The organism is Dietzia sp. NPDC055877 (genome assembly GCF_053615975.1).
In genome coordinates this window covers 1-54,791 of sequence record NZ_JBSHCV010000001.1, presented here as the reverse complement: position 1 = coordinate 54,791, position 54,791 = coordinate 1, and the positions used below count along the sequence as shown (strand labels likewise).

Annotated in this window: 56 protein-coding genes (1 of these 56 running past the window's edge); 24 read left to right on the top strand and 32 right to left on the bottom strand. The window is 70.0% G+C overall.

The features are described from left to right. The 3 genes from ACWGLC_RS00280 to ACWGLC_RS00270 form a co-directional block, all read left to right on the top strand. A protein-coding gene (locus ACWGLC_RS00280) for a carboxymuconolactone decarboxylase family protein (RefSeq protein WP_452098040.1) crosses the window boundary here: on the top strand, window positions 1–56 show its final stretch. The gene continues 361 nt to the left of window position 1, outside the view; 56 of the gene's 417 nt are visible here — the last part of the coding sequence; its start codon lies beyond the left edge, outside the window; its stop codon occupies window positions 54–56. A 54-nt stretch (window positions 57–110) separates the two neighbouring features. Then, window positions 111–1,745, top strand: coding sequence for a long-chain fatty acid--CoA ligase (locus ACWGLC_RS00275; RefSeq protein ID WP_452098039.1), 1,635 nt, complete (start codon window positions 111–113; stop codon window positions 1,743–1,745). Between the two features lie 349 nt (window positions 1,746–2,094). Beyond that, on the top strand, window positions 2,095–3,213 hold the full coding sequence (locus ACWGLC_RS00270; protein WP_452098038.1) for a Fic family protein: 1,119 nt from the start codon (window positions 2,095–2,097) through the stop codon (window positions 3,211–3,213). A 117-nt stretch (window positions 3,214–3,330) separates the two neighbouring features. Here the strand turns inward: ACWGLC_RS00270 and ACWGLC_RS00265 are convergent, their stop codons facing one another. The 4 genes from ACWGLC_RS00265 to fgd form a co-directional block, all read right to left on the bottom strand. Next, window positions 3,331–4,707 (bottom strand): cytochrome P450, encoded by a 1,377-nt coding sequence (locus ACWGLC_RS00265; RefSeq protein WP_452098037.1) that lies wholly within the window; start codon window positions 4,705–4,707, stop codon window positions 3,331–3,333. Between the two features lie 101 nt (window positions 4,708–4,808). Continuing rightward, window positions 4,809–6,251, bottom strand: a complete 1,443-nt coding sequence (gene gndA, locus ACWGLC_RS00260) for an NADP-dependent phosphogluconate dehydrogenase (RefSeq protein WP_452098036.1) — start codon at window positions 6,249–6,251, stop codon at window positions 4,809–4,811. Window positions 6,252–6,324: 73 nt separating this feature from the next. Beyond that, window positions 6,325–7,965 (bottom strand): glucose-6-phosphate isomerase, encoded by a 1,641-nt coding sequence (pgi, locus tag ACWGLC_RS00255; RefSeq protein ID WP_452098035.1) that lies wholly within the window; start codon window positions 7,963–7,965, stop codon window positions 6,325–6,327. A gap of 14 nt (window positions 7,966–7,979) precedes the next feature. Further along, window positions 7,980–8,987 carry a glucose-6-phosphate dehydrogenase (coenzyme-F420) gene (fgd, locus tag ACWGLC_RS00250; protein WP_452098034.1) on the bottom strand — a complete coding sequence of 336 codons (1,008 nt, stop codon included), beginning with the start codon at window positions 8,985–8,987 and terminating at the stop codon, window positions 7,980–7,982. Window positions 8,988–9,139: 152 nt separating this feature from the next. On the opposite strand from fgd, the gene ACWGLC_RS00245 reads away from it, so the two are divergent. Beyond that, window positions 9,140–9,904, top strand: a complete 765-nt coding sequence (locus ACWGLC_RS00245) for a DeoR/GlpR family DNA-binding transcription regulator (protein WP_452098033.1) — start codon at window positions 9,140–9,142, stop codon at window positions 9,902–9,904. 131 nt (window positions 9,905–10,035) lie between these two features. Then, a complete protein-coding gene (tal, locus tag ACWGLC_RS00240) occupies window positions 10,036–11,169 on the top strand; it encodes a transaldolase (RefSeq protein WP_452098032.1) in 1,134 nt (377 codons plus the stop codon). A 103-nt stretch (window positions 11,170–11,272) separates the two neighbouring features. On the opposite strand, the gene ACWGLC_RS00235 is transcribed toward tal, so the two are convergent. From ACWGLC_RS00235 to ACWGLC_RS00225, 3 genes are read right to left on the bottom strand one after another with little or no spacing between them, the layout of a single operon-like run. Then, entirely contained in the window at window positions 11,273–11,446 is a 174-nt protein-coding gene (locus ACWGLC_RS00235; RefSeq protein ID WP_452098031.1) for a hypothetical protein, read from the bottom strand. A 17-nt stretch (window positions 11,447–11,463) separates the two neighbouring features. Beyond that, window positions 11,464–13,125 carry an acyl-CoA dehydrogenase family protein gene (locus tag ACWGLC_RS00230; RefSeq protein WP_452098030.1) on the bottom strand — a complete coding sequence of 554 codons (1,662 nt, stop codon included), beginning with the start codon at window positions 13,123–13,125 and terminating at the stop codon, window positions 11,464–11,466. A 26-nt stretch (window positions 13,126–13,151) separates the two neighbouring features. Beyond that, window positions 13,152–13,985, bottom strand: a complete 834-nt coding sequence (locus ACWGLC_RS00225; RefSeq protein ID WP_452098029.1) for an acyl-CoA thioesterase — start codon at window positions 13,983–13,985, stop codon at window positions 13,152–13,154. 200 nt (window positions 13,986–14,185) lie between these two features. On the opposite strand from ACWGLC_RS00225, the gene ACWGLC_RS00220 reads away from it, so the two are divergent. After that, window positions 14,186–14,686 carry a hypothetical protein gene (locus tag ACWGLC_RS00220; protein ID WP_344996789.1) on the top strand — a complete coding sequence of 167 codons (501 nt, stop codon included), beginning with the start codon at window positions 14,186–14,188 and terminating at the stop codon, window positions 14,684–14,686. A gap of 178 nt (window positions 14,687–14,864) precedes the next feature. Here ACWGLC_RS00220 and ACWGLC_RS00215 read toward each other — a convergent pair whose 3' ends face one another. Both ACWGLC_RS00215 and ACWGLC_RS00210 read right to left on the bottom strand, forming a co-directional pair. Beyond that, a complete protein-coding gene (locus tag ACWGLC_RS00215; RefSeq protein WP_452098028.1) occupies window positions 14,865–15,446 on the bottom strand; it encodes a hypothetical protein in 582 nt (193 codons plus the stop codon). Window positions 15,447–15,512: 66 nt separating this feature from the next. Then, window positions 15,513–17,087 carry an acyl-CoA synthetase gene (locus ACWGLC_RS00210; RefSeq protein WP_452098027.1) on the bottom strand — a complete coding sequence of 525 codons (1,575 nt, stop codon included), beginning with the start codon at window positions 17,085–17,087 and terminating at the stop codon, window positions 15,513–15,515. Between the two features lie 99 nt (window positions 17,088–17,186). Here ACWGLC_RS00210 and ACWGLC_RS00205 point away from each other — a divergent pair, with 99 nt between their 5' ends. Then, complete coding sequence (locus ACWGLC_RS00205; protein WP_452098026.1) at window positions 17,187–18,569, top strand: alpha/beta hydrolase domain-containing protein; 1,383 nt, start codon at window positions 17,187–17,189, stop codon at window positions 18,567–18,569. On the opposite strand, the gene ACWGLC_RS00200 is transcribed toward ACWGLC_RS00205, so the two are convergent. The 4 genes from ACWGLC_RS00200 to ACWGLC_RS00185 all read right to left on the bottom strand — a co-directional run bounded on the left by ACWGLC_RS00200 (window position 18,559) and on the right by ACWGLC_RS00185 (window position 22,720). After that, on the bottom strand, window positions 18,559–19,254 hold the full coding sequence (locus ACWGLC_RS00200) for a lysoplasmalogenase family protein (protein ID WP_452098025.1): 696 nt from the start codon (window positions 19,252–19,254) through the stop codon (window positions 18,559–18,561). The two genes, ACWGLC_RS00205 and ACWGLC_RS00200, sit on opposite strands and share 11 nt — an antisense overlap. A gap of 37 nt (window positions 19,255–19,291) precedes the next feature. Continuing rightward, window positions 19,292–20,707, bottom strand: coding sequence for an MFS transporter (locus tag ACWGLC_RS00195; protein ID WP_452098024.1), 1,416 nt, complete (start codon window positions 20,705–20,707; stop codon window positions 19,292–19,294). Then, window positions 20,704–21,192, bottom strand: coding sequence for a MarR family winged helix-turn-helix transcriptional regulator (locus ACWGLC_RS00190; protein WP_452098023.1), 489 nt, complete (start codon window positions 21,190–21,192; stop codon window positions 20,704–20,706). Before ACWGLC_RS00190 ends, ACWGLC_RS00195 begins: the two co-directional genes overlap by 4 nt. Before the next feature lie 202 nt (window positions 21,193–21,394). Continuing rightward, window positions 21,395–22,720 (bottom strand): lipase family protein, encoded by a 1,326-nt coding sequence (locus ACWGLC_RS00185; RefSeq protein WP_452098022.1) that lies wholly within the window; start codon window positions 22,718–22,720, stop codon window positions 21,395–21,397. Window positions 22,721–22,881: 161 nt separating this feature from the next. Here ACWGLC_RS00185 and acuR point away from each other — a divergent pair, with 161 nt between their 5' ends. Genes acuR through ACWGLC_RS00170 form a run of 3 tightly spaced genes read left to right on the top strand, consistent with a single transcriptional unit; the run spans window position 22,882 to window position 25,130 of the window. Further along, on the top strand, window positions 22,882–23,541 hold the full coding sequence (gene acuR, locus ACWGLC_RS00180; protein ID WP_452098021.1) for an acrylate utilization transcriptional regulator AcuR: 660 nt from the start codon (window positions 22,882–22,884) through the stop codon (window positions 23,539–23,541). Then, window positions 23,541–24,536 carry an acrylyl-CoA reductase (NADPH) gene (gene acuI / locus ACWGLC_RS00175; RefSeq protein ID WP_452098020.1) on the top strand — a complete coding sequence of 332 codons (996 nt, stop codon included), beginning with the start codon at window positions 23,541–23,543 and terminating at the stop codon, window positions 24,534–24,536. Before acuR ends, acuI begins: the two co-directional genes overlap by 1 nt. A gap of 18 nt (window positions 24,537–24,554) precedes the next feature. Further along, on the top strand, window positions 24,555–25,130 hold the full coding sequence (locus tag ACWGLC_RS00170) for a peroxidase-related enzyme (RefSeq protein ID WP_452098019.1): 576 nt from the start codon (window positions 24,555–24,557) through the stop codon (window positions 25,128–25,130). On the opposite strand, the gene ACWGLC_RS00165 is transcribed toward ACWGLC_RS00170, so the two are convergent. Further along, on the bottom strand, window positions 25,109–25,489 hold the full coding sequence (locus tag ACWGLC_RS00165; protein WP_452098018.1) for an alpha-isopropylmalate synthase regulatory domain-containing protein: 381 nt from the start codon (window positions 25,487–25,489) through the stop codon (window positions 25,109–25,111). The two genes, ACWGLC_RS00170 and ACWGLC_RS00165, sit on opposite strands and share 22 nt — an antisense overlap. A 74-nt stretch (window positions 25,490–25,563) precedes the next feature. Then, window positions 25,564–25,995 carry a ChaB family protein gene (locus ACWGLC_RS00160; protein ID WP_452098017.1) on the bottom strand — a complete coding sequence of 144 codons (432 nt, stop codon included), beginning with the start codon at window positions 25,993–25,995 and terminating at the stop codon, window positions 25,564–25,566. Window positions 25,996–26,151: 156 nt separating this feature from the next. Here ACWGLC_RS00160 and ACWGLC_RS00155 point away from each other — a divergent pair, with 156 nt between their 5' ends. The 4 genes from ACWGLC_RS00155 to ACWGLC_RS00140 all read left to right on the top strand — a co-directional run bounded on the left by ACWGLC_RS00155 (window position 26,152) and on the right by ACWGLC_RS00140 (window position 30,439). Then, window positions 26,152–26,439 (top strand): metal-sensitive transcriptional regulator, encoded by a 288-nt coding sequence (locus ACWGLC_RS00155; RefSeq protein WP_452098016.1) that lies wholly within the window; start codon window positions 26,152–26,154, stop codon window positions 26,437–26,439. A gap of 52 nt (window positions 26,440–26,491) precedes the next feature. Continuing rightward, on the top strand, window positions 26,492–26,719 hold the full coding sequence (locus tag ACWGLC_RS00150; RefSeq protein WP_452098015.1) for a heavy-metal-associated domain-containing protein: 228 nt from the start codon (window positions 26,492–26,494) through the stop codon (window positions 26,717–26,719). Window positions 26,720–26,801: 82 nt separating this feature from the next. Further along, on the top strand, window positions 26,802–29,111 hold the full coding sequence (locus ACWGLC_RS00145) for a heavy metal translocating P-type ATPase (RefSeq protein WP_452098359.1): 2,310 nt from the start codon (window positions 26,802–26,804) through the stop codon (window positions 29,109–29,111). A 482-nt stretch (window positions 29,112–29,593) separates the two neighbouring features. Further along, window positions 29,594–30,439, top strand: coding sequence for a tryptophan-rich sensory protein (locus ACWGLC_RS00140; RefSeq protein ID WP_452098014.1), 846 nt, complete (start codon window positions 29,594–29,596; stop codon window positions 30,437–30,439). Window positions 30,440–30,475: 36 nt separating this feature from the next. Here the strand turns inward: ACWGLC_RS00140 and ACWGLC_RS00135 are convergent, their stop codons facing one another. From ACWGLC_RS00135 to ACWGLC_RS00095, 9 genes are all read right to left on the bottom strand, one after another. Beyond that, window positions 30,476–31,141 carry a prepilin peptidase gene (locus tag ACWGLC_RS00135; RefSeq protein WP_452098013.1) on the bottom strand — a complete coding sequence of 222 codons (666 nt, stop codon included), beginning with the start codon at window positions 31,139–31,141 and terminating at the stop codon, window positions 30,476–30,478. A 55-nt stretch (window positions 31,142–31,196) separates the two neighbouring features. Then, window positions 31,197–32,099, bottom strand: coding sequence for a type II secretion system F family protein (locus ACWGLC_RS00130; RefSeq protein WP_452098012.1), 903 nt, complete (start codon window positions 32,097–32,099; stop codon window positions 31,197–31,199). Window positions 32,100–32,213: 114 nt separating this feature from the next. Next, complete coding sequence (locus ACWGLC_RS00125) at window positions 32,214–33,155, bottom strand: type II secretion system F family protein (RefSeq protein WP_452098011.1); 942 nt, start codon at window positions 33,153–33,155, stop codon at window positions 32,214–32,216. Beyond that, the gene (locus ACWGLC_RS00120; RefSeq protein ID WP_452098010.1) at window positions 33,152–34,669 is read right to left on the bottom strand and encodes a CpaF family protein; all 1,518 of its coding nucleotides are present in this window, start codon (window positions 34,667–34,669) and stop codon (window positions 33,152–33,154) included. Before ACWGLC_RS00120 ends, ACWGLC_RS00125 begins: the two co-directional genes overlap by 4 nt. Beyond that, window positions 34,666–36,006, bottom strand: coding sequence for an AAA family ATPase (locus tag ACWGLC_RS00115; protein ID WP_452098009.1), 1,341 nt, complete (start codon window positions 36,004–36,006; stop codon window positions 34,666–34,668). The genes ACWGLC_RS00120 and ACWGLC_RS00115 overlap by 4 nt, the downstream gene beginning before the upstream one ends. Next, window positions 36,003–36,761, bottom strand: a complete 759-nt coding sequence (gene cpaB, locus ACWGLC_RS00110; protein WP_452098008.1) for a Flp pilus assembly protein CpaB — start codon at window positions 36,759–36,761, stop codon at window positions 36,003–36,005. Before cpaB ends, ACWGLC_RS00115 begins: the two co-directional genes overlap by 4 nt. 11 nt (window positions 36,762–36,772) lie before the next feature. Continuing rightward, window positions 36,773–37,735, bottom strand: coding sequence for a pilus assembly protein TadG-related protein (locus ACWGLC_RS00105; protein WP_452098007.1), 963 nt, complete (start codon window positions 37,733–37,735; stop codon window positions 36,773–36,775). Further along, entirely contained in the window at window positions 37,723–38,112 is a 390-nt protein-coding gene (locus tag ACWGLC_RS00100) for a TadE/TadG family type IV pilus assembly protein (RefSeq protein WP_452098006.1), read from the bottom strand. The genes ACWGLC_RS00105 and ACWGLC_RS00100 overlap by 13 nt, the downstream gene beginning before the upstream one ends. A gap of 94 nt (window positions 38,113–38,206) precedes the next feature. Continuing rightward, window positions 38,207–38,434 (bottom strand): Flp family type IVb pilin, encoded by a 228-nt coding sequence (locus ACWGLC_RS00095; protein WP_452098005.1) that lies wholly within the window; start codon window positions 38,432–38,434, stop codon window positions 38,207–38,209. A 464-nt stretch (window positions 38,435–38,898) separates the two neighbouring features. On the opposite strand from ACWGLC_RS00095, the gene ACWGLC_RS00090 reads away from it, so the two are divergent. Continuing rightward, the gene (locus ACWGLC_RS00090) at window positions 38,899–39,585 is read left to right on the top strand and encodes a superoxide dismutase family protein (RefSeq protein ID WP_452098004.1); all 687 of its coding nucleotides are present in this window, start codon (window positions 38,899–38,901) and stop codon (window positions 39,583–39,585) included. 77 nt (window positions 39,586–39,662) lie between these two features. Here ACWGLC_RS00090 and ACWGLC_RS00085 read toward each other — a convergent pair whose 3' ends face one another. Continuing rightward, window positions 39,663–40,238 (bottom strand): peroxidase-related enzyme, encoded by a 576-nt coding sequence (locus ACWGLC_RS00085; RefSeq protein WP_452098003.1) that lies wholly within the window; start codon window positions 40,236–40,238, stop codon window positions 39,663–39,665. A 199-nt stretch (window positions 40,239–40,437) separates the two neighbouring features. Between ACWGLC_RS00085 and ACWGLC_RS00080 the strand changes: the two genes are divergently transcribed. Beyond that, window positions 40,438–40,662 (top strand): hypothetical protein, encoded by a 225-nt coding sequence (locus ACWGLC_RS00080; protein ID WP_452098002.1) that lies wholly within the window; start codon window positions 40,438–40,440, stop codon window positions 40,660–40,662. Window positions 40,663–40,677: 15 nt separating this feature from the next. Here the strand turns inward: ACWGLC_RS00080 and ACWGLC_RS00075 are convergent, their stop codons facing one another. Both ACWGLC_RS00075 and ACWGLC_RS00070 read right to left on the bottom strand, forming a co-directional pair. Next, window positions 40,678–41,085, bottom strand: coding sequence for a PPOX class F420-dependent oxidoreductase (locus tag ACWGLC_RS00075; protein ID WP_452098001.1), 408 nt, complete (start codon window positions 41,083–41,085; stop codon window positions 40,678–40,680). Between the two features lie 64 nt (window positions 41,086–41,149). Then, window positions 41,150–41,386 carry a hypothetical protein gene (locus ACWGLC_RS00070; RefSeq protein ID WP_452098000.1) on the bottom strand — a complete coding sequence of 79 codons (237 nt, stop codon included), beginning with the start codon at window positions 41,384–41,386 and terminating at the stop codon, window positions 41,150–41,152. 134 nt (window positions 41,387–41,520) lie between these two features. On the opposite strand from ACWGLC_RS00070, the gene ACWGLC_RS00065 reads away from it, so the two are divergent. After that, window positions 41,521–42,840 (top strand): MFS transporter, encoded by a 1,320-nt coding sequence (locus tag ACWGLC_RS00065; protein WP_452097999.1) that lies wholly within the window; start codon window positions 41,521–41,523, stop codon window positions 42,838–42,840. 22 nt (window positions 42,841–42,862) lie between these two features. Here ACWGLC_RS00065 and ACWGLC_RS00060 read toward each other — a convergent pair whose 3' ends face one another. Further along, complete coding sequence (locus tag ACWGLC_RS00060) at window positions 42,863–43,522, bottom strand: DUF1707 SHOCT-like domain-containing protein (RefSeq protein ID WP_452097998.1); 660 nt, start codon at window positions 43,520–43,522, stop codon at window positions 42,863–42,865. 108 nt (window positions 43,523–43,630) lie between these two features. On the opposite strand from ACWGLC_RS00060, the gene ACWGLC_RS00055 reads away from it, so the two are divergent. From ACWGLC_RS00055 to ACWGLC_RS00045, 3 genes are all read left to right on the top strand, one after another. Next, the gene (locus ACWGLC_RS00055) at window positions 43,631–44,140 is read left to right on the top strand and encodes a carboxymuconolactone decarboxylase family protein (protein WP_452097997.1); all 510 of its coding nucleotides are present in this window, start codon (window positions 43,631–43,633) and stop codon (window positions 44,138–44,140) included. Then, complete coding sequence (locus tag ACWGLC_RS00050; protein ID WP_452097996.1) at window positions 44,050–45,021, top strand: sigma-70 family RNA polymerase sigma factor; 972 nt, start codon at window positions 44,050–44,052, stop codon at window positions 45,019–45,021. The genes ACWGLC_RS00055 and ACWGLC_RS00050 overlap by 91 nt, the downstream gene beginning before the upstream one ends. A 67-nt stretch (window positions 45,022–45,088) precedes the next feature. Next, window positions 45,089–45,961 carry an AraC family transcriptional regulator gene (locus tag ACWGLC_RS00045; protein WP_452097995.1) on the top strand — a complete coding sequence of 291 codons (873 nt, stop codon included), beginning with the start codon at window positions 45,089–45,091 and terminating at the stop codon, window positions 45,959–45,961. 7 nt (window positions 45,962–45,968) lie between these two features. Here ACWGLC_RS00045 and ACWGLC_RS00040 read toward each other — a convergent pair whose 3' ends face one another. From ACWGLC_RS00040 to thiM, 3 genes are all read right to left on the bottom strand, one after another. Further along, the gene (locus tag ACWGLC_RS00040) at window positions 45,969–46,340 is read right to left on the bottom strand and encodes a VOC family protein (RefSeq protein ID WP_452097994.1); all 372 of its coding nucleotides are present in this window, start codon (window positions 46,338–46,340) and stop codon (window positions 45,969–45,971) included. Between the two features lie 154 nt (window positions 46,341–46,494). Further along, complete coding sequence (gene thiE / locus ACWGLC_RS00035; protein WP_452097993.1) at window positions 46,495–47,193, bottom strand: thiamine phosphate synthase; 699 nt, start codon at window positions 47,191–47,193, stop codon at window positions 46,495–46,497. Beyond that, window positions 47,190–48,050, bottom strand: coding sequence for a hydroxyethylthiazole kinase (thiM, locus tag ACWGLC_RS00030; RefSeq protein ID WP_452097992.1), 861 nt, complete (start codon window positions 48,048–48,050; stop codon window positions 47,190–47,192). The genes thiE and thiM overlap by 4 nt, the downstream gene beginning before the upstream one ends. Window positions 48,051–48,119: 69 nt before the next feature. On the opposite strand from thiM, the gene ACWGLC_RS00025 reads away from it, so the two are divergent. The 3 genes from ACWGLC_RS00025 (at window position 48,120) to ACWGLC_RS00015 (ending at window position 51,276) form a co-directional block, all read left to right on the top strand. After that, window positions 48,120–49,130, top strand: a complete 1,011-nt coding sequence (locus ACWGLC_RS00025; protein WP_452097991.1) for an LLM class flavin-dependent oxidoreductase — start codon at window positions 48,120–48,122, stop codon at window positions 49,128–49,130. 91 nt (window positions 49,131–49,221) lie between these two features. Beyond that, window positions 49,222–50,427: a fatty acid desaturase family protein gene (locus ACWGLC_RS00020; protein ID WP_452097990.1), complete on the top strand. Its 1,206-nt coding sequence runs from the start codon at window positions 49,222–49,224 to the stop codon at window positions 50,425–50,427. Between the two features lie 24 nt (window positions 50,428–50,451). Then, complete coding sequence (locus ACWGLC_RS00015) at window positions 50,452–51,276, top strand: acyl-CoA thioesterase (protein ID WP_452097989.1); 825 nt, start codon at window positions 50,452–50,454, stop codon at window positions 51,274–51,276. A 114-nt stretch (window positions 51,277–51,390) separates the two neighbouring features. Here ACWGLC_RS00015 and ACWGLC_RS00010 read toward each other — a convergent pair whose 3' ends face one another. Next, window positions 51,391–52,950 (bottom strand): DEAD/DEAH box helicase, encoded by a 1,560-nt coding sequence (locus ACWGLC_RS00010; protein ID WP_452097988.1) that lies wholly within the window; start codon window positions 52,948–52,950, stop codon window positions 51,391–51,393. Between the two features lie 228 nt (window positions 52,951–53,178). Between ACWGLC_RS00010 and ACWGLC_RS00005 the strand changes: the two genes are divergently transcribed. Next, the gene (locus tag ACWGLC_RS00005; protein WP_452097987.1) at window positions 53,179–54,735 is read left to right on the top strand and encodes an adenylate/guanylate cyclase domain-containing protein; all 1,557 of its coding nucleotides are present in this window, start codon (window positions 53,179–53,181) and stop codon (window positions 54,733–54,735) included. The last annotated feature ends 56 nt before the right edge of the window (window positions 54,736–54,791 follow it).

Sequence of the window (54,791 nt, the reverse complement as noted above, 5' to 3'; positions counted from 1 at the left end):
CGTTGTCGGCCATGAAGACCGTCCAGGAGGTCTTCGACGCCCTCGACGCCGGGTAGTCTCGGGGCACCCAGGTGACGCCGCGCACTCCCCAACGCTAAGGAGCCCCGCCCATGCTGAGCACGATGATGCCCGAGCAGCTGACCATCAGCACGATCCTGCAGTTCGGCGCGACCGTCCACAAGGACGCGGTCGTCACCACGTGGACCGATTCCGGGCCGCGCAAGGTCACCTTCGGCGAGATCGGTGCGCGGTCGGCCCAGCTGGCCAACGCACTGCGTTCGCTCGGGGTCGACGGTGACCAGCGCGTGGCGACGTTCCAGTGGAACAATTCCGAGCACCTGGAGGCCTACCTCGCGGTGCCCTCGATGGGGGCGGTGCTGCACCCGCTGAACATCCGGCTGTTCCCGGACCAGCTCGAGTTCGTGGCCAACCATGCCGAGGACAAGGTCGTGATCGTCGACCCGACCCTGGTCCCGTTGCTGCAGCCGCTCCTGCCGAAGTTCTCCACGGTCGAGCACGTGATCGTCACCGGTGGCGCCGCCGCGACGCTCGAGGCGCCCGAGGGCGTGCAGGTCCACGACTACGAGGCGCTGCTCGCCGCGCAGCCCACCGAGTTCGACTGGCCCGAGGTGGACGAGAACACGGGCGCCGCGATGTGTTACACCTCCGGCACCACCGGCGACCCGAAGGGCGTCGTCTACTCGCACCGCTCGATCTACCTGCACTCGATGCAGGTCTGCATGTCCGACGGCATGAACATCTCGCTCGACGACAACGTGCTGGCGATCGTGCCGATGTTCCACGCCATGTCCTGGGGCCTGCCGTACGCCGCGTTCCTGGTGGGCGCCTCGCTGCTCATGCCCGAGCGCTTCCTGCAGCCCGAGCCGCTGGCCGCGATGATCGCCAGTGAGAAGCCGACCCTCGCCGCCGCCGTGCCGACCATCTGGCAGGCCGTCGACGCCTACTCGGTCGACCACCCGATCGACATGTCGAGCTTCCGTTCCGTCGTGGTGGGCGGCAGCTCCTGCCCGCCCGAGCTGATCCGCAAGTTCCGCGACAAGTACGGGATCAACATCACCCACGCCTGGGGCATGACCGAGACCTCCCCGATCGGCACGCTCTCCCGGCCCAAGGCCGACCTGCCCGAGGAGAAGCAGTTCGAGCTGCGTCAGACCCAGGGCCGGCTGCTCGCGGGCGTCAAGGCCCGGATCGTCGACGACGCGGGTAACGCGCTGCCCTGGGACGGCGAGTCCGTGGGCGAGCTGGAGGTCCGCGGCCCGTGGATCACCGGCAGCTACTACAAGGTGGACGCCTCCGACTCCTTCGACGACGGCTGGCTGCGCACCGGCGACGTGGGCTACATCAAGCCGGAGGCGTTCCTGCAGCTCACCGACCGCGCCAAGGACATCATCAAGTCCGGCGGCGAGTGGATCTCGTCGGTCGAGGTGGAGAACTACCTGCTCGAGCACCCGTCCGTCGCCGAGGCGGCCGTGATCGGCGTGCCCGACCCCAAGTGGGACGAGCGGCCGCTGGCAGCCATCGTCGTCAAGGAGGGCCTGGCCGATCCGGACGTCGAGGAACTGCGCGCTCACCTGACCGAGCGGATGGCCAAGTGGCAGGTTCCCGAGCGCTTCGCCTTTGTCGACGAGATTCCCAAGACCTCCGTCGGCAAGCTCGACAAGAAGCGCATCCGCTCCTCGCACGCGGACGGCGAGCTCGACGTGGTCAACGCCCTGGAGAAGTAGCCGAGCCCTCGCCGAGAGCGTCCCGCGCACCCATCTGATCAAGGTGGATGCGCGGGACGCTTGTGGCGTCTATGGGCCGAAGGATCCTGGATATCCGGCGGCGACGGCCGAGTTCGCCCAAGGATAAGAGTTATCCTTGGATCAAACGGGTGCGAGGCGAAGGATAGTGCGGATGTCGAGGTGGGTGGATCAGCAGTGGATCCCTGAGCATTCGTACGGGTTGAGCCGCAGAGCTCGTCAGGGTGGTCCTTATCGGAGTTATATCCCGGAGCGGCTCGTCGGGCTGCCAGTCGAGTTGGGTCAGGAGGCCTCTCGCGAGGTCGCTCGAGTGGAGCGGCGGATCAGGGCAGTGGCTGCCGACGGTGCGGTTTCAGGATTGGAGGGGATCTCCCGCCTGTTGCTGCGCTCCGAGGCGATCGCGTCATCTCGGATCGAGGGGCTCGCGCCCGCTCCCGCGCAGGTGGTGATCGCGGAGCTGTCGGAGTTCGAGTCGGTGCAGGGCTTCTCTGATGTCGCCGAGCTCGTGGCGAACAACATCGCGATCCTGAGGAGTGCCGACGGGATCCTTGCGGAGAAGCCAGGCCTCGAGGCGAGCGACATCGTGGATCTGCATTCGGCGTTGTTTCCCGGTGGGCCGACCAGAGGTTTCAGGTCGACGCAGAACTGGATCGGAGGGTCGGACTGGCACCCGCTTGACGCGGAATTCGTGCCACCCCCAGCTGACGCCGTCCCCGCCCTGATGGACGATCTCGTCGCCTATGCCGACGGCGCTACTCATGGGCCCCTGATCCAGGCTGCGCTCGTCCACGCACAGTTCGAGACGATCCACCCGTTCGGGGATGGCAACGGGAGAATCGGCAGGGCTCTGATTCATGCGACCCTCCGGCGTCGGGGGCTCACCCCGGCCCCGGTCCTGCCCATCAGCATGATCCTCCACACCTGGTCGGATCACTATGTCGGTGGACTCACGGCATTCCGGGCGGCGCCAGGAGACAGGGAAGCCCTGCGCGCCGGAGTGGCGACATGGATAGCGACATTCACGGCGGCATCTGATGCCGCCGTCGACCAGGCTGAGCGGATCGCTCGTGACATCGCGGAACTCCGAGAGGACTGGGCCGAGAGAATCGGCGGGCACAGGACCCGACTGGGGCTGCGTCCGACGCCTCGGGCGGATTCGATCGATACCGCGATCATCGACGGCCTGCCAGAGCATCCGGTACTGACGCCGAAGGTCGCGGCACAGCTGTACGGCACCTCGGAGAACTCTGCCCGCAAAGCGCTGGATCTTCTGGTGGAGGCCGGCGTTGTGCGGACGAAGTCGATCGGACGACGGACGAACGGGTATCTGGCGCGAGAGGTGCTCGATCTCGTGGCCGTGGCGGAGCGTCGACTCGCGAGTACCCGGATGGATACCCGTCTCGCTGGTCCCACCGGATTCGCAGTGCCGGCGCATCCCGGGGCGAGCTGAGTGGCCAAGCGCGGGAGCGGGCCGCTCGCCCTGCGGAAAGCGCGCTGACCTGGGCTGCCCTGAACGCCCCGAGCAGGGCACCCCAGGTCAACGGCGTGCGGGCGGGCGGGCCGGAGCTCAGTCCGCGCGGTCCCGGTTGCGGTCCAGCGGCCGCAGGTCGACGGGCAGCCCGTCGGCCGGGTACGGCAGCGAGTCGTTGCGCATGGGAGGGGTGTAGTCGAGCGGCACCGACCACTCGAAGTGCCGCAGCAGCGCGCTGAGTACGAGCTTGGACTCCATGTTCGCGAAGATCATGCCGAGGCACTTGTGCACCCCGCCGCCGAACGGCTCCCAAGCGAAGCGGTGCGACTTGTCCTCGCGGCGCTCGTCCGAGAAGCGTTCCGGGTCGAAGATCTCCGGGTCGCTCCAGTACTCGGGCAGGTGATGCGAGAGCATCGGCATCACGGCGACGAGCTGGCCCGCCGGTATGCGGACGCCCAGCACCTCGGTGTCCTTGACGGTCCTGCGGGCCAGAACCGGCACGGGTGGGTGCAGCCGCAGCGCCTCCTTCATGACCAGATCCAGGTCCGCCACCTTCTCGATCTCGGCCATCGTCGGGTTCGGCCCCAGCTCCAGGCACTGCTGACGGCAGCGTTCCTGCCACTGGAGATCGCGCCCGAGTTCGTACACCATCGACGTGACCGTGCTCGTGGTGGTGTCGTGCGCGGCCATGAGGAGGAAGATCATCTGGTTGATGATGTCGTCGTCGTCGATCCCGCCGGAGGCGTCCGCTACCTGGCACAACGCCGAGAACAGGTCCTCGCCCGGATTCGCGCGGCGCGCGGGGAGGTGGCGGCGGAGGAAGTCCTCGAGAAGACGACGACCACGTGTCGCGCGGCCCCACTTGGTGAAGGGCATCGGCTTGTTGATTCGGAGCCAGCCGTTGGCGGCCAGCACGCAGTCGACAAAGGCCTCGTTCACGCGCTCGAGCTCACCGGGCTCGGCCAGTTCCGCGCCGCCCATGAACACATCGGTCGCCAGGTCCAGCGTGTGTGACTTCAGGGCGGGATAGATCTGGAAGGCGGTGTCCGGTTGCCAGGCCGAGATACCGCTCTCGACCAGCGGTGCGAGGGTTCGGGCATAGCCTTCGAGGCGGGGCCGGACGAACGCCTCCTGCATGAGCTGCCGGTAGTGCTTGTGCTCGTCGAAATCCAGCAGCATCAGGCCGCGGTCGAAGAACGGGCCGACGAGGTAGCCCCAGCCCGGGCCGTTCGCGAACGCCTTCTCTGGGTTCTGCAGCGCGATCTGGCAGGCGTCGGGGCCGAGCAATGCCGTCCAGGTCCGTCCGAGGAAGTTGAGCTCGGACACGGGGCCGTACTGGCGGTACCTGCGGAACATGGTGGACAGGGGGCTGTCGACGTACTCGAGCGTCTGGCCCACCACCGGCAGGTACGACGTCAGCGGGGCGGCGGGGGGCTGGTAGATCTTCTCGCGCGGATCGACGGCGATCGACATGGGGCACCTCGTTGTCGGATGACCCCAGTGTGTGACGGCGTTCACAAGCCTGTCAACGAAATGGCGAAACCAACTGGACAACAGTCCGGATCGCGCGGTACTCAGACCCGCTGCTCGCTGCGGTCGCCGCCCCACAGGGTGTGGAAGTCGCCTTCCATGTCGACGCGCCGGTAGGTGTGGGCGCCGAAGTAGTCGCGCAGGCCCTGGGTGAGCGCGGCCGGGAGCCGTTCGGCGCGCAATGCGTCGTAATACGACAACGACGACGAGAACGCCGGCACCGGGACCCCCGTGAGCGTGGCGGTGGACACTACCCGCCGCCAACTGTCGACAGCGTCCTCGACAGCCGCGCGGAAGTAGGGCGCCAGGAGCAGGCTCGGCAGGTCGGGATCCTCGGCGTATGCCTCCTTGATCCGGTCCAGGAACGTGGCGCGGATGATGCAGCCGCCCCGCCAGATCGTCGCCAGGTCGCCGGGGGCGATGTTCCAGCCGTACTCGCGGCTGCCGGCCACGATCTGGTCGAAGCCCTGCGCGTAGGCCACCACCTTCGAGGCGTACAGCGCCTGGTTGATCGCGGCGATGAACTCGGCCTTGTCCGCCGGAGCCGCAGCGGTGGCGCCGCCCTGCAGTTCGCGTGCCCGTTCGCGCTGGTCGGTCGCGCTGGACAGTGCCCGGGCGAACACCGCCTCGGCGATGCCGGTTGTGGGCACCCCCAGGTCGAGGGCCGACTTCACGGTCCACCGCCCGGTGCCCTTCTGGCCGGCGGAGTCGACGATCACCTCGACCAGGGGCTTGCCGGTGCGGGCGTCGACCTGGCCGAGGACCTCGGCGGTGATCTCCACGAGGTAGCTTTCCAGGTCTCCGGAGTTCCACTGCCGGAAGACCTCGCCGATCTCGGCGATCGGCATGCCCAGCGCGGTGCGCATGAGGTCGAAGGCCTCGCCGATGAGCTGCATGTCGGCGTACTCGATGCCGTTGTGGACCATCTTGACGAAGTGCCCGGAGCCGTCTGGGCCGACGTGGGTGCAGCAGGGCTCGCCGTCGACGTGCGCGGAGATCGACTCCAGAAGCGGGCCGAGATGCCGGTACGACTCGGCAGGCCCGCCCGGCATGATCGACGGACCGTTGAGCGCACCCTCCTCGCCGCCGGAGATGCCGGCGCCCACGAAGTGCAGCCCCCGCTCGCGCATCGCGGCCTCGCGGCGGATGGTGTCGGTGTAGAGAGAGTTCCCGCCGTCGATGATGATGTCGCCGACGTCCATGTTGTCGGCGAGCTCGTTGATCACGGCGTCGGTGGCGGCTCCGGCCTGGACCATGACAAGGACGCGGCGCGGGGTCTGCAGCGCGTCGAGGAACTCGTCGATCGTGCCGGCCGGCACGAAGTCGCCTTCGTGGCCGTAGGTGGCGATGAGGGCGTCGGTCTTGGCGCGCGAGCGGTTGTGTACCGCCACGGTGTGGCCGTGGCGCGCGAAGTTGCGGGCGATGTTGGATCCCATCACCGCCAGTCCGGTGACGCCGATGTGGGCGCGGCCTGTGGAGTCGTTCATATGTCCTCGTTGGTCTCGGGGTGGGTCTGATCGTGGATGTGTTGTGTGATCGCGGGAGGGGCGGGTGTGGGTTCTAGGCGGCGGTGCGGGCTCGTCGCAGCGCTGCGACGAGCCCGTCGCTGGAGCTGTCGCCGGTCGTGCCGGACGCGGCGCCGGCCAGCGCGTCGCCGAACTCGAGTGCCGACGCTTTGCCGAGTTCGACCCCCCACTGGTCGAAGGAGTTGATGTCCCAGATGACGCCCTGGACGAACACCTGGTGCTCGTAGAGGGCGATGAGCTGGCCGAGGGTCGAGGGGGTCAGGCGCGGGGCGACGATCGTGGTGGACGGCTGGTCGCCGGGCATGGTCTTGTGGCCGATGAGGTCGGCAGGGGTGCCGTCGCGTGCCACATCTGCGGCGGAGCGGCCGAACGCCATCACCTTGGACTGGGCGAGCATGTTGGCCAGCAGCACGTCGTGCATGGTTCCCTGCCCGCCGAGGGACGGCAGGTCGTCGGTGGGTTGCGCGAAGCCGATGAAGTCGACCGGGGTGAGCCGGGTGCCCTGGTGGAGGAGCTGGTGGAAGGCGTGCTGGCCGTTGGTTCCGGGCTCGCCCCAGATGATCTCGCCGGTGCCCACCGCCACGGGGCGACCGTCGGTGTGGACCGATTTGCCGTTGGATTCCATGGACAGTTGTTGCAGGTAGGCGGGCAGGCGCGCGAGATCGTGCGAGTAGGGTAGGACAGCGCGGGAGTCGGCGCCGTAGAAGCTGGAGTACCAGACCCCCAGCAGGCCCAGCAGGATGGGCGCGTTGGCGTGCGCGGGCGCGGCGAGGAAATGCTCGTCGATGCTGCGCATGCCGGCGAGGAACTCGGCGAACCGCTCGGAGCCGATCGCGAACATGAGGCTCAGGCCCACCGCGGAGCCGACGGAGTAGCGGCCGCCCACCCAGTCCCAGAAGCCGAACACGTTGCCTCCGGGGATGCCGAATTCGGCGGCGCGTTCGGTGTTCGCGGAGACCGCCACGAAGTGGCGGGGGACCGCGTCGGCGCCGAGGGCGCCTGTGATCCAGGCCCTGGCCGCCGCGGCGTTGGTCATCGTCTCCAGGGTGGTGAAGGTCTTGGAGACGACGACGACGAGGGTGCTGGCCGGGTCGAGATCGGCGAGCACGGAGGTCAGGTCTGCCGGGTCGACATTCGAGACGAACCGCACCTGCGGGCCGTCGCAGTGATGCCGCAGGGCCCGCGTGGCCATGGCCGGGCCGAGATCCGAGCCGCCGATCCCGATGTTGATCACGGTGCGGATGGGGTGGCCCGTCGCCCCGGTCCATTCACCGGAGCGGACCCTGTCGGTGATGTCGGCCATCCGCCCGAGGACCTCGTGGATGTCGGTGGTCACGTTCCTGCCGTCCACGACGAGTTCGTGATCGGCGGGCAGTCGCAGCGCGGTGTGCAGGACCGGCCTGTCTTCGGTGGTGTTGATGCGGGCCCCGGCGAACATGGCGTCGCGACGTGCCTCGACGCCGCGCTCGCGGGCGAGGGCGAGCAGCAGTGACAGGGTTTCTCGGGTGATGAGGTGTTTGCTGTAGTCGATGTACAGACTCGCCGCGGCCACGGTGAGGTCCGATCCGCGGGCGGGATCGGCAGCGAAGAGGTCGGTCAGGCTCCGCGAGCGCGCGTCGTCCTGGTGGTCGGCGAGGGCTTTCCAGGAGGGGCCGTGCTGAGGGGAGGTCGGCATGGTTCGGATCCCTTTCATCCGAGCGCGCGCAACCGCGGCGCGAGGTCGCGTTCGAACAGGGTGAGGAATCGGTTCTGGTCGTGGCCGGGGGCGTGGAAGACCAGGTGATTGAGGCCGGCGTCGGTGTACTGCGTGATCTGCTCCACCGCGTCGTCGGGGTCGGAGGCGACGATCCAGCGTTTGGCGACCTGCTCGACGGGCAGCTCGTCGGCCAGCTCCTCCATCTCTCGTGAGGAGCCGACGCTGTGTTTCTGTTCCGCGGTCAGCGACAGCGGCGCCCAGAAGCGCGTGTTCTCCAATGCCTTCTCCGGATCGGTGTCGTAGGAGATCTTGATCTCGATCATCCGGTCGATCGCGGATAGCTCCCGGCCTGCCTTCTCGGCGCCTTCGTGCACGGCCGGGATGAGCTTGTCGGTGTAGAGCTCCATGCCCTTGCCGGAGGTGCAGATGAACCCGTCACCGGCGCGACCGGCGTAGCGGGCCACGACCGGCCCGCCGGCGGCGATGTAGACCGGCACAGGCTGTTCGGGCACGTCGTACATGTAGGCGCCCTTGGTGTGGAAGTAGTCACCGTCGAACGTCACTTCCTCGCCCGTCCACAGTTCACGCATCAAGCGCACGGATTCGCGCAACCGGGCGAAGCGCTCCCGGAACTCGGGCCACTCGCCGTCGATCCCGCCGGTGGCCACTTCGTTGAGGGCCTCGCCGGTCCCGACGCCCAGCATGATGCGTCCCGGGTACAGGCACGCCATGGTCGCGAATGCCTGGGCGATCACGGCGGGGTTGTAACGGAAGGTCGGTGTCATGACGGAGGTGCCGATCTGGACCCGCTCGGTCCGTTCGCCCACCGCGGCCATCCAGGCCAGGGAGAACGGGGCGTGGCCGCCGTTGTGTCGCCACGGCTGGAAGTGGTCGGAGACGGTCACCGAGTCCATTCCGTGCGCTTCGGCGGAGACGGCGATCTCCACCAACTCGCGTGGGGCGAACTGTTCCGCCGAGGCCTTGAGTCCGAGTCGGAGCATGCGTGTCTACTCATTTCGCGTCGCTGCGTGCTGCACGAATCCGTGCAGCAAAGTCTGAAAGTACCAGTAAGCGTGCAAACCAGACCGGGGATTGCGCACAATCGTTTAGGGTGGCCGCAGACGTGGCGAGAGACGCCCGCGCAGGGGGAGATGTGTCGGTCCAGCAGAGACGCCGAGAGATAGTCCGAAGGCTGCACCGGGACGGGTATGTCGAGGCCAAGAAGCTCTCCGTGGAGTTGGGGGTCGACGCATCGACGATCCGGCGCGACCTCGACGGGCTGGTGCGCGGTGGTCAGGCCGAGCGCACACATGGCGGAGCCCGGCCTGTCGGCGGTGCGGCGTTCGAAGTCCCCTACGCGGTCAAGGAGTTCGAGCACCGCCGGCAGAAGGTGGCCATCGCCCGTCATGCCGCCAAGCGTGTGCACGAGGGCGACAGCGTGATCCTCGACAGTGGATCGACCACGTTCCAGGTGGCGGTGGCGCTGCGGCACGTCCCGGATCTGACCTTCATCACCAACGACCTGCGGATCGCCACCCTGCTCGCGGGGCTACCGGGTGTCCGACTCTTCCTCGCCGGCGGTGAGCTGCTGAACACGGTCTACACGCTGGTCGGTCCGCGCGCGACGGACTTCTTCTCGGACTTCTCCGCCACCTGGGCATTCCTCGGCGCCGATGCCGTGGACCCGGCGGCGGGGATCACCAACACCAACACCCTGGAAGTGCCGGTCAAGAGGGCCATGCTCGCCGCGTCGGCCACCTCCGTCGTGGTGGCGGACAGCACCAAGTTCGGCACCCGCACGCTGGCGCGGGTCGCCGATTTCGACGAGGTGGACGTGCTGGTCACCGATCCCGGGCTGGACCCGGCCCGCGCCGCAGAGTACGGGGCGGCGTTCGAGATCGCGGAGCTCGACGACTGATCCGTGCCCGCATGCCTGTTTCCGCTCTCGCCGGCTTTCCTTCGCGGCCCGTCCTGCTGAACCCGTCCCGACCATCCACCGACGCAACCCTCGCACCGAGCGCGGCGGCACGCCGCCGCAGAAAGGTTCCCATGAACCAGAACCAGAACCAGAACCAGAACCTGTCCGCACTGTCTGAGGCGGGGGTCTCCGTGTGGCTCGACGATCTGTCGCGCGACCTCATCTCCTCGGGCAAGCTGGCTGAACTGGTGGCCACACGCTCGGTCGTCGGCGTGACCACCAATCCGTCTATCTTCCAGGCGGCGCTCAGTTCGGGAACCGCGTATGACACCCAGGTCGCAGCACTCGCCGCGGAGGGCGCTGATGTCGATACCGTGATCCGGACGACCACGACCGACGACGTCCGCGCTGCCTGTGACGTGCTCGACCCGGTGTTCGCGGTGTCGGACGAGGTCGACGGCCGGGTGTCGATCGAAGTGGACCCGCGCCTCGCCCACGACGCGGACGCCACTGTCGCGCAGGCGATCGAACTGTGGCGGATCGTTGATCGCCCCAACCTCCTCATCAAGATTCCGGCCACCGTGGCGGGACTGGAGGCGATCCGCCGGGTGATCGCCGAGGGGATCAGCGTCAACGTCACGCTGATCTTCTCCGTCGATCGTTACGTGCAGGTCATGCAGTCCTATCTGGAGGGGCTGTCCGCCGCCGCCGAGGCGGGCCACGACCTGGGTTCCATCCACTCGGTCGCCTCGTTCTTCGTGTCCCGGGTGGACACCGAAATCGATGCTCGGCTCGAAGAACTCGACACCGGGGAGGCGCGCGACCTGCAGGGCAAGGCCGCCCTCGCCAACGCACGGCTCGCGTACGCCGAGTACTGCGAGGTGTTCTCCTCCGGTGCCCGCTTCGCCGAGCTGGCCGGCCGGGGCGCCCGGCCACAGCGTCCACTGTGGGCGTCGACCGGCGTCAAGAACCCGGAGTACGACGACACCCTCTACGTGAGCGGTCTCATCGCTCCGGGCACGGTCAACACCATGCCCGCGTCCACCATGGAGGCCTTCGCGGACCACGGCCGGGTCGAGAAGGACCCGGTCGTCGGTCGGGCCGAGCAGTCTGCGGAGACCTTCCGGAGCCTCGAGCGGGTCGGCGTGGATCTGGTCGAGGTGTTCGACAAGCTGGAGGCGGAGGGTGTCGCCAAGTTCGAGTCGGCATGGACCGGACTACTGCAGACAACGGCGCAGCAGATCCGGGCGAACGCTGAAAACTGACAACCTGCCCAAGCGGCGCGCCCGGGCCCATTGCGGTCGTCGACTCACGTGTCAGGCGCGCTGCGCTGGCCCCGCCGCACCCGCCGCCCTCGCCACGCGTGGGCTAGTGGCGGAGGGTCGTCATCAGCGCGGACATGGTCGTCACCAGCGCGGCGACACGCGGCGTGCCCCAAACGATGACGACCATGTCCGCCACGGCCGCGACCAAGTCGGTGGGCGTGGTCGGCCGGGGGCCCGCTGAGGCCGGGTCGGAGTCAGGCGCGAGCGCGGGGGTCACGCGCGGGCTGGCGCTGCTCAGGCGCGGGCGACGAGGGCGGCGATGTCGACGCCGTCGGGCAGGGCACCGTACTCGGCCGAGCGATCGGGGCCGAGCCGGGCCAGGCAGAACGCCGCCGCGACCGGCGCCGGGGCGTAGGCGAGCAGGGTCGCGGCCTGCAGTGCCAGCGCCATCGCCTCGACCAGGCGGCGGGCGATCGCGGGCGCCGCGACCGGATCGGAGGCGGCCCGGCCGATGAGGGCGCGGACATGCTCGACGTGCTGGTCGAACAGCCCGTTCCGGCCCAGCTGGGCGGCGAGTTCGGCGTCGAACGCGGTCACCGACTCGGGCTCGCGGGCCATCGCCCGCAACACGTCCAGGGCGATGACGTTGCCCGATCCCTCCCACACCGCGAGCACCGGCTGCTCCCGGTACCGGCGGGCCAAGGGGAATGCCTCGGTGTACCCGTTGCCGCCGAGGCACTCGAGCGACTCGTAGGCGTGGTTCGGCCCGCGCTTACAGATCCAGTACTTGGCCACGGCGGTGGCGAGTCGGCGGAAGGGGGCGGCGTCCTCGTCGTCGTGGGCGGCGGCCAGGCGCAGTGCGGTCCAGGTCGCGGCCTCGGACTCGAGCTGCAGGTCGGCGATAACCGCGGCCATCGCCGGCTGATCGATCAGGGTCGCGCCGAAGGCCGCGCGATGACGGGCGTGCCACGCCGCCTCGGCCACGCCCTGACGCATGCCGGCGGCCGCGCCGAGCACGCAGTCCAGCCGGGTGCGGCCGACCATCTCGATGATCGTGCGCACCCCGCGGCCGGGTTCGCCGACCATCCAGCCCAGCGTGCCGTCGAATTCGACCTCGGAGGAGGCGTTGGACTTGTTGCCGAGCTTGTCCTTGAGCCGCTGGACCAGGAACGGGTTGCGTTCGCCGCCCGGCAGCACGCGCGGCACGAGAAAGCAGCTCAGCCCTTCCGGGGCCTGCGCCAGCACGAGGAACGCATCCGACTGCGGCGCGGAGCAGAACCACTTGTGGCCGCGCAGGGCGTACATGCCGGAGCCGGCGGCCGCGGCAGAGGACTCCGCGGTGACGGGCTCGGCAGTGGTGGTGTTGGCGCGCACGTCCGAGCCGCCCTGCTTCTCGGTCATGGCCATCCCGAACAGCACGCCCGACTTGGTGGCGGGATCCCGCAGCTCGGGGTCATACACCGTCGACAGCAGCGCAGGCTCCCACTCCGCGGCGAGCTCGGGACTCATCCGCAGTGACGGCACCACCGCGTGCGTCATCGACAGCGGGCAGCCGTGCCCGGCCTCGATCTGCGAGACCAGCATGAACCCGGCCGCCCGCTCGACGTTCGCGCCCACGCCGGGGTCCGCCCACGCCGACGTATGTAGGCCGCGGGAGACCGAGAACTCCATGATCCGGTGGTAGGCCGGATGGAACTCGATCTCGTCCACGCGGTTGCCCCACCGGTCGTGCGAGTGATGCACCGGGGTGATCGTGTTGGCCAGCTCCGCATCATGCTGGTACTGCTCCGTGCCCACGTGCCGACCGATCTCGTGGAACCACTCGGACTTCGCGCTCGGCGCGAACGCCGCCAGCGCTTCCTGAAGCGCCGGGTTGAGGGCGAACTCGTCCACCCCGACCCGCGGCGCAGCCTGGTTGAGGACCTCGTGGGTGGTGCTGTTGCGCGTCGTCGACATGTGCTGCCCCTCGACAGGAGTAAAAGTCAGGACTTGAAGTACATCAACTGGTTACTGATGGCGAGCAGCGTGCCCTCGCGGGACCACAGGCGTGCCGACTCGTCGTGATAGCTGCCGTTGAAGCGGTGCGCATGGACGCTCCCGAGCACGAAATCCGTGCCCTGCGCCTCGAGCTCGTCCGCCGTGGCCATGAAATAGATCGACAGCGTCACCGTCCCCGCGGGCACCGGCCGACCGAGCCGCAGGAACGAGCGCGGGAAGAACGAATCGCCCAGGGCCGTCAGGGAGAGGTGGTCGAGACCGCGTTCCGGCGAGTCGCGAATCCACATGGTCGTCGTCGACGTCGTCGTCCCTTCGTCTCCCGCGACGTCGTCCCACCCACCGGTGACGAACCGCATGTCGTAGTTCCCGATCCAGCGCACCCCGCGATCCTCCGAGGCGCGCGGCAGCTTCTCCGGCGCCGGGACCTCCGGTGGGCCGGTCTCGGTCTCCGACCACGTCTCGCGGCGCAGGCCCGTCAGCGCGGTGGCGGTGGTGACCACCTCGTCGCCCTGGCGCATCTCCAGGACCCAGTGCTGGTTGGAGCGGTTCGTGCGCACGGGGCGGGCCTCGATGAGGAACTCGCCGTCGGCGACCGGGCCCGCGTAGTTCAGCGTCAACGCCAGCGGATCGCCGTGCCGCTCGGGGTGCTGCAGAACTGCGTTGAGCATCGTCGCCGCCGTGGTGCCGCCGAACGGGCCCACCATGTTGGCCCAGGCCTCGTGGGTGCGGCCACGGAACCGGTGCTCGCCGGCGGGCGTCAGGGCGACGACCTGGTCGAGGACGTGCGTGGGGGTCTCGTCGGTGGACTTCTCGGGCACGATGCACCTTCCTGGCGGGCGGCGGAACGGGGCGCGGGAGGGGCGGGCCGCCGGCTGGATCCACCGTACCCACGCCGGTAACCGGAGTGAGACGCAGGACACAACACGGGGATGTGACGGGTAACACCATCGACGCCGCAGGGGATATGACCTGTGAAGGCAGACAGTCTTTGTGCCAATGTTTGGAAAGGACGACCCTCATGTCCCGGACCACCAGAACACTCACCGCCACGGCGTGCGCAGCAGGCCTGATCGCTACGGTCGCGCCCGCCGCGAGCGCCATCAACACCGACTCGCTCGGCGGCCCGCCGGCCGGGTGCGAGGTCGACGTCGAGCAGGTCGCCGAGGAGACGCCCGGCCCCTTCGACGGCGTCGGCTGGACGGTCGGCGAGCACGACAACCTGTGCGGCAACCTCGGCTATCTGTTCCTCGAGACCGAGGGCGGCACCGTCTCCTCGCCCACCAAGGTCCTGCTGTACCACCACGGCGAGCAGGTCGCGACGCAGCCCGGCGACACGCCCCGCGTCCTGCTCGGCGGCCACAGCGACTTCCACGTCGCGCTGCGCATCCAGCAGCCGCCCGCGGAGGGCGACGCCAACGCCGACGCCGGCTACCTCACCACCGTCTACGTCTGGAACCCCCTCGCGGGCGACGGCGACGCCACCCCGATCGGGCCGCTGCCGCCCGGCATCACCATCTGACGTGGTGAGCTGACGTCGTGGACGGGCCCGGGCCGGGGCGACCGGCAGACGAGGCCCCCGCGGAGACTGAGGGGTCGCGCCCGGGCCCGCCGCGGGGCGTGATCGCCGCGGCGGTCGTGCTGGTCGCGTTGCTGGCGATCGGCGTCGCTGTGGTGGTCGGCATACGCCTCGGCGGCAGCTACCTGGGTGGGGAGGTCGCCTCGGGCCCGCTACCGACCACCACGAGGACCCCGGTCACGCGACCGGATCGCAGCACGCGGTCCACCACGACCGGCACCGCCCCCACGACGACCTCCCGCCGCGTCACCGCCGCGTGCGACGCGCGCGCGATCAACGCCGACCTCGGCCACCCGCGCAGCGGATCGCGCATCATCGACTGCGGCGGCGGGTGGGCCGTCATGGCCAGCGAGCACTCCGGCGATCCGTACTGGGTGTCCTTCCGTGACGGCCGCTGGCGCACCGTTCGCGACGTCTCGATGTACTTGATGACCTGTCCCGACGAGGCCATCGCCAAGGGCGCGCCGGCGTGGATGGCGGACAGACATCTGAACACCTGCCCGTCGCTCAAACCCCCGACGCCGATCACGCGCCCGAGCGTGCGGCCCACCCCGCCGCCGCCTCCCGGTAGTCCGACCAGGCCGACGGTCCCGACGTCCCCGGCCAGCCCAGCGACCTCGTCCACCCCCGCGGGTTCGACGGGCGCGACGAGTACGACGACGACAACCCCGACGACGACAACGACCGCAGCCGCCGGGGCCACGTCCCGCTTCGTGGAGGTCGAATAAGGCCGGTGCGGCGGACCCGGCCGGAGGCGAGCAGGGTGCGGTCAGCGGCTGACCGCCGCGTCCGGCCCGCCCAGCTCCTGCCGCAGGTTGCGCTTGAGGAGCTTGCCTGTGGCGGTTCTGGGGAGTTCGTCGACCAGCACGACCTCGGACGGCGCCTTGAAATGGGCGATGCGGCCTCGGGTCCACTGCCGCAGTCCGTCGGCGTCGACGCTCGCCCCCTCGGTGCGGACGACCACCGCCATCACCCGTTCGCCCCACTTCGCGTCAGGCACGCCGATGACCGCCACCTCGCGAACCTCCGGATGCTGGTACATCACCTGCTCGACCTCGACGGGGTAGACGTTCTCACCGCCGGTGATGACCATGTCCTTCTTGCGGTCCACCAGGGTGTAGAAGCCCTCCTCGTCGACGTGGGCCAGGTCCCCGGTGTGGAACCAGCCGTTCCGCAGCGCCTTGGCGGTCTCGTCGGGCTTGTTCCAGTAGCCGATGAACACGTTGGGTCCGCGGACGCACAGTTCGCCGACCTCACCGGCCGGTACCTGCACGCCCTCCTCGTCGACGATGCAGAAGTCGTTGAATTGCGCGGGCCGGCCGATGGAGCCGGCGTGCGCGACGACGTCCTCCGGCTGGAGGCAGGCCGCGATGGGGGCGGTCTCGGTCATCCCGAACCCTTCGGTGAACTCCATGCCGGCCTCCCGCAGGGCGGTGATCACCGTGATCGGGCACGGCGCCCCGCCGCTGATGCCGGAGCGCAGCGTGGACAGGTCCGCGGTCTGGAGCGCCCCTGACTGGCTGACGGCCGCCCACATCGCCGGGACGAGGAACGCCTTGGTCACCTTGTGCCGCGACACCGCCTCGAGCCAGGCGTCGGGCGCGAAGGCTTCCGTGATCACCACCTGGGCGCCGATGAACAGGAACGGCAGGGTGTGCACGCCGAGCGCGCCGATGTGGAACAGCGGCGCGGCGGAGATGGTGATGTCGGTGCGGCCGAGGCCGGAGTCGAACCCCATCCCGTTGACCGCGTTGTAGAAGAAGTTCCCGTGCGTGAGCATGGCGCCCTTCGGGCGGCCCGTGGTGCCCGAGGTGTACATGAGCACGCAGATGTCGTCGTGGGAGATCTCGCGCTCCACCCGCTCCGGCGACCCACCGGCGAGGAACTCCTCGTAGTCGCCGGCGCTGCCGCCCCCCGAGGTGGTGGTGCGCTCTGCGAGGGTCGGCACCGTCACGGAGCGTTGGATCCGCCGGTTGTCGGCGGTAGCGCCGGCAGCAAGCTCGGCGAATGCGGTGCTGTGGAACAGGAACGACGACCCGGAGTCCTCCAGCACGTAGGCCACCTCCGAGGCGTGGAGGCGGAAGTTGACGGGCACCGCGATCGCGCCCAGCTTGGCCACCGCGAAGTAGATCTCCATCATCTGCGGGCTGTTGAGCAGGAGCATCGCCACGCGGTCGCCGCGCTGGACCCCGTTGGCATCGAGGGCTGCGGCGAGCTGGTTGGTCCGCGTCTCGAGCTGGGAGTAGGTGGTCACGGCGCCACCGGCGTCGTCGACGAGTGCCGTCCGCTGTCCGTTGCGCAGCGCGTGCTGGGTGAGCCAGGAACCGTATCCGCGATCAGTCATGGTGTGACGGTAACCACATACAGCGAAGCGCACGGGCCGAACGCAGCGGGCCCGGGCAAACGCGGACTGGACGACTCACCAACAGGCACAATCGCAGGCATGGCTGACTCTGCGCGCGCGACGTTCACCGAACTCACCGAGGGCAGGCCGTTCCCGCCCATGACCGGCCGGGCGCCCGCCGACCTGGCCGCCGCCGGCTTCGTCGAGTCGGAGTGGGCCGTATCCGGCGAGGCCGCCTCCTATGACGCGACGGTCACTCCGGCTGACGGCCGGTTCGAGCTCACCGATGCCGACACCGCGCCGTATGCCACCCGCGCTCTCGTGCGCCGCCCGGCCGACCCGGCGGCGTTCAGCGGCGTGGTGCTGGTGGAGTGGCTCAACGTCAGTGGCGGCCAGGACGCCGCCCCCGATTTCACCTACCTCGCCGACGAGATCCTGCGCGCCGGGCACGCGTGGGTGGGTGTGTCCGCGCAGTTCATCGCGGTCGAGGGTGGCGACGCCGCCGTGGGGATGGGCGGCCAGACACAGGGGCTGCGCGCGACCCGACCCGAGCGGTACGGCGACCTGCACCACCCCGGCGACGCCTACGCCTACGACATCATCACGCAGGTCGGCCGGTACGCGCGCGATCCGCAGGCCGGAGCCGCGCCCGCGGGTCCTCTCGGCGACCTGCAGCCGCAGCAGGTGATCGCGGTGGGCGAGTCGCAGTCGGCGTTCGCGCTGACCTCGTACGTCAACGGCGTGCACGCCCGCGCCGGGGTGTTCGACGCCTTCCTCCTCCACAGCCGTGGAGCCGGCTTCCTGCCGTTCGACGACCGCGGCCACGGCGCCGACATCCGGGCGGCGCTCAGCGTGGGGCCGGCGCGGCTGCGCGAGGACGTCGGCGTGCCGGTGCTGCTCGTGCAGGCGGAGGGCGATCTCATCGGGATGATCGGGTCGCTGCCGGCGCGCCAGCCCGATTCGGAGTGGGTCACCACGTGGGAGATAGCCGGCCAGGCGCACGCCGACCTGTACCAGTTGGGCGAGTTCGCGCAGTTCGTCGACTGCAACGGCCCGATCAACTCCGGCCAGCAGGCGTTCGTCCTGCGGGCCGGGCTGCGCCACCTCGTGTCGTGGGCTGGCGGGGGAGCGCGCCCACCGGCCGCGCCACCGGTAGAGATCGACGACGACGACGCCACCACCCGCAACCCCGCCACCGGGACGCTCGGCAACAGTCGGGGCGGCGTGCGCACCCCGGTGGTGGACGCTCCGGTCGAGCATCTGACCGGCGAGCCGGATCGGGATGCGCAGCCGATGTGCATGCTGCTGGGTCGGACGCTGGAGGTGGACGAGCAGGAGTTGCGCGAGCGGTGGGAGAGTCGGGCGCAGTACCTGGCCGCCTACGCCGCGGCCACGGACCGGCTTATCGCGGAAGGGTTTCTGCTGGCCGACGACCGCGAGGAGATCCTCGCCGACGCCCGCCCGGAGCGCATCACCTGGTGACGGGCCCGGGCCGATCTCGGCGCAGTGGTGAGCGGCCGGCGGTGCGGTCGGGCGAGCGGGTGAGCAGGATGACCGCCACGAACAGGGCCTGCGCCGCCACGTAGGTGGCCATCACCACCAGATCGCGCTGCGGCCAGTCGACCAGTTCCGGCCGGAAGGCGCCCAGGGCGATCAGCCCGTCGGAGAGCACGAACAGCGCGCCGCCGAGGCCGCCCACCCAGCCGTGGCTCGCCGCCAGGTACGCCACCGCGAGCAACAGCAGTCCGTAGACCACGACGGCCGGCGCGAGCATCCCCGCGGACGGCACCGTGACCGCGAGCAGCGCGGCCGCGACCACCACGAGCAGCAGCGTCCACGCCATCGGCGGGCGGCCCCGCTCGACGCGGGTGAAGGCCACGATCCACAGCACCTGCGCCACGGCGAACCCGCCGACCATCGCCAGGAACTTCGCGTCCTCCGGCATGACCCGCGGCAGCGAATCGCCCACCCAGCTGCCGGCCAACGCGCCAAGGGCCCAGGGCCAGGCGGGCCCGCGGTCGTCGCGAGGCAACGTCAGCAGCACCACCGCCAGCGCGGGCATGAGAAAGACCTGCGTCCACGCGGCCGCGGTCGTCGCATCGGCAACCAGCGCGATCAGGTGGGCCAGGGTCACGACCACGACGGGGATCCAGCTCAGCAGGGGCATGCGGTGAACGGTATCGCCCGCAGATGCGGGCGTGGGGCTACAGGCGGGCTCGTCGTCGTCCTCGTCGTCGTCCCACGACCGCGTGCACCAGTAGCGCTGCCGTCACCACCACGCAGCACACCACGCCCACGCCGAATGCGACGGTGATGCCCTCGTCGGTCGAGTAGGTCGAATCCGACGGGTGGGCGGCGAGCACCGCGGCGGAGAGGGCGGCGCCGAACGCCCCGCCGACCGTGCGCAACACCTGGTTGAAGCTCACCGCGCTGCCCAACTGGTGCACCGCCACGCTGCGGGCGATCAGCGCGGGCATGGCCGCATAGCCCGAGCCGATCCCCACGCCGAACAGGAACATCCCCAGGGCGAGGGACCAGATGTGGTCGTGGTTGAGCCACAACAGCACCGACGCGGCCGTCATCACCGCGGCACCGACCGGCAGGAACACCGCCATGTCCACGCGGCGGGAGAGCACGCGCACCGAGCGGTTGGCGGTCAGGCTGCCGATCGACAGCGGGGCCATCATGAAGCCCGCCCACATCAGGGGCACTGCCAGACCGAAGCCGGTGGAGGTGGGCGCCTGCGCGACGAGGCTGGCGATGGACAACCCGATGTACATGGCCACGCCGAGGCCGATCGCGGTGGCGTTGGCCAGCAGCACTTCCGGGGTGCGCACGACCCTCAGGTTGACCAGCGGATGCGGGGTCCGGACGCTGTGCAGGCCCCACGCGACCAGGGCGACGAGCGCCACGGCGAGCACCGCCAGTGTCGCCGGCGCCGCCCAGCCCCAGTCCTGCGCCTCGGAGATCCACAGCACCAGCGCGGCCAGGCCGACGCCCAGCAGGAGCGCGCCGCGCAGGTCGAACGGAATACGCGGCGCGAGCGGGTCGGGGCCGCCCGGCACGAAGCGCCACACCCCGACCGCGGCGGTGACGACGAAGACGGCCGCGAACGCGAACGCGGCACGATGGTCGAACGTCGCCGCGAGGACCCCGGTCAGCGGATAGCCCAGTCCCAGGCCGATCGACACGGTCACCGACAGGGTCGAAATCGCGGGTTGTGAGTCGGCGAAGCTCATGTGCCGGCGGGCCAGGGCGATGGTGACCGGCACCGTCCCGTACAGCAGCCCCTGCAGCGCGCGGCCGAGGAGGAACACCGTGAAGTTCGTCGCGACCGTGGCGACGATGGAGCCGACGAAGATCACGGCCAGGCTGATCAGGAGCAGTCGCCGGGTGTGCGGGCCGTCGGCGAGGCGACCCATGACCGGGGTCGCCACCGCGCCGACCAGCAGGTTCACGGTGAGCATCCACTGTGCCTGGCTGACGGGGATGTCGAACTGTGCCGCCACCGACGGCACCAGCAGCATGCCGAGTGAGCTGACGACCGAGCTGGTCAGCGCGGCGTACACCAGGGCCTGGACGAACCAGCGGGGTGCGGGGCGGCGGTCGATCGCGGTCATCGCCGGGCCCCCGGGGAGCCGGCGTCGTCTGCGGCGTCGGGGGTGTCCGCGTCCAGGCGACGCAGAAGCGGGATCGCGGCGGCGATGGTGGCGCGGTCGGCGTCGTCGAGATGGTCGGCGACCGAGCGGGCCAGCCAGTCCTGTCCGGCGGTCTGCTCGGCGCGAAGTCGTTCGCGGCCGGAGTCGGTGAGCTGGACCAGGACGCGGCGGCCGTCGTCCGGGTCCGGGCTGCGCCGGATCAGGCCTAGTTCCTCGAGCTCCCGGACGGCGTTGGCGATCGCCTGGTGGCTGATCCGCTCGAGGCCCGCCAGGTCGGTCGCCGTCAGCGGGCCGCGGCCGGCGAGGTGCGACAGGATGCCGACCTTGCCGAGCGACAGGGTGCGGTGGGCGTTGAACCGTCTCCACAGTGGGCGCAGGGCATCACGCAGTTCCGCGGCCAATGTGGCGGGGTCGGCGGGGTCGGTGGGGTCGGTGGGGAGGGTCACCCGCCCAACTGTACAACCAAGTTGCGCAACTACGTTGCGGAGTCGGCGCCCCCGCTCGCCCCCGCACGCCCCCGCCCGCCCCCGCTCGCCCACGCCCGCCGCCCGCCCGGGCATCGCGAAGAGCCTTCCGCACACGTTTCCCGAGAGGGGGTGTGCGGAACGCTCTTTTCGACGGGGGTGGACCAGCGGTGGGGTGGCTCCGTCAGTAGGTCCCGCAGTTGGTGGGCGCGGGGACCCCGTCGATCCGGTCGGCCAGATACTGCACGGTCCCGGGCAGGCCGGCGAGCATCGGCGTCGCATGGTTGATCACCATGCCGGGGGCGATCGGCGGCGTGTGATCGATGACCATCTCGACGTCGGCGCCCAGGGCGCACCAGTCGCGGCCGAGCTGCTGCGACTGCGGCCCCGGCACCACGTCGTCGTTTACCGGCGAGAGGATCCGCACCGGCGTGGTGGGCTTCAACCGCCCCACCCGCTGCATCTCCAGGTACTTCATGGCCACCGGGTCCTCGCGGACGATCTCCACGGCAGGTCGGCCGGTCTTGGTGTAGCTGGCGGTGCGGTGCTGGAAGAACTGGACCGTGGTCTCACCGATGCACTGGTCGGCGGTCGAGGTCAGCATCGCCTGGCCTCCGTCACTGAGGTGGACGTCCATTCGCTCCCTCAGCTCGGGGTAGGCGTCGGAGAGGCTGTTGAGGGCGTAGCCGATCACGCCCGCGATAGCGGACCCGTCGGCCTGCTCGAGCGTGGCCAGCAGGTCGGCCGGCGGCGAGCCCGCGGCGGTCCCGACCAGGTCGAGCTCCGGCGCGTACTGCGGATGAAGCTCGGCCGCGGCCGCCACCGCCCCGCCACCCTGCGAGTACCCGGAGAACACCGTGCGCGGGTTCGGGCCGGTGTCCGCACCGGGCACGGACGGAGCGACGCGGGCGAGGTCGAGCACGGCGCGTGCCTGGGCCTCGCGGTGCACATACGAGTGGAGGCCGGGCGTGCCCAGGCCCTCGAAGTCGGTCACTGCCACCGCGTACCCGCGGGCCAGCAGGGCATAGGCCTGGATGATCTCGTAGCCGAACCCGACGCCGGGCGGATCCGTCTGGACGTTGGCCACGTTCTGGAAGGTCTTCGACGGCGCGCAGTGGTCGGCCTGCCCCTGCGTGCCGGGCGCGATCACGGCGAGCGGTCGCGAACCGGCGCCGGCCCATGGGGCCCGCGGCTGCAGGTAGGTGCCGGTCACGGCGATCTGCTGGCCCCGGGAGCCGACGGAGGTGTACATGATGCGCTGCGCGTCGGTCGACAGCGGGCCGGCACCGGCGGTGAGGGCATCCGAGCCGGGGACGTCCGGGAGGGCGCCGGCGAGCGGGAACGCCTCCGTCTTGATCAGGGCGCCGCTGTCCGCGGGAAGGTCGGCCGGCGGCTGATAGAACGCGGGCGCCGGGTCGTTGGACGATCCCTGCGCTGATGCGGCAGGGGCGACGAGGGCCCCTCCGGCGACAGTGGTGGTGATGGCGGCGGCGAATGCGGCTGCGCGCATCGCGGTTCGACGAAGTTGCACGGTCCCCCCGGACTTTGTGTTTCGGATCACTAGCTGTGGGGAGTGTAAGCGCACAATGTGGACGGCAGTCCGTTCACCCCGTTTCGACGCCGTGGCTCAACCCTTGACTTTTAATAGTCGACCGGTCTACTAATTAATTCATGGACACGGGAGAGACGGTCGTGGCGCCGCGGCGGCGAGGTCGTCCGCCCAAGGACCAGTCACAGCCGGATGCCCCTCGAGCGCGTTTGCTGCGCCGGGGCGTGGCGATCCTGACGGAGAAGGGATTCAGCGCCGTGCGGATCGAGGAGGTCCTCACCGCGGCCGAGGTGCCGAAGGGGTCGTTCTACTACTACTTCGGCAGCAAAGAGGATTTCGGTTTCGCCCTGATCGACGAATACGCCGACTACTTCGCAGCCAAACTCGATCGCTGGTTCGAGGACCAGACACTCACCCCGCTCGACCGCCTCCGCGCGTTCATCGCGGACGCGCGGGAGGGCATGGCCCGGCACGAGTTCCGGCGTGGTTGCCTCGTCGGCAATCTCGGCCAGGAGATGGGCGCCCTGCCGCCCTCGTTCCGGGACCGCCTCACCGCGGTTCTCCGTGATTGGGAAGCGCGCACCGCGCGGTGTCTGACGGCAGCGCGAGACGCCGGCGAGATACCGGCAGACGCGGATTGCGTCCGACTGGCCGAGTTCTTCTGGATCGGGTGGGAGGGGGCCGTTCTGCGCACGAAGCTCGAACGCGACCCCGCCGCGCTGGACACGTTTGCAGAACAGTTCCTGGCGATGATCGCCGACGACACCCATGAGAGGCAGTGATGAGCGAGAACTTCAGAGCAGTACTGATCAGTGGAGGCGACAGCGGGCACTCGGCGGAGGTCGCCGATGTGTCGCCGGCGCAGCTCCCCGAGGGCGATGTGACCGTGCGGGTGGCCTGCTCGACCCTCAACTACAAGGACGCGCTCGCCATCACGGGCAGGGGCTCGGTGGTCCGATCCTTCCCGATGGTGCCCGGGATCGACTTCGCGGGCACAGTGGAGGAGTCCACGAATCCGGACTTCGCGCCCGGTGACCGCGTCGTACTGAACGGCTGGGGCGTGGGGGAGCGCCACTGGGGCGGGCTCGCCGAATACGCCCGGGTGAAGGGCGAATGGTTGATCCCGCTCGAGGAGGCGTTCACGTTCGAGCAGGCCATGAGCATCGGCACCGCCGGGTACACCGCGATGCTGTGCGTGATGGCACTCGAGCGCCACGGGGTGACTCCTGACTCCGGGGAGGTCCTGGTCACCGGCGCTGCCGGCGGCGTGGGGAGCGTCGCCATCGCCGTGCTGGCCAAGTTCGGTTACCGGGTGGTCGCCGTGACCGGTCGCCCGGAAGAATCCGACTACCTCACGGGGCTCGGCGCGACCCGAATCCTGCCGCGGTCGGACTTCACCGAGTCCGGGAAGCCACTCGCCAAGGAGCAGTGGGCGGGCGCGATCGATGTGGCGGGCGGCCGCGTGCTCGCCAACGTCTGCGCGCAGATGAAGTACCGATCTGTGGTCGCGGCGTGCGGACTGGCCGCCGGGATGGACTTCCCCGCCACCGTCGCGCCCTTCATCCTGCGCGGGGTCACCCTGGCCGGCGTCGACAGCGTGATGTGCCCCGTGGACGAGCGCCGGGAGGCCTGGCGCCGGCTCGCGACCGACCTCGACCCGGCCCTGCTGGAGTCGATGACGGAGAAGATCACCCTCGACGACTGCATCCCGGTCGCTGACGCACTGCTCGACGGAACCGTGCGCGGCCGCGTCATCGTCCCCCTCACCGACAACTGATCGAAGGACCACCACCTCATGAGCGACACCAAGGCCCCCAGCCGCTTCCCGGTACCCGAGCTCGACGACCTGCCCGAGGACATCCGGGCGGCCATCCTGGCCGTCGAGGAGAAGTCCGGCTTCATCCCCAACGTCTTCCTGATGCTGGCCCACCGCCCGGATGAGTTCCGCGCGTTCTTCGCCTACCACGACGCCCTGATGGACAGGCCGGGGAATCTGACCAAGGCCGAGCGGGAGATGATCGTCGTCGCGACCTCGGGCCCCAACCAGTGCCAGTACTGCGTGGTCGCCCACGGCGCGATCCTGCGGATCCGGGCCAAGGATCCCCTCGTGTCCGACCAGATCGCCACGAACTACCGCAAGGCGGACATCACTGATCGGCAGAAGGCCATGCTCGACTTCGCGCTTAAGGTCTCCGCCGAGGCCTATGCCGTGTCCGACGAGGACTTCGCCATCCTCGAAGGCCACGGTTTCACCCAGGACGACGCCTGGGACATCGCCTCCATCTCGGCGTTCTTCGGCCTGTCCAACAGGATCGCCAACGTCGCCAGCCTGCGCCCCAACCCCGAGTTCTATGGGATGGGCCGCGGCTGAACTCCTGCCGTTGAGCCGGCCCGCCAGAGGTCGTTCGCGGCGGCCGTGACCGCGGCCAGGGTGGCCGCGAGGACGGAGCGATCCCTCCCGGCTGTCCAGCGGACGTCGGCGCCGGCACGGAATTCGACCAGGGTGAGCGCCTCGCTCTGACTGCCCGTCCCCACGCTGGTCTGGTGCAGGCTGAGGACCTCCACGTCGATGCCGCCTGCCGCGAGGGCTCTGGTGAGCGCCTCGACCGGGCCGACCTCGGTGTGGACGCTGACCTCGTCGTCGTCGTCAATCGTCAGAGCGATCCGGGTGTGGGCCCGCCCGCCCGTCTCGGACGTGGAGAACTTCCTACTCCCGGACCTGCAGCGCATCGAATCCCTGGCGTCGGACGACACCGACCCCGCCGACCACTCGCTCTAGACCGCCCCGCCCGGAAGAAGGGCCGTCAGTCGCTCTTCTCGCGTGCCTTCTTGGTCTTCCGATCGTTCGCCTTGCGCAGCGCCTCGACGAGTTCGTCCTTGGTCATGTCGGACCGGCCCTCGATGTCGAGCTTCTGGGCCTGCTCGTACAGGTGCTCCTTGCTCGCGTTGGCGTCCACGCCGCCCTTCGACTCGCCGGACGGATTCGGGCCGCCGCTGGCGGACTGCGAGTCGGACGGCCCGGCGGAATCCTTGGGCTCCCAGTGGTCGCCGACCTTCTCGTGCGTGTGTTTGACGGCGCCCCACGCGGTGCGGGCCACCCGCGACTCGTCGCTGTACTCCTCCTCCGCGGAGTCGTAGGCCTTCGCGAAGGTGTCCTTGGCCTTCTGGTCGCTGCGCTGCAGCGTCGAGGGCAGTTCGCTCTCCTTGGCGTGTCCGTCCTTGCCTGTCTTGGGCATGGTGGCTCCTTCCGTCGTCTGCAACCCGGTACAAGGCCGACCCTAAGCCGGGGTGAGGGGAACGGGAACCGGTCCGGCCCCCGTCGGGGTGCCGCCCGCGTGGGGCCGCGGGTGCACCCCTTGCGTTAGATACCCTAGGGGGGTACCGTATGGGTCATGGCCGAGCACGGATACACCCACAACAAGGAGAACCACCTCAAGCGACTGCGCCGCATCGAGGGGCAGGCCCGCGGCCTGCAGCGGATGGTCGAGGAGGACAAGTACTGCATCGACATCCTCACGCAGGTCTCCGCCATGACGCGGGCGCTGCAGTCCGTCTCGCTCAGCCTGCTCGAGGAGCACCTGGGCCACTGCGTCGCCGGCGCCATCGAGCACGGCGGCCCCGAGGCCGAAGCCAAGCTGACGGAAGCCAACGAGGCCATCGCGCGCCTGGTCAAGTCCTGACAATCCACGCCGGACTCCGCACTGCGGGGCGCCCGAAATCAGAGGAGAAACCATGTCTGCCGCCGACACCCACACCGCCACCTTCACCGTCTCGGGTATGACCTGCGGCCACTGCGTGAGCTCGGTCGAGGAGGAGGTCCTCGAGATCCCCGGAGTGTCCAGCGTCGAGGTCGAGCTGGAGTCCGGCCGTCTTGTCGTCGTCTCCCCCAACCCGGTCGATCCCGCGGCGGTCCGCGCCGCGGTCGACGAGGCCGGGTACACCGTCACAGCAGAGGAGTGAGTGCTCCGTGACCACGAGTGAGGACACCACCACCGCGCGTGAGGACGCCGCCACCACGCAGCTCGAGCTCGAGATCGAGGGCATGACCTGCGCGTCGTGCGCCAACCGCATCGAGCGCAAGCTCAACAAGCTCGACAATGTCTCGGCCGCGGTCAACTACGCCACCGAGAAGGCGCGCGTACAGATCGCCGCCGGCGTCGAGCCGCAGCTGTTGCTGGACACCGTCGAGCAGGCCGGCTACTCGGCACGGCTGCCGAAGCCGCGCACCGCCGCCCCCGGGACCGCCGGGGCGCCCGGCGCCACGGGCTCCGGAACGGCAATGGGCAACGCGGGCAACTCCACCGACGACGCCGCCGGCGTCGACCGCGTCGAGAGCCTCAAACAGCGAGTGATCATCTCGGCCGCCCTGTCGATCCCGGTGATCGCGATGGCCATGATCCCGGCACTGCAGTTCACCTACTGGCAGTGGCTCTCGCTCACGCTCGCCGCGCCCGTCGTGGTGTGGGGCGCGTACCCGTTCCACCGCGCGGCCTGGATCAATCTCCGGCACGGCACGTTCACCATGGACACGCTGGTGTCGATGGGCACGCTCGCCGCGCTGGCCTGGTCGCTGTACGCGCTGTTCCTCGGCCACGCCGGCATGCCGGGCATGACGCACGGCTTCGAGTTCTCGCTCTCGCCCAGTGACGGCGCGGGCGACATCTACCTCGAGGCCGCGGCCGGCGTCACCACGTTCATCCTGCTCGGCCGCTACTTCGAGGCCCGGTCCAAGCGCACCGCCGGCGCCGCCCTGCGCTCGCTTCTCGAGCTGGGGGCCAAGGAGGTGTCGGTCCTGCGGGACGGCGTCGAGACCCGCATCCCGGTCGAGGCGCTGCAGGTGGGCGAGGAGTTCGTCGTCCGCCCGGGCGAGAAGATCGCCACCGATGGCGAGATCGTCGACGGCGCCTCCGCGGTCGACACCTCGATGGTCACCGGCGAGTCCGTCCCCGCCGAGGTGTCCGAAGGCGACGCCGTGGTCGGCGGCACCGTCAACGCGAGCGGCCGCCTGGTCGTGCGCGCCACCCGCGTCGGCTCGGACACCCAGCTCGCGCAGATGGCGCAGATGGTCGAGGACGCCCAGTCCGGCAAGGCCGCCGCGCAGCGTCTGGCCGACCGCATCTCGGGCATCTTCGTGCCCGTCGTGCTGGTCCTGGCCGTGGCGACGTTCGCATTCTGGATGATCACCGGCGCCGGCGCCGCGATGGCGTTCACCGCCGCGGTCGCCGTGCTCATCATCGCCTGCCCGTGCGCGCTGGGACTGGCCACGCCGATGGCGCTGATGGTCGGCACCGGCCGTGGCGCCCAGCTGGGCATCCTCATCAAGGGCCCGGAGGTGCTGGAGTCCACGCGCAAGGTCGACACGATCGTGCTGGACAAGACCGGCACCGTCACCACCGGCAAGCACGCCCTGGTCTCTACAACCGTCGCGGACGACGAGGACGAGGCGCAGGTGCTACGTCTGGCCGGCGCGGTCGAAGACGCCTCCGAGCACCCCATCGCCCGCGCGATCGCCGCGGGTGCGCGCGAGAAGGCCGGCGACCTCCCGGCCGTGGAGGGCTTCCGTAACCACGAGGGCCTGGGCGTCTCCGGTCGCGTCGCCGCAGGCGTCGGCCCCGGTGAGAGGGGCGACGACGACAACGCCTCCGAGGAGATCATCGTCGGCCGGCCCGCGCTGCTGGCGGACCGTGCCATGCCACTGCCCGTGGAACTGCAGCGGGCCATGGACGCCGCCTCCGAGCGCGGCCAGACCGCCGTCGCGGTGGGCTGGGGCGGCCGAGCCCGCGGGGTGTTGGTGGTGGCCGACCAGATCAAGGAGACCTCCGCCGAGGCGATCCGCCGGTTCCGTGAGCTGGGGCTCACGCCGATCCTGCTCACCGGCGACAACGCCAAGGTGGCCACCGCGGTGGCCGAGCAGGTAGGGATCGACCCCGGGCCGGAGACGGTGATCGCGGAGGTCATGCCCGCCGACAAGGTGGAGCAGGTGCGCCGGCTGCAGGCCGAGGGCCGGGTGGTGGCGATGGTCGGCGACGGCGTCAACGACGCGGCCGCCCTGGCCACCGCCGACCTCGGGCTGGCGATCGGTACCGGCACCGACGCCGCGATCGAGGCCTCCGATCTCACCCTGGTCCGCGGCGACCTGCGTTCGGCGGCGGATGCGATCCGGCTCTCGCGCCGGACCCTGGGCACGATCCGCGGCAACCTGTTCTGGGCATTCGCCTACAACGTGGCAGCGCTCCCGCTGGCCGCGGCCGGGCTGCTCAACCCGATGATCGCCGGCGCAGCGATGGCGTTCTCCTCGGTGTTCGTGGTGGCGAACAGTCTGCGGCTGCGGAGGTTCCGGGCCGCGGTCTGAGCTACTGCGTACCCGGTGGGGCAGCTGAGGAGCTGCCCCACCGCGTACGCATGCGAGTGACCGCACTCAGCATCTACGCGGCGAGCTGTGACGCGACGATTCGGCTCCACCCGGCCACTGAACCGGTCGCGGGTGACGGCGGCATTGTCGTCCGGGCCCCGGACGACGGACGACACCTGTGGCCGCGCGGTCAGGATGGGTCCGGGGCTCGGAACTGTAATCGCTGAAGTACTGCCCGCGGACAAGATGGCCCCGGTTGCAAGACACTCCCCTCCGGTCGCACGACAAGCTGTGCCAATTTCTTGCCGGATCTCGCACAAGACGTCTTGCAGCCCCGGGGCTATGTCTTGCAACCGCGGGATGAGGGCGTGCAGCCGCGGCCGACGCCTGACGGTGGACCGCCCGTCCCGCCGCCCCACCGTGAACGACCTCGACACCTCGTCACGGTTCCGTCCAGTGCCTGTTCGTGGTGTGGTGGGGCCATGAGGTCACAGAGAAGCACTCCCGCATCCGACAGAACCTCGACCCACCCCGGCGGGGTCCCTACTGCGGCAACAAGCTGGTTCCTGCCGATCGTCACCGTGCTGGGTGTCGCCGCCGCGATCGTCGCCGCGTTCATCGGCAGTGGCGCACTGGGCGGCACCCCGATCAACGAGGCCGCAGGCGGCGCGCTGTCCGCCGACGCCACACCGATCGCCCCGGCGGGCACGGCGTTCAGCATCTGGAGCGTCATCTACCTCGGCCTGGCCGCCTACGCAATCTGGCAACTGACCCCCACCGCCCGGCGCTCGCCGCGGCAGGAGGCGGTCAGACCGTGGGCGTTGGCCTCCGCGGTGCTCAACGCGGTCTGGATTTGGACCGTTCAGCTCGGCTGGCTGGCGGTGTCCGTCCTGGTGATCGTGGTGTTGCTGGCCGTGATCATCCGCTTGATGTTCCTCCTCAGCGCGCCGCGTACCGGCGGGCTCGTCGAGAAGGTGGTGACCGACGGGACGTTCGGGCTCTACCTGGGCTGGGTGTCTGTGGCGTTCCTGGCCAACACCTACGCCTGGCTCGCCGACGCCGGGATCGACATCTTCACACGAATCCAGCTCGGCGTGGTGGGCATCGTGGTGGCCGCCGGGATAGGCATCGCTACCGCCCTGCTCAGTGGCGGACGGATCGCTCCGGCCCTGGCCACGAGCTGGGGCCTGGCCTGGGTATCGGTCGGACGCACCGAGGGGGCCTTCGAATCGCCGGAGTTGGTGTGGACCGCCGTACTCGCGGTGGTCGTGGTGCTGTTCATCGCCGTCGCTGCGAACGTGACAGCGCGCTCGCGCTCGAGCGCATAGACGCAGCAGCGCCCGTCACCGGCCAGGTAGCCCCGGTCAGGCCGCCCCCAGCAGGGCGACCCCGCCGGAGCGCACCGCGAAGTAGGAGGCGCCCAGCACTGCGCCGATCACCATGGCCGGACCGAAGGCGATCCCGCTCTTCGCGCCCACCCGCCGCGCGGCCAGCAGCACCAGCGCCACGGCGGCGTTGATGACGAATGCGGCCAGCGTTCCCGCCATGACGGCAGGCCAGCCCAGCCAGCCGAGGAACGCGCCCAGCAGCCCGGACAGTTTGACGTCGCCCAGCCCCATCCCGGAGGGGTTGATCAGCGCCAGGATGAAGTAGAAGGCCAGCAGCACGGCGGCAGCGGCGGCGGCCCGGCCGAGCGAGCCCCACTCGCTGTACACAGCGGCAGCCACGAGTAGCCCGCCGAACACCACCGGATACATCGGCAGCACGATCTTGTCCGGCAGCCGGAAGACGGCCAGGTCGATCGTCACCAGCAGCGCGCAGGCCACGGCGAGCGCGGCGAACGTCACGAGGTCAGCCCAGCCCCGCGCGAGATAGGCGGCCCCGAACCCGCCGGCGGCCGCGAGCACGATGTGCAGCCCGATACGAAGCCAGCGCGAGTCGGAGTCGGCGAGGCCACGCATCCACCGGCCGAGCGCGGCCGCGGACCCCGCGCACACGAGCCCGGACGCGACGGCGATCACGAACAGCACGACGGCACCCGGCGCGGGAAGTGCAGGACTACGGGGAGGTGATGAGAACGCACGGTCAGGAGAACGCCTCCATCATGTTGATCACGGTCGGTCCGAGCAGCACGATGAACAGTACGGGCAGGATGCACACCAGGAGGGGGAAGATCACCTTCACTGGCACCTGCTGCGCCTTCTCCTCGGCCCGCTGCCGCCGCTTGAGCCGCAGCTCGGCGGCCTGCGTGCGCAGCACGTCCGCCACGGAGATGCCGTAGGCGTCGGCCTGGATGAGGGCGCGGACGAAGCGACGCAGGTCGGGCACGTCGGTGCGCTGGGCGAGCTGCTCGTACGCGGTCCGTCGCAGCTGGCCCACCTGGATCTCCTGCAGGGTCCGGATGAGCTCCTGGGCGAGCGGCCCGGTGCCGTTGCGTCCGGCGCGGGCCATGGCGGAGTCGAAGCCGAGCCCGGCCTCCACGGCGATGGTCATCTGGTCGAGGGTGTCGGCGAGTTCGAGCGCGATCTCCTCGTTGCGCTCCTGGCTGCGGCTCTTGAGCAGCAGTTCGGGCAGGAAGTAGCAGACCACCGCGGTGCCCAGCATGAGCAGGATCAGCAGCGGCGCCGGGTTGGTGCTGACCAACAGCAGGCCGAGCACCACCACGAGCAGCGGCCCCGCGATCTTGAGCACGATCAGCCGGTCGATGGTCCAGCCGTCGGGTCGACCGGCGCGGAGGATGAGCCGCTCGAGCCGCCGGACGGTGCCAGCGGGCGTGAGCCGACGGGCGAGCGCCACCACGGAGCTGCCGGAGGCGTCATCATCGGCAGCGTCGAGGGCGGGCGCGGCCGCGTAGCCGTCGTCGAACCCGCTGCGCAGGTTGTCGAGGGTGCGGGCGCGCGCGGTGTCGCGGCCGGTGAACACGACGTAGGCCAGCAGGAACACCGAGACCGTGAGGACGAACACGGCGAATGCGGCGGTCAGCGACATCCGGGGTGCTCCTTATCTGTGGGCCGCGCTCGAGGGGCGCGGGGTGGGAGGGGGCTGTGCGAGGGACGGGGAAACGACGGTCGAGGTGCGGGGCGGAGGGGGCGCCCGGCACCGCTAGAACTTGATGCTGACCACCTTGGACAGCCAGAAGCCGCCGACGATCAGCATCACCACACCGGCGCCGATCATCCCCCACCCGAGCGGGCTCTCGGTGAGGGTGCCGATGTACGACGGGTTGGAGATGAACAGGAACCCGCCGATGCCGAACGGCAGCGCCATGAGCACGTAGGCGGAGAGCTTGCCCTCGGCGGCCAGTGCCTTGACCTGGCGCCGGATCTGGTTGCGCTCGCGGATGGTCTGGCCGACGCCGTCGAGCACCTCGGCCAGGTTGCCGCCGACCTCGCGGTTGATGGCGATGGCCTGGGTGACCCACACGAAGTCCTGGCTGCCCATCCGGTCTGCGGTCTCCTCCAGCGCGGGGCCGAGGTCGCGGCCGACGCGGGTCTCGTTGATGATGCGCGCGAACTCCTCGGAGGTGGGCTCCTCGGCCTCTCGGGCGACGGAGGCGAGCGCCTGAAGGAGGCTGTGCCCGGCGCGCAGGCTGGAGGCCATGAGTTGCAGCGAGTCGTCGAGCTGGTCTGCGAAGGCGGCACGCCGCCGCGCGGCGAGGATCTTGAGCAGCCCGACCGCGCCGATCGGCGTGAGGATCACGAGGAAGATGCCGAAGAGCGGGCCCGAGGCGACGAGGCCTGCCGCGAAGGCGACGAGGGCGGCGACGACGACGAGAAAGACAAAGTCCTGGAGCCGCATGCGGACACCCGCTTGTTCGAGCGCGCCGGCTCCGGGGGCCCCACGCTTGCTCAGGATCTTGTCGATCGCCTCGGTGGCTGCTGTCGCGACCCGGGAGAGGGCTCCCGGGCCGGCGGAGACACCGGGCCTGCGCCGGTCGCGGGGGATGTTGCCGGGCGCGGGGGAGAGCACGAGATAGGTGCCCACCAGCAGCGCCAGGGTCAGGGCGAGCACGCCGATCCCGCCGGCGGTCAGCGCGGTGTTCACCGGATGCCTCCTGGGTTGTCGGTGGTGGCCCCGAACACGCGCGGCGAGAGGGTGATGCCGAGCTCGTTGAACCGGTCGGTGAAGCGGGGCCGCACACCGGTGGCCAGGGGTTTTCCGAGGAACCTGCCGTCGGGTCCGATACCGGCGGAGTAGTCGAACAGGAAGGCGTCCTGCAGCGTGACGGTCTGACCCTCCATGCCCTGGACCTCGGTGACGGCGGTGACGCGGCGGGTGCCGTCGCGCAGACGGGTGAGCTGGATGATCACGTCCACGGCGGAGGCGATCTGCTCGCGGATGGCCCGCAGCGGCAGGTCCATCCCGGCCATGAGCACGAGAGTCTCGAGTCGGGCGATGGCGTCGCGCGGGGAGTTGGCGTGCACGGTGGACAGCGAGCCGTCGTGGCCGGTGTTCATGGCCTGGAGCATGTCGAGGGTCTCGCCGCCGCGGACCTCGCCCACCACGATGCGGTCGGGCCGCATACGCAGGGAGTTGCGGACGAGGTCGCGGATGCTGATCTCGCCCTTGCCCTCGATGTTCGCCGGGCGGGACTCGAGGCGCACAACGTGGTCCTGCTGCAGCTGCAGCTCGACCGCGTCCTCGATGGTCACGATCCGCTCGCCCTCGGGGATGAACGAGGACAGCACGTTGAGCAGCGTGGTCTTACCGGTACCCGTGCCGCCGGAGACGATGATGTTCAGCCGCGCCTGCACACAGGCCTGCAGCAGTTCGGCCATTTCGGGCGTCAGCGTGCCGAAGCCGATGAGGTCGTGGACCTGGAACGGGTCACGCGAGAACTTTCGGATGGTCAGCGAGGAGCCGTTGACGGCGAGCGGCGGGATCACGGCGTTGACGCGGGAGCCGTCAGCCAGGCGCGCGTCCACGAGCGGGGAGGATTCGTCGATGCGGCGGCCGATGCGGGAGACGATCCGCTCGATGACCTGCCGCAGGTGCTCCTCCGAGGTGAAGCGTTCGCGGCTGCGGGTGATCTGGCCGGCGCGCTCGACGTAGATCATGTCGGGGCCGTTGACCATGATCTCGGTGACGTCCGGGTCCTCGAGCAGCTTCTCGAGCGGCCCGTGGCCCAGCACGTCGGCCTGGACGTCGATCATGAGGCGCTTCCGCTGATCGCTGGTCAGCGGCACGGTCTGTTCCTCGACCACCTTGTTGAGCTCGCTGCGCACCATGGTGTGCAGTTGCTCCTCGGTGAGCGCGGGGTTGTTCAGGCGGGCGCCGATCCGCTCGAACAGGGCGTGGGCGGCGTTCTCCTTGAGCGTGGCCAGGGCGTCGGTGGCCGCGGGATCCGTGCCGTCCGGCGACTGCGAGGGTGCCGGTGTGGGGGCGGCGGTCGACGGCGTCGTCGTCGTGGTCATCGTCGCGGTGGTCGGCACGGACGCCGCGGTGGGAACGGTGGTCGCGACGTCCGGCGCCGCGGCGGTGGTCGGCGCGGTGGTATCGACGACGACGTCGCCGGGGTGTTCGGCGCGGGCGGCGCGCAGGCGCTCGGTGAGGCTCATCGTTCGACTCTCTTACGGAGGAAGCGGTGGCGGCCGCCCTCGGTGCTCTGGTTCTGGTCGCGGCCGGGCTTCAGGCCCGGGAGGGCGAAGCGGCGGGTACGGCCGGTGTTCGTGGTGGCGCCGCCCGGTGCGACGGTGCTGTGGGGGGCGGGCGTGCCCGGTGCGCCGGCGGGCGCGGGCGCCGGAGCGAAACGCTCGACGAGTGTGCGGAGTTTCTTGGTCATCGGGTCGCGGACGTCGCTCTGCAGCATGGGTACGCCCTGGTTGACCGAGGCGGCGGTGGGGCGGCTGCGGGGCAGGACCAGGTCGACGCCGGCGTTGATGGTGGCCTCGACGTCTGACTTGGTGAGTCCGCTGTGGGTGTCGGCGAAGTTGATCACCACGTGGCGGCGGTCGAAGCCCAGGCCGAGGTCGCGGAGGATATCGAGTTCCTTGCGGAGTCCGCGTACGCCGGGCACGTCGAGGCTGGTCATGATCACGAGGTCGTTGGTGTGGTCCAGTGCGGCGAGGGCGTGCTCGCCCAGGCCGGGGGCGGTGTCCACCACGATGTAGCGGAACTCGGCGGCCAAGGTCTCGAGCAGGCGGGCGACGTCGGCGGGGGTGATGGCATCGGCGTCGGCGGGGTTGGCTGGGCCGCACACCGCGTAGAGGCCGGTCTCGTGCTGGGTGAGGAAGGTCTTGAGGACCATCGAGTCCCGCGCGGCGGGGCCACGGGTCACGTCGAGGAGGGTGTGGTCGGGGTGCATGTTGAGGGCGCTGGCCACGTCGCCGAACTGCACGTCCAGGTCCACCAGGACCGTCGACAGGGGCGCCGAGCGGGCCAGACCCACGGCGAGGTTGGTGGCCACGGTCGTCTTGCCCACGCCGCCCTTGGGGGACAGAACGCTGATGACCCGGCCGCGGGCGTCGGCGTTCCCGCTGATCGCGGGGTCGCCGGGGACCGGCTGAGCAGAACCGGAGGACTGGGCGACCTGCGCTGCGCGGTGGAGTACCCGGCCGAGCTCCTCGAGCGGGGTGTGGGGATGCACCACGTCGCAGGCGCCGGCCCGCAGAGCGGACAGGGCAAAGGCGTCGGGCTGCTCGCTGAGCAACACCACGGCCATCCCGGGGCACTCCGCCGACAGGCGGGCAGAGAGCCCGAGCGCCTCGTCCTCGCGGCCGGCGGTGTCGATCACGACCACCAGAGGGATGGGCGCGCCGGGGCCTAGCTGCTGGAACAGCTGCGAGGGCCCGGCCGGGACCTCGGGGCCGCTGATCAGCGCGATCTGCGACTGGATCGCGTCGGCGACGTGGCCGCCGAGGTCCGGGGAGTCGGAGATGAGGAGGAGGCGGTTCATTCGTACACGTTCCCTGGGTCGACGATGCGGATTCCGTCAGCGGGCGCTTCAGGATCGACGATGGAGAGCCAAATGGTTCCGTGCTCAGCTCCGAAGACGATGGTCTCGGCGGCTCGGGCAGGGACCGCGAGGGTCACCATGGCACCCCCGTCGTGGACGGGAGCGGCGGAGGGGTCGTCGCTCGCGGACGTCTTGGAATCGTCGTCAGTTCCCTTTGGGCTCGGGGAGCCAGCAGCCGACGGGTTGAGGCCGCCCTGAACGCGGGTGACCAGGATCTTGTCCAGGGTCAGATGCGTCCGGTCATCGACCGAGATAAACACGCCGACCCGGTCTCCGGGAGTTACAGTCCCACCCACCACGCGAGGAGAGTCCAACGGGACGGTGACCTGATGCAGTCCCGGCGGAACGGGGATTCCACCGAACGCTTGCATCTCTAGAGGGGTCGCGAACCGCCCTATGAGGAGCTGCTCGCCGGCCTGGAGGTCGGTGGCCGCGACCATTCCTTCCAGCTCGGCCAGCGACCGCACCGGGGCCGGACCGACCGCGGCGGACGGGATCTCCTCCACCACGACCAGCGTGGCCAGATCCTCGGCAGGGGTGCCCTGAACGATGGGCGTCGAGGCGACCAGCACCTCGACCGGATCCAGGTTGGCCATCGCCCGCTCATCCGCCGCATTGACGTACGTGATGAGAAGGATGGCGCCGAGGAGGGCCACCAGCCCGGCGGCCAGGCCTGCGATGAGGCGACGACTCATGGGATTGCTCGCTAATCGGGTAGTAGGAACACGGCTGCCGCGCCCAGGTTGGGAGCGCCGGGGCCGTAGTCGAAGTTGGGGTCGGCATGGACCATCGTGGTGAAGTAGCCGCGGATGCAGCGCTCATTCCCGCGACACGGGGCGCTCCCGCTTCCGTCCCAGCTCTGTCCGGAGAAGTAGTACCCGGTGACGTGAAACGCCGCATAGCCGTAGACCCGGTACCAGGCGTTGGCACCATTTCCGCCGGAATTGAGCGGGTTGCTCGAGTCGAACAGTGGCAGCAGGATGGTCCGGTCCCTGATCGCCGAGATGTCGCACTGGTTCATGTTGTTGCCGGGTGAGCTGGTGGCCTTCTGTCCTACTTGCGTCTTGGTGTAGCAGCTCTTGTGCTCGGTGGGGGCCAACCATCCGAAGCCGCCCGGGACCCAGTGCGGAGGCGTGTTCTTGTTGCCTTTGTCCAGGCAGTTTCCGGCGGGGGTCGTGATGATTGTTTGTTCGATCCCGGTCGGGAATCCCTCGACTGCGAATCGGTTGAATTCGCAGAGCGTGAGAATGAGCGGCAATGCCGCGGTGCCACCGAGGGGAGCGCCCCAGCTCGCGCTGGCGCGGACGCTGATCTCAGATTCATCGACGCCCAGGACCGGCGCGAACCAGTGCTTCCGTACCGCGGAGTTCTGCACGGTGACGCGCCCGGTTGTCGCGGTGGGAACCGTCGGCAGCGTGGCAACGGCTGTGCCCGAGTTGCTGTTCGCCGTGGCAAGAGTTTGCGCCGTCACCCCGGGCGAGCCACAGGCTTTCCGGGCACAGTCCTGGGCGATCGCCAGTGCGGCGGCGTCCGCGCCGGTCTGGAGCTGCTGCTTCTCGGCGTGCATCGCTGCAACATCGAGGGAGATGGCGGCGAATCCGAGCAGGGGCACCATGAGGATCGCGATGATGACCGCGGCCGCGCCTCGATCGTCATTCAACCGAAGCATCGCATGGTCCCCTTACCGGTGAGGGTGAGGTCGTCGATGGGCAGGAAGCCCGAGACCGGCGAGAACGGATAACTGATGGTCACCGACGCCATGCCGGGGGCGGCTGCATTGGAGGAGCAGGTGGTGGGGGTGACGCTGATCATCGCGTCGGTGAGGGGGAGACCATGAGCGGAGGCCTTGGCCGTCGAGCGCGCGGCGGTGGCACTGTCTTGCAATGCCATCACGCGCACGCCGTCGCGCGCCGCATTGGATAGCGTCGTCTGCACGTGAAACGCCCTGCCGAATTCCATGATGCCCAGGACGAGCAACAACAAAACCGGCAGGAGAATCGCGAACTCGACGGCCGTGGCCCCGCGCTCACGTGAGGGCGTGAGCATTGCGGTGCCTGAGGGGTTCGAGGGGAAGGGAACTTGGGACGCGGGAATGTGGCCCCGGCCCGGCGACCGTTTGCCGGGCCGGGGCCCTTGTAAGTCAGCCGCGGGCTGCGGCACCTGCCGGATCTTCGATGTCGTCGGCGACCCCGTCGAAGAGGGTTGAGAGGTTGTCACCGAGCGCCCAGACGGCCGCAATGATTACAACTGCAATGAGGCCAACCATCAGGCCGTACTCAACAGCCGTGGCGCCGCGGTCCTTACGGTTGTCCAGGCGATCGGAGAAGAACGCCTGCACGGTGGCCATGGCGAAGTAAAGCTGGTTCATGATGAACCCTTTCTTGCGAGGGAATGAGCCGAGGCGGCTCGAGGGGAGGGGATGCGCCTCGCTCTTTCTGAGTTGGCGCTGAGAAGAGTATGCAGCGCCGGTCACGCAAGTGCAAGCCTTTGGAAAACTTTCTGTAACGAACATCACTCCGTGAGCGATGTGTACGCGTGTACAGACCCTGTGCAGGTGAGACAGCACGTGGCACAAGAGATTTCCTTCGGAGAGTGGGTCGCGCCGCGACCATTTAGTGGGACACGGGTCCGACTGGCAGTCGGGCGAACGTACGACTCGCCGGCAGTTTGAGGTAAGGCTTCCTTACTTTGTGGTAGCTCCACAATCGGCTTCGCAGGTGAGGTTCCGTCCACTCCGCTGGGTTCACGGTTGCACCGCTGCTGAGCGTCGGTACCGTGGCCGCCACCGGCGCCGCGGGGGCGCTGAAACACCGCCGACGAGGAGGCCCTTCGATGACTCCACGCACCACGACCGCAACCAGACGAGTTCGCCGTAGTTCTACGTTCGTCGCACTCTCCGCGGCCGCGCTTCTGGCAGCATCCTGCGGGACCGGAGAGGATTCGCCGGCCGCCCAGGGCGAGGTCACGCCGCAGAGCGACACCTCCACCGAGGTCACCGACTCCGACGAGGGTGAGCGGTTTGCCGTCGCTGACCTGGTCACTCCCGAGGGCGAGTCGCGCGGCACTGTCGAGTTCGCCGAGGTGGACGGCGGCACCATGGTCACCGCCAAGGCGATGGACCTGCCGCCCGGTTTCCACGGCCTGCACATCCATACCACCGGTGTGTGTGAACCCGACAGCGAGAACCCCAGTGACCCCGGCGAGCGCGGAGCGTTCCTGTCCGCAGGGGGTCACCTGAAGGGAGACGACGACGAGGCCGTCCACCCGAATCACGCCGGCGATCTGCCGCCCCTCTACGTGGCCGACGACGGAACCGGTGAGATCGTCACGTTCACCGACCGACTGGACCGCGACCAACTTCTCGACGACGACGGATCGGCCGTGATGATCCACGAGAAGTCGGACAACCTGGCCAACATCCCTGAGCGCTACGCGCCCGACGGGCCGGACGAAGATACGCACATGGCCGGCGACGGCGGCAGCCGCATCGCGTGCGGTGTCGTCACCGAGAACGGCTGACGCCGAACACATTCGGTAGTACATTCGCAGACGGACGGCGCGCGTGATTGCGCCGCGCGCCGGCCGTCAGCGTTTGATCATTTCTGCCGCGGGATGCGGCCCATGACATAGAACTCCGGGTTCGGACGCATCTCCGAGGCGTTGGCGAGCCGGTTGCTGAGGCCGAACAGGCCGGTGATGGCGGCGATGTCCCAGGCGTCCTCCGAGTCGAGTCCGTGCTCGTAGAGCGCGTCGTAGTCGGCATCGCACAACTCGTCCGAGCGCAGATTGACCTTGGTGGCGAAGTCGCAGATCGCGCGCTCACGCGGCGTCAGATCCGCCTTGTGGTAGCTCACGGCCAACTGGTCTGAGATGTACGGGTCCTTCTTGACGATCCGCAGGATGGCGCCGTGCGCGACCACGCAGAACTGGCAGTTGTTCTGCCCGGAGATGGTCACGACGATCATCTCCTTGTCCGCCTTGGACATGTTCGAGTCCTCACGCTCCATCAGGGCGTCGTGGTAGGCGAAAAACGCCCGCGACTCCGCCGGGCGGCGGCCGAACATCAGGAACACCTCTGGGATGAACCCGGCCTTCTCCTGCTCGGCGAGGATGCGCTCGCGCAGATCCTCGGGCAGGTCGTCGAGCTCGGCGAGGGGATAACGATCGGACATGCGGGGCTCCGGAGATCTCAGGGCGCCGGACTCGGCACCGACGTGGTGGCTCCCAGGCGAGTGAGCGCCCTCACAGGGTAGGGCTGCTCGTCGTCGTCCCGGATCGGGATCGCCCCACGTCCCCCCGACCGGTTGTGAGGGGCACAGGCCGCACCTACGTTGGCGCCAAGCGCCGAACCTACGAGCCGAGGAGGCGGACATGGCTAAGTGCGATACCTGCGGAAACGACTACGACAAGGCCTTCACCCTCACCCAGGGCGACAGATGCGGAACGTTCGACAGTTTCGAGTGCGCGGCCCACGCGATGGCGCCGACCTGCTCGCATTGCAGTTGCCGGATCCTGGGCCACGGTGTGGAGGTCGACGGCACCATCTACTGCTGCGCGCACTGCGCCGAGCACTCCGGAGTCGCCGACCGGGCCTGACACCGCCCTCGGAGGTCAGGAGCGGGCGAGATCGCCCCATACGTGCACGCGGTCGATCTCGACCCGGACGTCCACGCGCGGATCCTCCCGGTTGAAGTAGTTCTGACCGGTGTAGTGCTGCGCGAGCGAGTCGATCCCCTCCAGGTTCGGGTCGTCGATGATCTCCACCACCCGGCCCTGGATGCTCACGTGTGTGGTCCAGTTGCCGGCCTCCATGACCGACAGCGCCACCCGCGGGTCCCGCTGGATGTGCTGCAGCCGCACGCGGCTCTTATCCAGGTTGAGCAGAATCCGGTCTCCCACCAGCCGGTACCAGGTGGGCACGGTGACCGGCGAGCCGTCCCTGCGGACGGTGGCCATCACGGCCGGGTTGGGCTTGAGGAGCAGTTCTCGAACATCGTCGGCGAGGGGCGTGGCGGACATGGCGACTCCTATCGGGTTACCGGTGGCCAGCGTGACGCCGGCCCTGCCGTCTCCAGTGTGCCGCTCAGAAGCCGGGTGGGGCTTCCGGGCGGAAGGTGTCCGTCATGATCGAGCCCATCCGCTGGGCGCGCTCTTCCCAGACCCACGACGCCGCCTGCGCCGCGAGGTCCGGACGCGCCACCATTCCAATGAGCACGGCGATTCCGACCACGCGCTTCCACCGGCGGGGAATCAACCGCCGGAACATTCTCAACCCATCGACCCGGTCCACGCGGCGCAGCATCGCAGACGGGTCGGACATCGAACCGGCCCGCGGCGCGCGCCCGCATCGGTGAAGCCGATCGTCGCGCCTGGTGCCTGGACGAATCTGTCGGCGACTTCGGCTGGTCAGGACGGTCGACCGACCTGTCCGAGAGGCGGAGTAGCGTCACGACCATGACCACTCGCACGGAGCGGCTCGACGGCCTGCCGTTCACCCGCAAGCATCGGAAGCTGCTGCTCGGCTCGGGCCTCGGCTGGGCCCTGGACGCCATGGACGTCGGACTCATCTCCTTCGTCATGGCGGCGCTGGCCGTCCACTGGTCGCTCACGCCCACCGAGCTGTCGTGGATCGGCTCCATCGGGTTCGTCGGCATGGCCCTGGGCGCCGCGTTCGGCGGCCTGCTCGCCGACAGGATCGGCCGTCGCCAGGTCTTCGCCGCCACGCTGCTCGTCTACGGCATCGCCACCGGCGCCGCGGCACTGTCGACGGGGATCGCGATGCTCATCGTGCTGCGCTTCATAGTGGGGCTCGGTCTGGGCGCCGAACTGCCGGTCGCGTCCACGCTGGTCAGCGAGTTCGCGCCCCGCAAGATCCGCGGCCGCGTGGTGGTGATCCTCGAGGGCTTCTGGGCCGTCGGCTGGATCATGGCCGCCGTGATCGGCTACTTCGTGGTGCCGGCCAGCGACACCGGTTGGCGCTGGGCCCTGGCCATCGGCCTCGTCCCCGCCGCCTACGCGCTGGTCGTGCGGTTCGGGCTGCCCGAGTCGGTGCGCTACCTCGAGTCGAAGGGCCGTCACGCCGAGGCCGAGGACGTGGTCCGCGAGTTCGAGGAGGCAGCCGGTCTCGAGCCCGCCGCCGGGGCCGACCGGGAACGCGCATCGGGATCGGTCGCCGAGGAGCCGCTCGAGTCGATCTGGTCCCCGCGCCTGCGCCGTCGCACCGGAGCGCTGTGGATCGTGTGGTTCGGGATCAACTTCTCCTACTACGGCGCATTCATCTGGCTGCCCAGCCTGCTCGTGGCCCAGGGCTTCGACTTGGTCAAATCCTTCGGCTACACGCTCATCATCACGCTGGCCCAGCTGCCCGGCTACGCGGTCGCGGCCTGGCTCATCGAGGTGTGGGGTCGCCGCATCACGCTCGCGGTCTTCCTTGCCGGCTCCGCCGTGGCGGCCGGTCTGTTCGGACTCGCCGACACCCCGGCCACCATCATCGCCGCCGGCATGGCCCTGTCGTTCTTCAACCTCGGCGCGTGGGGCGCCCTGTACGCGATCGGCCCGGAGCTCTACCCCACCGCGACCCGCGGCTCCGGCACCGGCGCAGCCGCGGCGTTCGGGCGGATCGCCTCCATCATCGCGCCACTGCTCGTGCCGTTTCTGCTCGATGCGGGGGACACGGTGACGGTCTTCGGGGTGTTCGCGGCGGCCTTCGTCGTCGCCGCCGTGGCGGCCTTCACCCTCCCGGAGCGCAAGGGCGTCGCACTCGAGGACACCTGAGGCGCCCCGCCGCCCCGCGGTGTCAGTCGCGGCCCTCGCGCCCGTCGCCCAGCTCGCGGATCCGGTCGTTCGCCGCGCGTAGCCGGTCCTCGCGCGCCTTCTGGTCGGCCTTCTTGAGCTTCTCGTAGGTGGCTTCGTCGTCGTCGTTGTAGCGCAGGATCAGCCGCGGGATGCCGAGCGTCAGCGCCAGCGATGGCCACACGATCCACGCGAAGTTCCAGCCCACCACGAACTGCAGGATGAGGAACGCCACCAGCGTCACGCCCACCACGACGCCGTCCAGCGCCTCAATGGTCTTGCCGCGCTTGCGCAGCTCCGCCAGCTCCGCGTCGACGTCCCGGTGCGCCGGAACCTGACTGGAAGAAGCGCCCGACGACGACGCCCCCACTCCGCCCGCGCCCACCCCGTCGGCGGCGATGGCCGACTGGACGATCATGCCGTCGACCGAGGTCAGCGGCATTCCGCCCGGCAGATCGTGGAAGGACCCGCGGAGCTGGCTCAGGGTGCGGGCTGCGGCCACGTCGCCCGACCGGGCGTGGAACTCCGAGTCGTCCAGGCGGCCCGCCGCGTAGTGGTCACCGAGCGCCGTCAGCGCGTGCAGGCGCTCGGCGTCGGAGAGCAGAAGGTCGCGCGCGGGGACCGGCTCCGGGCCGGTGGGGTCGGGGCTGCTGGGCTCGGTCATGACTGGAGCTCCTCGGTCGGGGCGGTGGATTCCCAGCGTAGTCGCGCCCACAGCCCTCGCCCCGGTGCGCGACTGTCACGTTTCGGGGCGCCCGTGCGTCGAAGGGATATGAGTACACACGAGAGCAGCCCGCACGGCGGGATGAAGCGCAAGAAGATCAGCGCGGGCGCGATGGCGCCCATGGTGGCGATGGAGGCATACACGAGGGCCCGGGTCTCCCGGGCGGACAGTCACCTCATCAGGCTCCGCGTGTCGGCGGTCAACGGCTGCCGGTACTGCACGGCCATGCACCGCCGCGACGCCCGCAAGGACGGCTGGGACGACTCGCGGATCCTCGCGGCCGAACTCGCGAGCTCCCGCGCCGACGAACTGCCCGAGGACCAGCGGGTGGTGGCACGGTTCGCCGACGCCGTGACCCACATCGACGGCGAGGAATCCGTCCCGGACGTGCTCTGGGCCGAGGTCGTCCGGCACCGCGGGGAATCCGGGGCTGGACAGCTGCTCATGGAGATCGTCACCATCAACGCATGGAATCGGATCGCCGTGGCCACGAGGCTGGACCCGCGCTCGCTGAAGGGCGTCGAGGAACGCGACATCGATCCCGTGCGCCCGAGCTGACCGCGCTGCGCGACCGCGCGGAGCTCGACCGCGTGCGCGGCCGACTGCTCGGGATCGGCTATCGCATCACCGGCACCTGGGCGGACGCGGAGGAGGCCGCCGACGAGGCGTTGGCCCGGCTGGTCGCGCTGGGCACGGTGGAATCGGCAGGCGGCGAGGTCCCGGACAACCCCGAGGCCTGGCTGACCACCGTCACCACGCGACTGTGCCTGGACCGGCTGCGCCGTCGCCGGCGTGAGGCCTACACGGGTGCCTGGCTGCCCGAGCCCGTCGACACCGCGCTGCTGCCCGAGGACGCAGCCGAGCGCCGGGACGATCTGCGGATCGCCGTCTTGCTGGCCTACGAGCAGCTGGGGCCCACCGAGCGGGCGGCGTTCGTCCTGCGGGAGGCCTACGAGTTGCCCTACTCCGAGATCGCGGAGATCCTCGAGGCCGCCGTGCCGACGGTCCGTCAGTGGGTGAGCCGGGCCCGGCACCGCCTCGACACCGACCTGCGCCCGCCCGATCGGGCCTCGGAGGAACTCGTCGGCCAACTGGTCGAGGCGGTCATGGCCGGAGATCTCGACGCCACCGTCGCCGCCCTGACCGCCGACGTGCGGGTGGTCTCGGACAGTGACGGCAAGGTCAACGCCGCCCGCCGTGACATCGTGGGCGCCCGCAAGACCGCGTACTTCCTGGTCAAGGCCGCCGAGCTCGCCGACGGCATGATCGCGCCCATCGACATCAACGGGGAGATGGCGCTGGTCCTGGTCTCGCGTGGCGTCCTGCGGATCACCCAGATCGGGGCGAACGCCGACCGGGTGGCGAGGGTCTGGTTCCACTCCAACCCGGACAAGCTCACCCGGGTGAATCTGCCGGAGGGGTTCCGTCCGGCCGACTGAACCGGTCCGGAGAAGTCGGGCGCACCGGACAGGTCCCGAGCAGAGTCGATGACGAAGGGAGTCACACGTGATCGAGATCCTCAATCGCCTCGTCGACGAGATCGAGGAGAACCTGGCCGGCGAACTCGACGTGAAGGCGATCGCGACCGCGTCCGGGACCACCGACTATCACCTGCGCCGCATGTTCTCGTCCCTCGCGGGGATGCCCGTCTCCGAATACCTCCGCCGACGCCGGATGACCGTCGCCGCGGCGGACGTGATGGGCAACGAGGATCTGCTCACTATCGCGGTCCGCTACGGCTACGGCTCGACCGAGGCGTTCGGCCGGGCATTCCGCGCCGTCCACGACGTCAGCCACAGTGCGGTCCGCCGGGGCGGCGGCCCCCTTCGCAGTCAACCCGTACTCAGGTTCCGCCTGACCGTTGAAGGGAGCATCCCCATGGACGCCCGCGTCATCGACCACCACGCCCTCCGCCTGATCGGCCACGCCACCCGCGTGCCACTCATCCACGAGGGTGTGAACCCGCGCATCCGCGCACACGTCGAGTCGATCCCGCCTGCAGAACACGCCCGACTCAAAGAACTCGCCGACACCGAACCCGGCGGCATCTTGCAGGTCAGTGCCGACGTGGATCCCGACTACACAGAAGGAACCGAACTCACGTATCTGCACGGCGTCGCCGTCGTCGTCGACACCCCGATCCCCACCGACCTCGACTCCATCGACGTGCCCGAGGGCACCTGGGCGGTATTCCGCTCCTCAGGCGAGCACCCCGCCGCGCTGCAGCGGATGTGGGCGGCCACCGCCACGGAGTGGTTCCCGTCCAACCCGTGGCGACTGCGGCCCGGGCCGTCGATCCTCTCCGTGCTCGAGCATGCCGACGACTTCAGCACGGCCACGTGTGAACTGTGGTTGCCGGTCGAACGTGAACAGCGGTGAGCGGGCCCTACTCGGTGGGCGGATCGGGCCGCGTCACCGCCACCCACATCGCCATCTCGTTCCCGCCGGGCTCGCGGAAGTGGAACCGCCGGCCGCCGGGAAAATCGAAGGGACCGAAGGTGATCGTGCCTCCCGCGGCTTCGACCTGCTCGCGGGCCTCGTCCAAGTCGTTCACCCGGATCACCATGAGCGGCGCCGGGGACTGCTCGTCAGCATCCCCCTGCACGCCCACGTCGATTCCGCCGCCGACCAGGTTGCTGTACGACTGCCCGTACACGGTGGGCGTCCACCCGCACACCGTCTCCAGGAAATCGGAGGTGGCGGACATGGACGCGCTGGGGAACTCGACCAGGGTGATCTCGAGTGGCTTACGGCTCATGGCCTCGAAAATACGCTGGGCCGGGTCGGGACTCGCTCGAATCCGAAAGGAAACAAGGAAGGCCACGGCCACGTGACCTACGGCCGCCTGACGGGCAGGGCCCTGACCTGCGGTGCCCTGCTCGTCGCGTTCAGGGCACCGCAGGTCAGCGGGTTCAGCGGCCGGTCTCCCAGCGGGAGAGCAGATCCGCGGCGGCCGCGCGCGGGTCCGGGGCGGCCATGATGGCCGAGACCACGCACACCCCGTCCAGCGCGGTGGTCGCGAGATCGGCGACGTTGGTCGGCCCCACCCCGCCGATGCCCACCGACCGCACCGCGGCGTCGGCGGCCACCCGCGCGATCCGGTCCGCGCCCTGCACCCCCAGCGCAGGGGCGGTGTCGGTCTTGGTGGCGGTGGACCACACCGGGCTCACCCCGATCACGTCCGGGGCCACGGCCGGATCGGCGAGCGCCTCGACCAACTGCACGTCCGATTCGATCGACAGTCCCAGCATCAGTTCGCCCGGCAGCGCCGCCCGGGCCCGCGCCAACAGCTCGTCCCGCTGACCGATGTGCAGGTGCAGGCCCAGCTCGCGCGCGACCTCGAGCCGATCGTTGACGAACACCGGCACGCGGCGACCCACCTCGGACGCGGCGCGATCCGCCGCCGCGGCGATGGCGGCGGCGTGTGCGGCGAACTCGTCGTCGTCACACTCCTTATCTCGCACCTGGACCACGCCCACCCCGCCGCGCACCGCCTCGGCCACGATTCCCGGCACCGCGTCCCGCCCGCCGCCCAGATGCGGATCGGTGACCAGGTACAGGCGCCAGTCGGTCGCCTCGGCGATGCGGCGCCGCGCGGCCGGCGAGCTCACTCGGTATCGGCGATCGTCAGCACCGCGAGCTCGGCGATCTGCTCCGGCTCCAACGAGTACAACGCATCCAGCCACGCCATCGCGAACGAGCCCGGCCCCATCGCCACGGTGCCCGCGGCCGCCCCCGCGGCGCCGATGTGGGCGTGGGCGGCCACCACGGCGGAGTGATCGGAGATGTCCGTCGAGCGCGCGACCGCGAGATAGCCGGCCGTCAACGCACCCAGCGCGCAGCCGGTGCCGATGACCTTCTGCAGCAGCGGATGGCCAGAGTCGATCCAGGTCGCCCGGGTGGGCCCGTCGGTCTGGGTGATGACGAGGTCCCTGTCGCCCGAGATCGCGACCGTGCCACCCGTGCGGGCGGACAACTCCAGCGCCGGCAGCAGCGCGCTGGAGACGGTGGCGGTGGAATCCACGCCGCGGCCGCCCGCGCCCGCCCCGGCCAGCGCCACGATCTCCGAGGCGTTGGCCCGGATCGCCGCAGGGGAGTGGTCGAGCCAGCCGGTGGCCAGGTCCGTGCGCAGCGTCAGGCCACCCACCGCGACCGGGTCCAGCACCCACGGCGTGGAGTGCTCGCGCGCCGACGCGATGGCCGCGTTCATGCCCTCGATCTGCTCGCTCGTCGGGTTGCCGACGTTGACGAGCACGCCCGAGGCGATCGACGCGAAGTCGCCGGCCTCGGCCGGGTGGTCGACCATGGCCGGAGCCGCACCCGCCGCGAGCAGCACGTCGGCCGTGATCTCGCGGACCACCGAGTTGGTCAGGCAGTGCACCAGCGGACTCGACTCCCGCAGCAGCGTCACCAGACGGGCGACCGTGGCGGCGGGATCGGCGGGGCTCTGCTCGGTTGCATCAGGCATGCCCCCAGTGTGCCGTGCGGCACCACCGCTCCCCGGAATAGCCGGCCGAGGGGGCGGGTTGCACGGGGTATGCCCGCCTCTGACTTCCGCGCCCTGCCCCTGTCCGTCATCGACTTCGCGTCCGTCCGCCCCGGCCAGACCGTCGGGGAGGGGCTGCAGGACTCGGTCGCGCTGGCGCAGAAGGCGGAGGAGCTCGGCTACGAGCGGGTCTGGTACTCCGAGCACCACAACATGCCGTCCATCGCCTCCTCCGCTCCGGCGGTGCTCATGGCGCACATCGCCGCGCGGACCTCGACCATCCGGCTGGGCTCCGGCGGCGTGATGCTGCCCAACCACTCGCCGATCGTGATCGCCGAGCAGTTCGGCACCCTCGCCGAGCTCCATCCGGGTCGCATCGACCTGGGCCTGGGTCGCGCGCCCGGCACCGATCCGCAGACCCTGCGCGCGCTGCGCCGGGAGCCGTCCGCCGCCGAGACCTTCCCCGACGACGTGCGCGAACTGCAGGCCTTCCTCGGCGATTCGCCCAGCGACATGGCCCGCACGCGCGGGATCGTGGCCGTGCCCGGCCGCGGCACCAAGGTGCCCCTCTACATCCTCGGGTCCTCGCTGTTCGGCGCCCAGCTCGCCGCCGCGTACGGGCTGCCGTACGCCTTCGCCTCGCACTTCGCGCCGGACGCCCTGGAGCAGGCCTCCGCGGTCTACCGCGAGCGGTTCCAGCCCAGCGAGCAGCTGTCGGAGCCGTACATGATCGCCGCGGTCAATGTCGTGGCCGACGACGACGCCGCGCGGGCCGAGCAGGAGCTGCACTGGTACCGCCGCCAGCGGGTCAAGCTCATGGCCGGGCGGGGTCGCAACTTCACCGACGAGGAACTCGACATGGTCATGGAGTCGGCCGGCGGCCGCCAGATCCTCCACATGATCAGCTACACCGCGTGCGGCGACGGCGCGACGGTGCGCGATTACCTCACCGAGTTCGCGCGCCGCGCGGGCGCCGACGAGTTGATGATCGCCCCGATCGGCTCGTCGCCCGAGCGTGCCCACGGCTCGCTCGAGGTGTTGCGGCGGGCCTGGAGTGACTGAAGTGGTTCTCCCGCGTGAGGGTCGTCACGAATGGCCCCACCCGGGGTCCGTAGCAGTAGCCGTGGACTCCGGGGAGGCATAGGCTGAGGTCATGGCGATCTCCGAAGTAGGTGAGTACGCCCACCTCGATCAGGCACAGATCGAGGAGTTGGGACGGGAGCTCGACGCGATCCGCGCCGAGGTCCTGGAATCCCGCGGGGATCGCGACTACCGGTACGTCCACAGCATCATCCGGTTGCAGCGCGGGCTGGAGATCTCCTCGCGCGCGCTGCTGTACTTCGGGGCCCGGAATCGGACCGTGTGGGCGCTCGGCACCGGCGTGCTCGCGGTGGCCAAGATCCTCGAGAACATGGAACTCGGCCACAACATCATGCACGGCCAGTGGGATTGGATGAACGACCCCGAGATCCACTCGACCACCTGGGAATGGGACCTCGTCGGCAGCGCGGCCGACTGGAAGCACACCCACAACCACCTGCACCACAAGTTCACCAACATCATCGGGATGGACGACGACGTGGGATACGGCGTCCTCCGCGTCACCCGCGACGTGCCGTGGAAGCCGAGATACTCAGCAAACGTGCTGGTCAACACCCTTCTCATGGCGGGTTTCGAATGGGGCATCGGGCTCCAGGCGGTGAGTCTGAGCGCCGCGTTGCCGGGCTCGACCGAAGCCCCGGAGGAGCGGCGCCGCGCCCGCCGCTTCATCGTCAAGGCCGGCAAGCAGATCCTCAAGGACTACATCCTCTTCCCCGTTCTCGCCGGGCCGGGCGGCCGCCAGGCCCTCACCGCGGCGGTCACCGCCAACATCATCCGCAACATCTGGACCAACGCGGTGATCTTCTGCGGGCACTTCCCGGACGGTGCCGAGAAGTTCACCTTGACGGATGTAGAGACCGAGACCCGGGCGGAGTGGTACCTGCGTCAGATGCTCGGCAGCGCCAACCTCGACGGCGGCCCGGTCATGAACCTCATGTCGGGCAACCTGTCGTTCCAGATCGAGCACCACATGTTCCCCGACCTGCCGTCCAACCGGTACTCGGAGATCTCGCTCAAGGTCCGTGACCTGTGCGAGCGCTACGACCTGCCGTACGTGACCGGCCCGCTGTGGAAGCAGTACCTGCAGGCGTGGCGGACCATCGCGCGACTGTCCCTGCCGGACCGCTACCTGCGCCGCACCTCCGACGACGCCCCGGAGACCCGCAGCGAGAAGATGTTCGCGCTGGGCCCACCCATGCCGGGCCTGGCCACGGCGCTCACCGGTCTGCGTAAACGACGGGCCCGGGCGGCGCGCTGAGTCGGCACTGGCAGACTGGGCCGCATGTCGCTGACGAGCATGTTGGAGGCCGCCGCTGACGGCGGGACGATCGAGGTCGAGTCCGGCTGGACCCAGGGCCGGGCCATCTTCGGAGGTCTCACCGGAGCGCTGCTGCTGGCGGCGATGAAGGGCCGGATCGCCGAGCTGTCCGCCACCACCGGCAAGCCCGACACCGTGCCGCCGCTGCGGTCGATCACCGTGTCCTTCGTCGGCCCCGCCACGCCCGGACCGGTCGAGTTGGAGGCGGAGGTCCTGCGCGTCGGCTCGAACGTGACCCAGTGCCAGGCCACGCTGCGTCAGTCCGGTGAGGTGGTGGCCACCGCGCTGGCGGCGTTCGGCAAGCACCGCGAGTCGGCGCTGTCGGTCGCGCCGACGCACGGGGCACCGGCGCTGCCCGAGCCCTCGTCGATCGAGGCGTTCCCCTACATCGAGAAGCTCACGCCCGAGTTCTACCAGTTCGTCGAGCTACGCCAGGTCGGCGGCCAGATGCCGTTCAGCGGCTCGGACAGCCACGAGATCTCCGGCTGGACCGGACTGCGCGAGAAGCCGCAGCACCTCGCCGAGGAGCATCTGGTGCTACTGGCCGACGCCTGGCCGCCCGCGCCCCTGCAGATGCTCGACGGCTTCGCGCCCGGCAGCAGCCTCACCTGGACTCTCGAGCTGATCGCCGAGATCGGCCCGCAGTCCGTCCCCGGCACCACCGATTTCGCCTACCGCGCCACGACCGACTCGGCGCGCGACGGCTACGCGCACACGCACGCCATGCTGTGGCTGCCCGGCGGCGAGCTCGCCGCGATCAGCCGCCAGTCCATCACGATCTTCGGCTGACGGTCGGCCACCGCACAGATAGCCGCCGTATAAACGAAATTCGCCCCTCAGACTTCGACCGGCACCCGGGCATCCGGGAGTGGATCGAGATCTGAGGGGCGAATCGTTCTCTGCTCAGCCCGCCGCGCGGGTGGAGCGACGACGTCCGCTGCCTGAACCGCCGCCGGCGCCGCCCCGGCCCTGGCCCGAGGCCTGGCCGACGGACTGCTGCGCGCCCGAGCCCTGCCGGCTCGAGCCCTGCCGGCCCGAACCCTGACGGCCCGAGCCCTGGCCGCCGCCGTTCTGGGGGCGACGAGGACGACGACGAGGGCCACCCGTACCGCCCGACCCGTCTGAATTCTGCTCGCGGCCCTGGCCGCGCTCCCCGCCCTGCTGACGCTGGCGGTTCTGCTGCTGCCGGCTCTGGCCGCGGCCGCGACGTGCCTGGTTCCGGCGGGACGGCGGCTCGGCCGCGCTGTCGCCGCCACCGGCGCCACCCGGGACGTGCGGGGGCGGCTCGGGAGCGTCGGCGAGCGCGGCGCCGGCGTCGTCGCCCTCGGGCAGGACGATCTCCCCGGCGGTCACGCCGGCAGCGCGCAGCAGGCCGCGCACCTCGCCGACCTGGTCCTGGGTCGCCACGGTCACGACGGTGCCCACGGCGCCGGCGCGGGCGGTGCGGCCCGAGCGGTGGACGTACGCCTTGTGCTCGGCCGGCGGGTCGGAGTGCACGACCAGCCCCACGTCGTCGACGTGGATGCCGCGCGCGGCGATGTCGGTGGCCACGAGCACGGTCGCCTCACCGGAGGAGAAGGCGTCGAGGTTTCGCACGCGGGCGTTCTGCGAGAGGTTGCCGTGCAGGTCCACGCTCGCGACGCCGCGGCCGGTGAGCTGCTTGGCCAGCCGCCGGGCGCCGTGCTTGGTGCGGGTGAACATGACGGTCCGCTCGTGCGCGCCGGCCAGATCGGCCAGGGCGCGGACGCGGTCGTCGGAGGTCACGCGCAGCACGTAGTGGGAGGTCGGCCCGGGGGTGGCGGAGCCGTCGTCGACGGAATGGTCGACCGGGTCCACCAGGAACCGGTCGACGAGCTTGCTCACGCCCTCGTCGAGGGTTGCGGAGAACAGCAGCCGCTGGGCGCCCTTCGGGGTGGCCGACAGGATGCGGGTGACGCCCGGCAGGAAGCCGAGGTCGGCCATGTGGTCGGCCTCGTCGAGGACGGTGACCTCGGTCGAGCCCAGGCTGCAGTGCTTCTGCCCCATGAGATCCTCGAGACGGCCGGGGCAGGCCACGACGATGTCCACGCCACGGTTGAGCGCATCGACCTGACGGCCCTGCGAGACGCCGCCGAAGATCACGGTCGTGCGCATGCCCATCGCGGCGGCCAGCGGGGCGAGCGTCTCGTCGATCTGGCGGGCCAGCTCGCGGGTGGGCGCGAGGATCAGCCCGCGCGGGGCGCCCTTCTTGCGCTTGCCGCCGGAGGCGGCCAGGCGGGCCACCAGCGGGATGCAGAACGCGTAGGTCTTGCCGGAGCCTGTGCGGCCGCGGCCCAGCACGTCCCGCCCGGCGAGTGCGTCGGGGAGCGTGGCGTCCTGGATGGGCGTGGGGGTGACGATGCCGGCGCCGCCGAGGACGTCGAGCAGGGGGGAGGGAACGCCGAGATCGGCGAAAGAACGTGACAAGGAGAAAGCTCCGTACATAGATGGGGGCGTCTTGCCCGGCGCGCTCGCGGATGTCGCACCGCCTTATCGGCGGATGCGCCCGGTGCGCGACCACGGGAGGTCGACCAGCCGCTCGGTCCGAGGCAAGCGTGGTGCGGACCGACTGCCCACACCCTACTCGTCGCGGGGCCCCGCTTCCCACATGTGTGACGGAGAGCATCGCGAGACCGTCGCCTCGCGTGCCGCGCGGTGGCACGATGAGTCATCATGCGCCTCGACCTGTCCCTGCTGCGCCGCCCGGAGTTGGGTTCGGTGCTGCTCGGACGCGAACGCGAGTCCGCCCGTCTGCGCTCGCTCCGGGTGCGGATCCTGCTGGTCCTGACGCTGCTGGGCTCCAACCTGGTCGGCATCGCGGTCGCGGCGGTGCTCATCCTGTTCGTGCTACCCGGACCCCACCTGCTGTCCTCGCGGTTCCTGTGGCCCAACGCGGTGATCGTGCCCGTCTACGTGGGGCTGGCCACGATCCTCGGCCTGGTGTGGGTGCGCGCTGTGGTCTTCCGCCGGGTGCGCTGGTTCCTCGACGGCCGGGATCCCACCGACCGCGAGCGGGCCCGGACACTCCGCCTCCCCGGACGGGTGACGCTCATCCAGGGCTTCCTGTGGATCCTCGGCGCCGCGCTCATCACCACGGCCTTCGGCGTGATCGACCCGGCGGCGATCCCGGTGGTGGGCTTCACCATCGTCTTCTCCGGGATGGTCGTGTGCGGTGCGGCGTTCCTGTTCACCGACTTCGGCCTGCGCCCGGTCGCCGCGGTCGCGTTGTCCACGGGAACGGCGCCGCGCGCCCGCTTCCTCGGGGCCATGACGCGGGTCCGGGTGGCGTGGGCCCTGGGCAGCGGCGTGCCGATCGCAGGTCTGATCATCGTGGCGATCTACACACTGGCCGGTCGGGCACTCACGTTGGAACGCCTCGTCGTCGTCGTCATCGTCCTGTCCGCCACCTCCCTCCTGGCCGGATTCCTGCTGGTCTCCCTGTCGACGGGCTCGATGCTCGGCCCGCTGCGCAGCGTGCGCTGGGCGATGGAGGACGTCACCGCGGGGCGCCTGTCGCGGCGCGTCGTGGTGTACGACGGCACCGAGCTCGGCGAACTGCAGCGCGGCTTCAACCAGATGGCCGCCGGGCTGCAGGAGCGAGAGCGGCTGCGCGACCTGTTCGGCCGCCACGTGGGGCGGGAGGTGGCCGAGGCCGCCGAACTGCACGACCCCGAGCTGGGCGGGCGCGACTCGCGCGTCGGGGTGGTGTTCGTGGACCTCATCGGATCCACCGAGATGGCGACCCGGTCCGAGGCCGCCGCGGTGGTCGACGTGCTCAACCGGTTCTTCACCGTGGTGGTGGAGACCGTGGAGGAGTACGACGGCATCGTCGACAGCTTCCTCGGCGATGCCGCGCTCGTGGTGTTCGGCGCGCCCAGATCGATGGCGGACCCGGCCACGGCGACGGTGGCGTGCGCCCGCACGCTCGCCGAGCGGCTCCCCGAGCGGGTGCCGGGCTGCCGGGCCGGCATCGGTGCTTCCTACGGCGATGTGGTGGCCGGCTACGTGGGCTCCGACGACCGATTCGAGTACACCGTGATCGGCGACGCGGTCAACGAGGCCTCGCGACTGTGCGACCTGGCCAAGGACCGCGACGGGCTGGTCCTGGCCTCCGGCGCCGCCGTCTCCGCCTCCGATCCCGCCGAGGCGCGCCGATGGGAGTCCACGGGCTCCGAAGTGGTCCGGGGCCGCGACGAGCCGACCGAGCTCTGCGTTCCGCGAACCGCCTAGTTGTGATGTCCAGGGAGGTTGGTCAGTCGGGTGACCGGTGGCTGGCCTCCGAGGGC

Coding starts and splice junctions, on each gene's coding strand:
- ACWGLC_RS00275 (WP_452098039.1), top strand. CDS start 111: ATGCTGAGCACGATGATGCCCGAGCAGCTGACCATCAGCACGATCCTG.
- ACWGLC_RS00265 (WP_452098037.1), bottom strand. CDS start 4,707: ATGTCGATCGCCGTCGATCCGCGCGAGAAGATCTACCAGCCCCCCGCC.
- gndA (WP_452098036.1), bottom strand. CDS start 6,251: ATGAACGACTCCACAGGCCGCGCCCACATCGGCGTCACCGGACTGGCG.
- pgi (WP_452098035.1), bottom strand. CDS start 7,965: ATGCCGACCTCCCCTCAGCACGGCCCCTCCTGGAAAGCCCTCGCCGAC.
- fgd (WP_452098034.1), bottom strand. CDS start 8,987: ATGCTCCGACTCGGACTCAAGGCCTCGGCGGAACAGTTCGCCCCACGC.
- tal (WP_452098032.1), top strand. CDS start 10,036: ATGAACCAGAACCAGAACCAGAACCAGAACCTGTCCGCACTGTCTGAG.
- ACWGLC_RS00230 (WP_452098030.1), bottom strand. CDS start 13,125: ATGTCGACGACGCGCAACAGCACCACCCACGAGGTCCTCAACCAGGCT.
- ACWGLC_RS00220 (WP_344996789.1), top strand. CDS start 14,186: ATGTCCCGGACCACCAGAACACTCACCGCCACGGCGTGCGCAGCAGGC.
- ACWGLC_RS00210 (WP_452098027.1), bottom strand. CDS start 17,087: ATGACTGATCGCGGATACGGTTCCTGGCTCACCCAGCACGCGCTGCGC.
- ACWGLC_RS00205 (WP_452098026.1), top strand. CDS start 17,187: ATGGCTGACTCTGCGCGCGCGACGTTCACCGAACTCACCGAGGGCAGG.
- ACWGLC_RS00200 (WP_452098025.1), bottom strand. CDS start 19,254: ATGCCCCTGCTGAGCTGGATCCCCGTCGTGGTCGTGACCCTGGCCCAC.
- ACWGLC_RS00195 (WP_452098024.1), bottom strand. CDS start 20,707: ATGACCGCGATCGACCGCCGCCCCGCACCCCGCTGGTTCGTCCAGGCC.
- ACWGLC_RS00185 (WP_452098022.1), bottom strand. CDS start 22,720: ATGCGCGCAGCCGCATTCGCCGCCGCCATCACCACCACTGTCGCCGGA.
- acuR (WP_452098021.1), top strand. CDS start 22,882: ATGGACACGGGAGAGACGGTCGTGGCGCCGCGGCGGCGAGGTCGTCCG.
- acuI (WP_452098020.1), top strand. CDS start 23,541: ATGAGCGAGAACTTCAGAGCAGTACTGATCAGTGGAGGCGACAGCGGG.
- ACWGLC_RS00170 (WP_452098019.1), top strand. CDS start 24,555: ATGAGCGACACCAAGGCCCCCAGCCGCTTCCCGGTACCCGAGCTCGAC.
- ACWGLC_RS00165 (WP_452098018.1), bottom strand. CDS start 25,489: ATGCGCTGCAGGTCCGGGAGTAGGAAGTTCTCCACGTCCGAGACGGGC.
- ACWGLC_RS00160 (WP_452098017.1), bottom strand. CDS start 25,995: ATGCCCAAGACAGGCAAGGACGGACACGCCAAGGAGAGCGAACTGCCC.
- ACWGLC_RS00155 (WP_452098016.1), top strand. CDS start 26,152: ATGGCCGAGCACGGATACACCCACAACAAGGAGAACCACCTCAAGCGA.
- ACWGLC_RS00150 (WP_452098015.1), top strand. CDS start 26,492: ATGTCTGCCGCCGACACCCACACCGCCACCTTCACCGTCTCGGGTATG.
- ACWGLC_RS00145 (WP_452098359.1), top strand. CDS start 26,802: ATGACCTGCGCGTCGTGCGCCAACCGCATCGAGCGCAAGCTCAACAAG.
- ACWGLC_RS00140 (WP_452098014.1), top strand. CDS start 29,594: ATGAGGTCACAGAGAAGCACTCCCGCATCCGACAGAACCTCGACCCAC.
- ACWGLC_RS00130 (WP_452098012.1), bottom strand. CDS start 32,099: ATGTCGCTGACCGCCGCATTCGCCGTGTTCGTCCTCACGGTCTCGGTG.
- ACWGLC_RS00120 (WP_452098010.1), bottom strand. CDS start 34,669: ATGAGCCTCACCGAGCGCCTGCGCGCCGCCCGCGCCGAACACCCCGGC.
- ACWGLC_RS00115 (WP_452098009.1), bottom strand. CDS start 36,006: ATGAACCGCCTCCTCCTCATCTCCGACTCCCCGGACCTCGGCGGCCAC.
- cpaB (WP_452098008.1), bottom strand. CDS start 36,761: ATGAGTCGTCGCCTCATCGCAGGCCTGGCCGCCGGGCTGGTGGCCCTC.
- ACWGLC_RS00105 (WP_452098007.1), bottom strand. CDS start 37,735: ATGCTTCGGTTGAATGACGATCGAGGCGCGGCCGCGGTCATCATCGCG.
- ACWGLC_RS00100 (WP_452098006.1), bottom strand. CDS start 38,112: ATGCTCACGCCCTCACGTGAGCGCGGGGCCACGGCCGTCGAGTTCGCG.
- ACWGLC_RS00095 (WP_452098005.1), bottom strand. CDS start 38,434: ATGAACCAGCTTTACTTCGCCATGGCCACCGTGCAGGCGTTCTTCTCC.
- ACWGLC_RS00090 (WP_452098004.1), top strand. CDS start 38,899: ATGACTCCACGCACCACGACCGCAACCAGACGAGTTCGCCGTAGTTCT.
- ACWGLC_RS00085 (WP_452098003.1), bottom strand. CDS start 40,238: ATGTCCGATCGTTATCCCCTCGCCGAGCTCGACGACCTGCCCGAGGAT.
- ACWGLC_RS00080 (WP_452098002.1), top strand. CDS start 40,438: ATGGCTAAGTGCGATACCTGCGGAAACGACTACGACAAGGCCTTCACC.
- ACWGLC_RS00075 (WP_452098001.1), bottom strand. CDS start 41,085: ATGTCCGCCACGCCCCTCGCCGACGATGTTCGAGAACTGCTCCTCAAG.
- ACWGLC_RS00070 (WP_452098000.1), bottom strand. CDS start 41,386: ATGTCCGACCCGTCTGCGATGCTGCGCCGCGTGGACCGGGTCGATGGG.
- ACWGLC_RS00065 (WP_452097999.1), top strand. CDS start 41,521: ATGACCACTCGCACGGAGCGGCTCGACGGCCTGCCGTTCACCCGCAAG.
- ACWGLC_RS00060 (WP_452097998.1), bottom strand. CDS start 43,522: ATGACCGAGCCCAGCAGCCCCGACCCCACCGGCCCGGAGCCGGTCCCC.
- ACWGLC_RS00055 (WP_452097997.1), top strand. CDS start 43,631: ATGAGTACACACGAGAGCAGCCCGCACGGCGGGATGAAGCGCAAGAAG.
- ACWGLC_RS00050 (WP_452097996.1), top strand. CDS start 44,050: ATGGAATCGGATCGCCGTGGCCACGAGGCTGGACCCGCGCTCGCTGAA.
- ACWGLC_RS00040 (WP_452097994.1), bottom strand. CDS start 46,340: ATGAGCCGTAAGCCACTCGAGATCACCCTGGTCGAGTTCCCCAGCGCG.
- thiM (WP_452097992.1), bottom strand. CDS start 48,050: ATGCCTGATGCAACCGAGCAGAGCCCCGCCGATCCCGCCGCCACGGTC.
- ACWGLC_RS00025 (WP_452097991.1), top strand. CDS start 48,120: ATGCCCGCCTCTGACTTCCGCGCCCTGCCCCTGTCCGTCATCGACTTC.
- ACWGLC_RS00020 (WP_452097990.1), top strand. CDS start 49,222: ATGGCGATCTCCGAAGTAGGTGAGTACGCCCACCTCGATCAGGCACAG.
- ACWGLC_RS00015 (WP_452097989.1), top strand. CDS start 50,452: ATGTCGCTGACGAGCATGTTGGAGGCCGCCGCTGACGGCGGGACGATC.
- ACWGLC_RS00010 (WP_452097988.1), bottom strand. CDS start 52,950: ATGTACGGAGCTTTCTCCTTGTCACGTTCTTTCGCCGATCTCGGCGTT.
- ACWGLC_RS00005 (WP_452097987.1), top strand. CDS start 53,179: ATGCGCCTCGACCTGTCCCTGCTGCGCCGCCCGGAGTTGGGTTCGGTG.